The organism is Cohnella thermotolerans DSM 17683, from assembly GCF_000429825.1.
Lineage (GTDB): Bacteria > Bacillota > Bacilli > Paenibacillales > Paenibacillaceae > Cohnella > Cohnella thermotolerans.
In genome coordinates this window covers 1-49578 of the sequence record NZ_KE386958.1, presented here as the reverse complement: position 1 = coordinate 49578, position 49578 = coordinate 1, and the positions used below count along the sequence as shown (strand labels likewise).

The window sequence follows — 49578 nt, the reverse complement described above, 5'->3', positions numbered from 1 at the left end:
GCGCTCCCGGTGGCGGCTAGGCGGCGATTCGCTGCCTAACCAATGCACGCCTGCGCCAAGCAAGCACCGCCAATGCACAAAAACCGGCGCCGCAACGGCACCGGTTGGCAACCCGCATACTCCCAGCCGCCTTGCAAGCGCCCGGAGCACCTCCGTATCGCATCGCCGGTCGCTCATCCAACCGCCAACGACGCCCATGGTGCGCACCCGAAGCGAGCCCAAGCCGCATTTACGCGACTCTCCCCGCCCCGAAGCTCACCCGAAGCCGGCCCAAGCCGCATTTTCCCGACTTACACCCTCCCCGGGCGCTTCCCCAAATTCACTTCCATTGCCGCAGGAAACGGACCGCCTCGGCAATGTCCTCCTCCGGACGCTCCCCGACCTCGCGTTCGATCGTCAGGTAGCCTTCGTAGCCGATGTCCTGCAGCGCCTGCAAATAGGCGGGCCAGTCGACGGCTCCCTGGCCGAGCGGCACTTCGCGGAAAAACTCGCCGTCCGTCACCATCCGCGCGATCCTCTCGTGATCGAGCGGCTCGTAGCCGAGCGCCCCGTAGATGTTGCGCGGGTCGGTCTCCTGGAGCCGAATGCCGTCCTTGGCGTGTGTGTGCACGATGTAGTCGCGCAGCGTACGCACGCCCTGCGCCGGATCGTCCCCCGTCACCATGACCATGTTCGCCGGGTCGAAGTTGACCGCCACGCCTTTGACGCTCAGCTTGTCGAGGAAGCTCTTCAGCCGCGCCGCCGTCTCCGGTCCGGTCTCGATGGCGAAATACGCGCCCATTCCGTTCGCGTACCGGCTCAGCTCCTCGCAAGCCGTATGCATCGCCTCGTACACTTCGCCGTTCTCATCCTCCGGCACGATGCCGATATGCGTCGTCACCACGTTCGTGCCCAACTCCACCGCAAGGTCGAGAATCCGCTTCGACTTCTCCACCTTCCACACGTTCTCGCGCCGATCCTGGAAGCCGTGCCCGCCCAGATCGCCGACGAGCGCCGACACTTCGAGGCCGAGCGATTCGATGTACGCTTTCCACTCCTTGCGCTTGGCCGGCGTCAGAAGCTCCGGGTCCATCTCGCCTCGGACCGCGTAAATCTGAACGCCGTCCGCTCCGACTTGCTTCGCCTTGAGCAAGCCTTCCTTGACGCCGACGCGGAAGCTGTCCACGATGACGCCGATCTTGTTCTGCAATCTCATGCCGCCCATTCCTCCTTGATTAAAATTAAACCTCTTCCCAAATCCGCCTGGCGTTCTCCAGTCCGATGCGGGTTCCGAGCTTGCACTCTTCCAGCCCTTCGAACTCGATCGAGACGTACCCGTCGTAGCCGGAAGATTTGATCGCGCGCAGCGTCTCCCGCATGTCGATGTCGCCCTGGCCCACGATCGCGCCGCGCAGCCGGTTGCCGGACAGCGTCGGGAACCATCCTTCCCCGGGATCGCGCGAAGCCGGCCGCAGGTAGAAATCCTTCAGATGCACCATCGAGGCGGCGGCGATCGTCTTCTTCACCGCACCGACGGATTCCTCGTCCGCGCACATGAAATTGCCGACGTCCAGCGTCAGACGGAAGTTGGATCGGCCGACCGCTCCTACCAGCGCCAACACCCGGTCGCTGTGCTGGACGTAGTAGCCGTGGTTTTCCACGCTCGTCGTAATCCCGAACGGGGCCGCGTAATCGGCGATTCGGCGGCACGCCTCCGCCAGCTTCGGCAGCTCCCGGAGGAAGGAAGCGATCGACGTGTCTTCCCGCCACGCTACGTCGTGCCGCATCCGCTTGACGCCCAGCGCGCGGGCGATGTCGACTTGCCCCTTCAGCCGGACGATTTCCGCTTCGAACGCTTCGTCGTCGTCCGTCCGAAAATTCGCCCCGACTGCATAATTGGACACCTCGAGCCCCGAATCCGCAGCCGTCCGCACGATATCGTCAATCAACCCGGGATCGTCCGTCAGGCTGAAGCCGTGCGGCACAATCTCCACATGCTCCCCGCCCTGCTCGGCGATCCACCGGATCGCGTCCGTCGGCGTCATCTCCCCGGAGGCGATGGCCCGGGACAGGCTGTACGTGCTGACCCCCAGCTTCATGCCCGCTCCGCCTCCCCGTCGAACCGGACCTCGCGGCCTTCCCGCGCCGACTGGTAAACGCCGCACAGAATCTTCATGATCTCGACGCCGTCCTCCACCGGACTGATCGGCTCGGTCCCGTTCAGAACGCTATCCACGAAATGATCGATCTCGGCCTGGAAAGCCGCGTTAAAATCGAAGCCCGGATGGTCCGTCTGCGGAGTGACGTTGAGAATCGTGTCGTGCTTCTCCGTGACAATCTTCATCTCCGGAATGACCTCGAACCCGCCCTTCGTGCCGAACAGCTTCGCCGAGCTCTCGTCCTTCTCGATATGCAGGGTGAAGCTGACGTCCACGTACAGCGACGCCCCGTTGTCGAAGCGAATGAGCGCATTCGCCAAATCCTCGACCGTGTTGAGCGAGGCGTCGTAATCGGATGCTTTGTAGAAAGACAAGCCCTTCACGTTCGAGCGGTTCCCGAGCTTGTTGTAGGTGTTGCCGCTTACGGAGACGACCTTCGGCTTGCCCATCAGGTACCAGCACAGATCGACGACGTGCACGCCGATGTCGATCAGCGGTCCGCCTCCGGAGCGCCTCACGTCCGCGAACCAGCCGCCCGGATTGCCGAGCCGGCGCAGAATGGACGCCTTCGCGTAATAAATGTCGCCGAACTCCCCGTGCTCGGCGAACCGGCGCAGCAATTGCGCGTTCGGATCGTACCGGCGAACGAAGCCGACCTGCAGCATCCGGCCCGACGAACGAACGGCCTCCTGAACGGCCAAAGCTTCCTCGACCGTCAGACACAGCGGCTTCTCGGTCAGCACGTGCTTGCCCGCGTTCAAAGCGGCGATGCTGATCTCCGCATGGGTGCTGTTCCAGGTGCAGATGCTGACGGCGTCCAGCTGCGGGTCGGCCAGAAGCGCGCGGTAATCGCCGTAAACCTTGGCAGCGCCGTATTTGTCCGCCACAGCCTTGGCCCGCGCCTCGTTCTGGTCGCAAACGGCATACAATTCGGCATGCGGATTGTTCTTATACGACTTCAGATGCATTTCGGAGATCGAGCCTACGCCGATCACGCCGACTTTCAACGATTTTGCCAAAGTGGAAGCGCTCCTTTCAATCCTTCTCATCCTGCTACTTGTAATATAAAATGAGAGATGCGGCGAGGCCATGAAGCGCTTTGCTGTTCTTTTGTAAAATCGTGCGGTCCGGAGGTGACGGAAGTGGAGAAGCCGCAAGCGCTGAAAGAACCGATGGATATGCCCGACCCCCATTTCCCGATCAAGCTGCACCACTGCCGGTTCGACCGGCGCGGAGCGACGACGTTCCCCCACCATTGGCACGAGCATCTCGAATTTTTATATTTTGTCGAAGGGGAAGCGCGCATCACCTGCAATTCGCAGTCCTTCGACGCCGGTCCGGGCGATCTGATCGTCGTCAACAGCACCGATCTGCACCATGGCGTCAGCCTGTCCGACCGTTTGTTCTATTTTGCCGTCATTCTCGACCCTTCGCTGCTGCACAGCCAGCTGATCGATGCGGTGGAGACGAAATACATTACGCCGATTACCCAGAACCGCATCCTGTTCCGCAACCGGATTCACGGCGATCCGGCCGTCGCCGAATGCATCGAATCCCTCATCCGCGAGTACGAGTCGCGGGAGTTCGGCTACGAGCTGGCCGTCAAATCTTGGCTGTACCGGCTGTTGACCGTGCTGCTGCGTCATCACGTCTATGCGAGCCAGTCGCTCGAGGCCTACTCGGCCCGGGTCCGGCATTTGGAGCGGTTCGGTCCCGTTTTCCGGCATATCGAAGAGAATTACCGGCACAAAATAACCGTCGACGAGCTCGCCGCCATCGCCTCCTTGAGCCGTTTCCACTTCTGCCGGCAGTTCAAGGAGCTGACGGACAAGACCGTGTCCGAATACATCAACTTCGTCCGCCTGGGCAAAGCGGAATTTCTGCTCCGCCATACGGCGATGAGCATAGCGGAGGTGGCGGCCGAGGCGGGCTTCAACGACATTTACTACTTCAGCAAATTGTTCAAAACGCATAAAAAAAGCCCGCCCTCGCGCTTCCGGAGCGAGAACGGGTCTGCGGATAATGGTCATTAAGCGGCGTCAAGGCGAATGCCCGGGTTTTCTATAGGCGGGTGCCGAGACGTTCCAGCCACGCTTCAAGCGGCTGCTCCGCCAGCGAGGGCAGGACGAGGTCCGCTTCGGAGAAATCCATGAACGCGGTGAGCGGATTCGGCACGGCGACGCCGAACAGCCCGGCCGCCTTTGCGGCGCGCAGGCCGTTGACGGAATCTTCGATGGCGACCGCCTCGTCCGGACGGACGCCGAGGGAAGCGACCGCCAGCTTGTAGAGCGCGGGATCGGGCTTCACCTTTTCGACCTCGTCGGCCGTATGAATCGCTTCGAAATAGGGAGACAGGCCGTGCTCCCGAAGATGAGGCTCCACCATGGAGCGGTAAGAGCTGGTCGCGAGACCGAGCTTCAACCCGCGCCGGCGGGCTTCCTCGAGCGTCTCGACAACGCCCGGCCGAAGCGTCAAATTCCTCACTCTCTCCGCATAGGACATTTTATACTTGCTCTCGATCGCCTGTCGGTCGACCGGCCGGCCGAGCCCTTCCTCCATTTCCCGGTAAGGGTCGAAGGCGCCCCACGTTCCGATGCCGAGCGCCCAGCGCTCCAGCGACAATTCCAGACCGTATTCCTTGAAAATGCCGCGAAACGCGTCGTAAGCCACCGATTCGGTATCGAGTATCGTTCCGTCGAAATCAAATACAATCGCGCGAATCAAGCGCCCAGCTCCTCTCCATGCCTATCCTTTTTCTTTTTTTAGACGTCGACCCGGTAAGACAAGCCAAGCTCATCCCCCGGAACGCCGCGGATGCCCCAATTGCCGCGCGGCGATTCGATCAGCACGATCTCCAAGTCGTTCTCGGCAAGGCCGAAAGCGCCGGTCCTCTCATAGAGCAAGCGGATCAGGTTCTTCTTCGCTTCGGCGGAGCGGCCTTCGAACAGCACGATCTCGATAATCGTGTAGTGCTCGGAGCGGTCCGCCGGGTACATGAAGTCCTCCTTCTCCAATCCGATAAACCGCTGGAACTTCTTGTCCTCCGGGAGCTCAAACGCTTCGACCAAGCATTGGTGAATAATGTCCGAGAGCGTCTCGCGGAAAGACCGCAGACGCTCTCGGATACCGTAAATTTTCACCTGCGTCAATTGGGTTTCCCTCCTTTTAGCCTATCATATCATAGCTGTCAAAAAAGCCGGACCTACGGACGGCAGGCTTTCCTTCTATTTACGATGCATCGCGGGCCTAAGTTTCCGTGCGTCGGACGATGCCCCTTAACAGCACGAGGCTTGGCCGGCACCGGCCGCGCGACGCTAACCTGCCGGTCTCCCGCAAGCCGTTCGCCGAACGAGTCGCGGAACTTATACTCGTCAGTGTTGACCTGACCGGGCGGAAACAGACATCGGGCCGGAGTGAAAAAACAGTTCCCCGGAATTTCGGATGGGGCTCCGTTTCCAGCAAACGAGGGCATGAGCTTCCGATCGCGATTTAACGGATTCACGGTTCGTTCCTCCGAGGAGGACAACAATTAACCCGGGTGATCGATCGCCACGTTCAGCGGCTCCACAATCAGGGTCACTCCGGCTTCCTCCAGCAGCGGCACGCACTTCCCAAGCCCGTCGATCATATGCTGTCGTTGAACTTCGCGCGGCACCCCGGGACGTTCGTCGCCGGTCTGGGTAATGAGGCGGCGGCACTCCGGCTTCTTCGCAGCCTCGATCGATCGCCTCAACCCTTCCGGGTACTCGCCGCGCCGGGCCGGATCGACAATATACGCGCCCTCCCGTTGTGCATCGCCGTCCGTTCCTCGTGAAACCGGGCTTTCGCCGCCTTGACTCGTCGCTGCGATTGGAGTATTTTTATATCGACATGACAGTAGGTCAAAAATAAGGAGAGGTTCCAGATGTCGCCCCGAACGAAGGAACAGAACGAAGCGATCCGGGAAGCCCGAATCCGGCAAATCCTCCTTGCCGCGGCGGACGTGTACTTGACCCGAGGCATGGCGTTCGAAATGCGGGACGTCGCCGCCCACGCCGGACTCGGCTATGGGACCGTGTACCATTATTACAGCAACAAGTACCAGTTGTTCCGCGATTTGCTCCTGAGCGCGCTCGATGCGGCCGCGGATTTGACCGAGCGAGCGCTGTCCGGGCGCGGGAAGGCGCGGGAACGGCTGCGAACGCTGGCCGTCGGCTTGCTGAAGCTGTGGGTGGAGGAGCCGATGGTGTTTATCCTTTACAAGATGGCGTCGGAAAATTTCCACCAGCTTCCGTCCGGTTCGGCCGGGGAGCTCCCGGAGCGGTTCGAAGCGGAACTGTACCAGCCGGTAGCCGAAGCGCTGCGGGAGGCGACGGGGGACGCGAACGCCCTGGACGCCGCCAACGTCCTGATCGGCTCGCTCATCGGAAGCGCGGGCTTGTGGCTGTATCACCGCCAGGCCGGGATGGACGCCGAACGAACGGCCGATCTGCTGTTCGAAGGTATCGCACGGCAGACGGACGACAGAGAGGAGCGATAAAATTGGTTACGTTAAAATCGCCCAGCGAAATCGAACAAATGAAGCCGGCCGGCGCGCTGGTGGCCGCTTGCCACCGCGAGATCGCCAAGATGATCCGGCCCGGCGTCTCGACCTGGGATATCGAGGAGCTCGTCGACGATATGCTGCACAGCGCCGGAGCGCGCGCGTATACGAAGGGATACAAGGGCTACAAGTACGCCACCTGCGCTTCGGTCAACGAGGTGATCGCGCACGGCTTCCCGAACCGGACTCCGCTGAAGAACGGCGATTTGGTCAAAATCGACATCGTGGCGCAATTGGACGGCTGGATCGGAGATTCCGCCTGGTGCTACGGAGTCGGCGAGTTGTCCCCGGAAGCGGAGAAGCTCATGCGCGTCACGAAGGAGTGCCTGTACATCGGCATCGAGCGCGCCGTCGTGGGCAACCGGATCGGCGACGCGATGCACGCCGTGCAGAAGCATGCGGAATCGCACGGCTTCTCGATGGTGCGCGATCTGGCGGCGCACGGCGTCGGCCGGGAGCTTCACGAGGAGCCGAACTTCATCCACGTCGGCACGCCGGGCAAAGGCTTCCGCTTCAAGGAAGGCATGGTGCTGACGATCGAACCGATGGTGAACGAGGGAACGTGGCGCATGACGATCGATGCCGACGGCTGGACGGCCCGCACGGCCGACGGCAAGCTGTCCGCCCAGTTTGAGCATACGGTCGCGATCACCAGCGACGGACCGATCATTCTGACCGCGCACGAATAAGACCGGAGAACCAAACGGCGTTGCGGATATAGACAAAAAGATAACCTTATTTTATGATGTTAATCGTTAACAATTTATCCAAGGTTATCATCCCGAGACGGGCGCAACTCACGCCACACGCACCCGCGTGCCGCGTGAGTTGTTTTGTTGCGGCCCGTTTTTTGCGACAGGAGTCTGTTCCATGAACGTCAAACGTCTTTATCGCACGGTCCCGTTCCTTCTGCTCAGCTTGCTGCTCGGTTGCCAGCCTTCGGCTCCTTCGTTCAAGGACAAGCCGATCACATTGCGGATCGGATACAGCTCCGAGCACGATTTCGCATGGCGTTACGGCAATCTCCTATCGCAGGAATTCCCCCAATGGACGGTTGAAATTGTACCGATGAAGGATTGGATTGGCGGGAATACGACGGCGGCCGAATGGCTCCGCGACCATCCCGTCGACCTTCTTTACATCCCCGGGAACGCGTTTCGGCCGTTGATCGATCAAGGCTTGCTCCGCAATCTGGATGCCGAGCTTCAGGCCGACGCCGAACTTGCCGACGCTTTCCTGCCGAGCATTCTGAAGCTTGCCCGACTGTACGGGAACGGCCACTATTACGGCCTCGTTCCGAGCTTTCATTGCCGGGCGATCGCGGTCAATCTCGGGAAGTTCGCAGAAAATGGAATCTCGCCGCCGTCGTCCGACGCCGATTGGCCGGAGATCGTGAGCCTGGCGCGCCGATTCGACAAGGGGCTGCTTACCGCCTATTCGGAGCCTTTCGACTGGATTCTGGCCATGGGACAAGGGATGGGGCTGAGTACGCGGGACGCCGCAACCGGCGCTTATACGTTGGATACGCCCTCCTGGCGCGAGCTGTGGAACTTGGCGGTAGAGGGAATTACCTCGAGGGCGGTCAGCCTCGGCCGGCAGGACGCTTCCGGCTTTTTAGCGGGAGATTATGCGATGGCGGTCGTTGAATCCGGGGACATCGAACGGCTCGAACGCTCGTCGATCGACTGGTCGCTCGTCCCGTATCCGGGCAACCCCGCCGCTCCGGATCTTTCCTATGTATACGCGCCCGACGGGTTTCTCGCCATCCCGCGCGTCTCCGGCCATCCGGAGGAAGCCTGGGAAGCGATCCGGTTCCTCCTGAGCGACAAGGCCGCCAACCGGAGCTCCCGCTCCGAGTTCGGCCGCTCTTCCCTGAAGGCCGCTTTCGATTCGGGCGGCGAAGGGACGAAGCGAAATTACGCGGCTCTAACGGAGAGAACCCCCGCCCTTATGGACGCCGCCGAACCGGCCGAGCCGCTGCGGGTCCGAGCCGATCAAGCGTTCCGGACGATTGTGGACCGCAGCATTCCCGTCCGGTCTGCCTTGAGCAATCTGCAGAAGGAAGCGGACGAGGGTCTTTTTCAGCAGGAGTAGGGTGTTGCAGAGAGGACGTCATACCGGCAAAAGGATGCTTGCCGCCGCTGTCCGTTCGGGAGCCGGGAAGGCCTCTTTTCCGTCAGGTTCGGATGATCAAGGTGTTGCCCGAAGGATCTTGAACTTCAATCGCTTCGTCCTTCCGCTCGAAGGGAATGCCCGCCTCGGCCAGACGCGACCCGATCGCCTTAAGCTCCGCAAGCTCCGGTACGAGCACCTCGTAATATTTGAGGCCGGGGGCTTGTGGCGGTGCCGGAGGAGCGCCCACGCCCGCCCAAATGTTCAGTCCGATATGGTGATGATAGCCTCCCGCCGAGACGAACAACGCGGAATTCGCGAAGTTCGCCATCAAGCCGAACCCCAGCACGTCGCAGTAAAATTGGCGGCTCGAGGGCAGATCGGAGACGTGCAGATGGATGTGCCCGATCTTCGTTCCGGCCGGGAGTCCGTTCCACGGTTCGCCGCCCGCCAGCTCCAGCAGCCCTCGCACATCGACCGGATCGGTGCCCATCTTGACGCCGCCTTGCGGGTCGTACTCCCACTCGGAGCGCGGCCGGTCCGCGTAAATTTCGATTCCGTTGTTGTCCGGATCCGACAGGTAGATCGCTTCGCTGACCCAATGATCGCCCTGGCCGAAATCAACGCCGTGCCGAATCAGATGGCCGACCGACAAGCCGAGCGATTTGCGGTCCGGCACCAGAATCGCGAAATGGTACAGCCCGGCCGTTCTGCGCCGCTCCGGCACGACCGCCTCCGGAAGTTCCTCCAGAATCGCTATCGGGTGCTTCCCGTCCGCCGACAGCTCCGCTTCATGTTGTGCCGGTGCTTCATTAGGATCCCCATGCTCTTGCGAGCGTGTTGCGCCGGGTTTTCGGTTACTTTTCGTAAGTATCATACTGTGCCTCACCCTTCCCGTCAAGTAAGCGATTGATGTTTTGTAAGTAACGTGCCGCATTCCCCGCCCGCATGGCTCATTCGCCCGTTTGCTGCCGCTCTTGCGGCGTGAAGCCGGCGCAGCGACTCAAAGGGGCTGTCCTAAAAGTAAATAAATCTACTAAGAGTCAGCCTCTTGATGCCAGGAATAAGCGGGGAGAAGAACGTTTATCCCGCCTTTTTGCTTGCCTTGTTTTCCACAACCACCGCTTTCTTCAGGAGGTAGAGCCTCTTTGGCCGGCGTTCGGCGGAATGGGCAAATGTAGCTCAAATTTTGAGCCTCTTTGGCCGACGTTCGGCGGAATGGGCGAATGTAGCTCAAATTTTGAGCCTCTTTGGCCGGCGTTCAGCGGAAGGGGCGAATGTAGCTCAAATTTTGAGCCTCTTTGGCCGACGTTCGGCGGAAGGGGCGAATGTAGCTCAAATTTTGAGCCTCTTTGGCCGGCGTTCAGCGGAATGGGCGAATGTAGCTCAAATTTTGAGCCTCTTTGGCTGGCGTTCAGCGGAAGGGGCGAATGTAGCTCAAATTTTGAGCCTCTTTGGCCGGCGTTCGGCGGAAACGAGCAGTGGGCTGTCCCAGACATCGATTTAGACCTTCTGGGACAGCCCCGTTTTGTTGCAGGTTCAGATTCGTTCCGTCGCAAAAAGGCTGTCGCCCACTACTCCGGCATTGGTTGGCTGCAAGATCGAAAATCGATTTTACTGCCCGAACCACGGCGCGTTGGCACGGTGTAAGATCGAAAATCGATCTTACTGCCCGGGCCGCGGCTCGTTTAGGCGCGCTTTAAACACGCTCAGCCGATGCCGAGCGCGTCCGTCGCGAGCGAGGCGACGAGCAGCGCAGCCATGGCCAGGCCCGCCCATCCGTTCGGGCCGAGCCGGCGCGCGGGCTTGCCCGGCGGCTTGGGCAAGGAGCGGTAATACATCGCCGCCCCGACCGCGATCAGCAGCAGCTCTGCTGCCATGCTAGCCGCCGGCCAGCGCCACAGGCCGAAGCCGAGCAGCGGCAATCCGCCCGCGTTGCCGGGCAAAATCGGCAAATCGGCACGGTGCACGATCAAATCGAGTACCCAATGGCTCATGACGACGGCGCCGATCGTCCAGCCGCCTTTGCGGCCCCATTTGCGGGAAGCGAGCCATCCCGCCGCCAGCGCGATCAGCAGAGCCCCCGCGAGAGAATGCGTGTAGTCGGCGTGAATGACGCTGCCCCCGTAAGCGCCGGCTCCTTCCACCGGCTCCATCGTCTCCGTTCCGGTCAACAGAAACGGCACAAAGAAAACGTCCAACAGCTGCGTGCTCAGCATAAGCGCCCAAAGCGGCACTTTAGGCGTCCGCGACTTCACGGCCGCAGCGAGTCCGAAATGGCCTGCGAACATGGCTCCTCACTCCTCTCTTGAAGGGCCCGGCGGCGAACCCGGGCGTCCAGCCATCCCATAACGACCGTAAACAACAGGACGAACAAGATGAAGCTCATGTTGACGCCCCTCCGTCTCTCATCGCTTTAACGCCTGCAAGAAAGGTTTCTACCATAAGTTGAAACGTAACGTCCAAGTCCAGCGGCATCCCGAATCCTCCTTGCCGCTCCAGCGAGACGAAGCCGTGCAGCAGGCTGCGGATCGCCCGGACCGCGTGAATGGCGGCGTCGCCTTCCAGCCCGTAGCCGGCCATCGTCCGGATCACCTGATCGACGACCGCTCCCCCCGCTTGCTGCAGCAGCTTGTCTTCCGGTTCGGGCGCCCGTTGGATCGCCTCGTAAAGACCGGGATGCGCGCGGGCGAAATTCAAGTAAGCGGCGCAGAAGGCGCGAACCGCATCGTCGCCGGAGCGGCCTTCGACCTCCCGCGAGAGCTGATCGGCCAGAAGCTCCAGCCCCCGAAGGGCGAGCTGGCGCCGCAGGTCGGGCAGGCCGTTGATATGGTTGTAGAGCGAAGGAGAGCGGATTTGCAGCTTCTGGGCCAGCGAGGCCAGCGTGACGGCTTCGATCCCCTGGCTGTCGGCAATTTCAGTCGCGGCGTGCAGCAGTGCAGGCAGATCAAGACCGATTCGAGGTGACATGTACATGTAGCTCCTTTACGATAAAATGTTGCGTTCCGCTTCGGCGATGGCGCGGTCGATCGCCGGGCCGGGTTCCTTCAGCATGCGGCCGTGACCGACCGCGAGCAGGGAAGGCTTCAGCTCCTTCAGCTTGCGAACGCTGTCCAGCGCCGCTTCCTTGTTCCAGGTCGCCATCGCCGGGAACGGGAACCACGGCTTCAACTGTCCGGTGACGGCGACGCCGCCGCGCGTCTGCATGGCGTCCCCCGCGATCAGCGCCCGGCTCCGGGTATCGAAGAAAGACATCGAACCCGGCGTATGCCCCGGCGTCGAGATCGCGAGCAGCGACCCGATCCGGTCTCCGTCTTCGAGCAGCACGTCCGGCTTCGTCCGGATTTTGCCGGGCTTCGGCACGCCGCCGCGAATGTCCGTGGGCGGCTCGTTCGGGTCGAGCCCCTTGTCTCCGGCCAGCAGTCGGGCATCGCGGGCGGAAATGTGCACCGCTGCGCCCGGAAGCGCCCGCTTCAGAGCGTCCAGCGCGCCGACATGGTCGCCGTGCGCATGGGTGAGAACGATCCGCGCAATCGGTTTGCCGATTCGCTGCGCCGCTTGAAGGATCCCTTTGACGCTGTAAGGGAGAGCCGCATCGATCAACGTCAGGCTGTCCCCTTCTTCCACCAAATAAGCGTTAACCGGGAAAAAACGGGGCATAAACGTCAACTGCCAAACCGATTGCTCGCGAATGATCCTCACCTGGAATCGCTCCTTTTTCGATAAACTAATACCGTTAGTTTTATAATAACTAATATCATTAGTTTTGGCAAGGATGTTTGGAAAAAAAGATTTTCCGCCGCCCCCGGCCCCCCATTCTCAATTGTCCGCGTTCCCTCCTGCCGGCGAAGGCACTTGGTACACGACGTCTCCCTTCGACGAGATGACCTTCAAATTCAGGCTGTCGATGTTCGCAACGGCATACCAGATCTTTTTCCACTCCGTGTCCACGATGTGCGCCTCGATGACGTTCCCGTCCCGGTCGGCCACTTCGATGCTGGCGACATCCGGCTCGTCCGTGTAGCCGTAGATGACGTCCTTTTCGCCCTCGCTGCCCAGGTTCACCTTGCCGATATCGACAATCGTACGCCCCGGGTAGGAGAATGAGCCGGATTGCGTCATACGCCAGCCTGTGCGCGAGTCTCCTTCGAAGACGGCCAGTCCGATTCCTTCCGTTCCGCCCGCTTCGGCCGACCGGAAAAAAGCCAGCTCCCCATCGGCCGTCGGCTGGGAATACAGGATTTTGCAGTCTTCGTCGGGATAGCTTTTCCGGAAAGCCTCCTCCATCGTCATGCTTTTGCAACCCGCAAGCAAGAAGCAGGCGCAGATGACCGTCAGCAGCAGCCGCGCCTTCCCCCATCGCCTCATCTCTCGCTCCCCCGTTCTCTCTGTGCACCGCCTCTATTTTTCGAAGCCGAACAGACGGCCATGAGCACGTCGCCTTTTCCGTCTTGGAACCGCTGAACGAATTCGTTCATCCGGTCGTAATCCCGGCGATCGAAATGAATGAGCGCGTCGGAGCCGGGCTCTTCCTTCTTCTACGCATCGCAAGCGCCCAATAGCAAAACGGCCGTCGCCAGGACGGCAGCGGGAACGATCGTTTTCAAACGAACGCGCACCTCCGCGGAATCGAGGTTTGTTGCTACATTTTATAGACGTTTGGGCTTGGATAAAGGTTCCGAGGCGCGGTGAACAAAGCCGTTCCATTGAGGTTCTGCAGCGAATCCGTTACGATGGAAAATAAGATGCGGCTTGGGAGAGAGAGGGCGAGACAGATGAAAATCGTGGTGCTGGACGGATACGTGTTGAATCCCGGGGATTTGAGCTGGGCCGCGTTGGAGCGTCTCGGCGATGTTGTCGTGCACGGCCGCACGCCGGCGGATCAAATCGTGGAGCGGTGCCTGGGGGCCGAAATTTTGTTGACGAACAAAACGCCTTTGCGCAAAGAAACGCTGGAGCGGCTGCCGGATTTGAAATATATCGGCGTGCTGGCAACCGGATACGACGTGGTGGACACGGCGGCGGCCGCGGAACGAGGCATTACGGTGACGAACGTTCCGGGCTACGGGAACGAATCGGTGGCGCAGTTCGTGTTCGCGCTGCTGCTCGAGCTATGCCATCGCGTCGGCCTGCACAGCGATTCGGTGCGGCAAGGCGATTGGTCGCGCAGCCCGGAGTTCAGCTATTGGCGGACGCCGCTTACCGAGCTGTCGGGCAAGACGCTCGGCATCGTCGGCATGGGCCGAATAGGCGCCAGGGTCGCCCGGCTGGCGGAGGCGTTCGGCATGAACGTGGTCGCGGCGGGACGGCCGGGATGGGCAGCGGGCAACGCGCGAGTCGACGCGGCGGGCGTTCGACGGACCGATCTGGAGACGCTGCTGCGGGAAGCGGACGTCGTCAGCCTGCACTGTCCGTTGACCGCCGAGACGGAGTCGCTGATCAACGGGGATACGCTCGCGCTTATGAAGCCGAGCGCCTTCCTCGTCAATACGGCGCGCGGCAAGCTGATCGCGGAAGCGGATCTGGCCGCCGCCCTGAACGAAGGGCGCATCGCCGGCGCCGCGCTGGACGTGCTGTCGACGGAGCCGCCGGACGCAGCCAATCCGCTGCTGACCGCACGCAACTGCATCATCACGCCGCACATCGCTTGGGCGTCTCTCGAAGCGAGAACCCGCCTGCTCGACATCGCCGTCGACAACGTCGCCCGCTTCCTCGAGGGCGCGCCTGTAAACGTCGTCGGGCGTTAGCCGTCGGCCGCTCCGGCCGGGGCCGGCTTGGCGGCCGCCATTCGCCGCCTGCTCCGGTTGCCGACGCCGCGCGCGCCCCATTAAAGCGAAGAACCGAAACGCTCGACCGCAATCTCGCACGTCAAGCAGCGGGTATCCCCCGGCTGGGGCACTTGCAGGCCGGTTATGGCCGGCGCTTCCCTGTTGCGACGCCTCTCAGCCTGCTTCGCTTACTTCGCAAGATCCGCGTGCTGCCAGATGAGGACGCCGTTCTGCCCGCCGAACCCGAACGAATTGCTCAGCGCGCGGGCAATGGGCTGAGCGCGGCCGACATGAGGGACAATATCCGGAGGCGCCCCCTCCTCTTTGTCATCGCAGTGAATGGTCGGCGGCAGCACCCCTTCGCACAGCGCCTTGATGCAGGCGATGCTCTCGATCGCTCCCGCCGTGCCGAGCATGTGGCCGACGGAGCCTTTGATCGAGCTGACGGGAATGCGTTCCAGCTCCTCTCCGAACAGCTCGCGCAGCGCGGCCGACTCCGCCCGGTCCCCGACCGGGGTGGCGGTGGCGTGCGCATTGATATAGTCGATGTCGCCGACTTGCAGCCCCGCGCTCCGGAGCGCTTTCTGCATGGCCAGCTTGGCGCTGCGGCCGCTCGGATCGGGCGACGTCTCGTGGTAAGCGTCGTTGGACGTCCCGTAACCGACGAGCTCGGCGTAAATTTTCGCGTTGCGCGCTTTGGCATGCTCCAGCGTCTCCAACACGAGGAAAGCCGCTCCCTCGCCCATGACCATGCCCGTCCGGTTCCGGTCGAACGGGCGCGACCATCGGCTGAAGTCGGTCTGCCCTTCGCCCGTTGCAAGCGCCCCAGCCGAACGGAGGCTGGACAGAACCGCCGGACTGAACAGACATTCCGCCCCGCCCGCCAGCACGATGTCGGCTTCGTCCAGCCGCAGCCAGTATCCCGCCTCTCCGATGGCGTTGGCCGACGATGCGCAAGCCGTCGAATACGTCACGACGGGACCGTGAATGCCGTAACGCCTGGCGATGGCGGCCCCGGCCGCGTTCGGAATCGCTTTGGGCACCAGCCTGGCGCTGACCCTGCCGGATTTGCCCGACGCCAGACGGGCCGAGCCGTCCTCCAGCGACTGCACGCCCCCGAGCGTATTGCCCACGGCGATGCCGATCCGGTCCGCATCGCAAGCGGCTCCGAGCGCCTCCGAATTCGCCCACCCGGCGTCCCGCAGCGCTTCCGCCGCCGCGACGAGCGCGAGCTGGGCGAAGCGGTCCAGCTGTTGAACCTGCTTCGCGTCCAGGTGCTCCTCGGGACGGAAATCCGCCGCCGGCGCCGTTGCCGGCGCCCACTGTCTCAAATATTCGTCGTCCGTCTCCACGATCGCGGAACGTCCGGCAACGATGCCTTCCCAAAATGAAGAAACGCCGACGCCGAAAGGAGTGACCGCACCCATTCCGGTGACGACGATGCGCGCTTGCCCCGCCATTGCTACAACATCCCCTTCTGCCACAAGTAACGGTATCATTTCTAATTGAAACAATTCCAAACAAAGTGTTACGATTAGGACACTATCTTATTTATATTAACATGAAATTCGGAAACTGTTTTTCAAAACTTCAAGACAGTATTTGCCGAAAAAAGGAGCTATAAACGATGGAAGGTTCAGGAAACACGGCCCAAATCGAAGAAAGGGTAAAGCGGCTTGTCGCAGAGCAGCTCCGCGTCAATCCGTCGGACATTCGTCCGGACGGTCATTTCGTCGACGACTACGGGGCGGACTCGCTCGATCTGACCGAACTGGTCATCAACGTCGAGGACGAGTTCCGCCTTCGTATACCGGAGGCGGATTTAAAGAATTTGACGACGGTGGCGAGCGTCGTCGACTATGTAGCCGGGAAGCTTCATCATTCCAACGGATAAGGAAGCGATCACGATGTTCGATTTCGAAGGACGGACGTTAAGCAAGGAACGGGCTCAAGCCTATTTCGACCAGGGCGTATGGACGAACGAGTCGTTCGTCGACGTTCTGAAGCGCAATGCCGACTTGCATCCCGATCTGGTGCACAAGGACGAGGAACGGAGCTTGACGTACCGCGAACTGTGGAACGAGGTGGAGACCGTCGCGGCCGGCTTGTTCGAATTGGGCGTCCGCCGCGGCGACAAGGTTGCGATTCAATTGCCGAATACGCTCGATTACATCGTGGCCGTGTTCGCCGCCTCGCGGATCGGCGCCGTCAGCGTCAGCCTGCAAATCGATCTGGGGCGGCACGCGATCGTGCGAAGTCTGGAGCAATCCGGGGCGAAAATCTGGATCGTCGCGGACAACTATCGCGGACAACCGCTGTACGATATGGCGTTGGAAGTTCGCAGCCTCGTTCCGAGCCTGGAGCGCATCGTCCTGCAGGGCGACGCCTCCCGGGCGAAGGAGGGCACGCTGTCGTTCTCTTCGCTGCGCAGCGGCGAGCGGCGCGTTCCGGAGCAGGAACTGGAGGCGAACCGCGCGCAGCCGCTGGACGGGTTCCTGATGGTGTTCACGTCGGGAACGACCGGTTCCCCCAAAGGCGTCGTGCATCTGCACGCGAACTATCTGTGGGCGGCGCGGGCGTATGCCAAAAATTTCGGTTACGAGACCGGAGACACCGTTCTGGGCCTCGCCCCCATCTACCATCAGACGGGGATGCTGGCCGGCGTCCTGATGACGATTGCCGTCTGCGGGCGGATCTTGCTGCTCGACCGTTTCTCGGCGAACCGCGTGCTGTCCTGGATCGAGAGCGAGAAGCCGAATTTTCTCGTCGGCGCTCCTCCGCACGTCATTCATGTGTCCAACGCCCCGAATTTGCAAACGACCGACACGTCGAGCATCAAGCTGTTCATCTACGCGGGAGCGCCGGTCCCGAGCGCCGTGCTGCAGCGTCTGCAATCGGAGGGCGGCTTCAAGGTCGGCTGCATGTTCGGCTGGACGGAAGGGCTCGTCGTTGTCGCCACCCGTCCGGAGGATTCGCTAGAAGCGATCAGCAGCACGGTCGGACTGCAAATTCCGGGACTGGAAGTGAAGCTGGTGGACGAAGAGGGACGGGAGCTAACCGATCCCGTCGCCGAAGGCGAAATGTGGGCGCGGGGGCCGAACTTCAGCGCGGGCTATTATCGGAACGCGGCCGCGGCCAACCGCCAATGGGACGAGGAAGGATGGTTCCGCTCGGGCGACTTGCTGCGCCGGGATGCGAACGGCCGATACTCGTTCATCGCGCGAGCGGATGACGTCATCAACCGCGGCGGTACGAAGATCGATCCGAAAGTCGTGGAAGACGCCATCGCCGCGCACGAAGCGGTGCAGATGATCGCCGTCGTCGGCGCGCCCCACGAGACGCTCGGCCAACAGCTCGTGGCGTGCATCGTGCTCAAAGAGGGCGCCCAGCCGTTCTCGCCGGCGGAGATGCGCGATTTTCTCGGCAGCCGGGGGCTCGCGAAGTTCCAGTTCCCCGACCAGCTTCGGTTTTTGCCGGAACTGCCCATGACCAACTCCGGCAAAATCAAGAAGAAAGATTTGCGCGAATGGCTCGCCCGCGAACAGTCGAACGGCGGCGCCGAACAAGAATAGAGGAGGAGTATTACGATGGACTGCATTTTTTGCAATATCGTAGCGGGCGAGCTTCCCGCGAACAAAGTGTACGAGGACGAGCATGTCGTCGCGTTCCACGATATTAACCCGATTGCGCCGGTGCACGTGCTGACGATTCCGAAGAAGCACATTCCGTCCGCCATGGCCATCGAGACGGAGGATTGGGAGCTGCTGGGGCATCTTTTCCACGGCATTCAGCAGGTTGCCAAAGCGACGGGCGTCGACCAATCCGGATTTCGGGTCATTACGAATATCGGGGAGCACGGTCAACAGACGGTTCACCATCTGCATTATCACGTCATCGGCGGCCGTCAGTTGGAGTGGAAGGCATAATTTCCGGGGGAAATGGGATAAGCCCGATCGGCGGCCGATATCCGGCCCCGGTCGGGCTTTTGGGGTTGCGATGCGCTCTAAGCGGGGGCGATGGCCGAGGAACGAAGTCTCCTTTATCACTTCGGCGGATTGGCGGCGCAGCGCGCAAAAGAGAGGAACTTCGTTCCTCTCTTCGGCGGATTGGCGGCGCAGGCTGAGAGAAATCTTACGGGACAAGAACCGGCGCTTTGCGGTTATGGGTCCCTTGCTCGTAAGCATACGCCAGTTTAAGAAGCGTAGGTTCGTCAAACGGACGGCCCGGAAACTCGATGCCGGCCGGCAAGCCTTCCGAAGTGAAGCCGGCGGGCACGGAGATGGCCGGGAACCCGGTTTTCGTGTCAACCTTTTTAACAATGATAGAACTTCTCTAATAAAACGATTTCATAGCTCTCTTACGGCAGTTATCTAGCAAAATCTCTTATTTATAAGCAGAATTCATGACGTCAACTCTTCCTTTTCGGCGCCGGAAATGTCATATTTTCTGCCGCTATAATTCGTTCCCTGCCGATGACCTTCCCCTGCGGAACCCGCCGTAACGGACACAGAATCCGCTATTTGACGAAAATTCCGCGTTCCCGACACCCTAACGGACCGTCGTTCCGTTAAAAGCCGGATTTCCTTCGAATAGAGCTCCGTTTCTAGCGAATAAGGGCCGTACAGTCCGTTCCGATTCCCAACAGGCTTCCGATCGCGAAATAAAGGATGGATGGTCCGTTGCGCCGACAGCACCAAGGCCGCCTCCCGATCCTCGAAAACTTCCAGCGCCAACATTGAAGGGTTGCCCCGACCGCCAAGCCTATTTGTCGCTTTTTGTGACATATTAAGAGAATCTGTTGACACATGACTTATATAATGTTAAAAATAGTTACATAGGATGCCTGGAATTTAGCGTTTAGCGAATAGAGAACCGGTACACTTCGGAAGGATTGCAGCCCGTGCTGTTACCTTTGTTGTCGTTCCGGTTTTTTATTTTTACAAAATCAAGACATGGAGGAAAAGAGAGATGGCGAAAAGATTGGGATTGGTCATGCTGGCGCTGATGCTGACGGCGGGACTGGCGGCATGCGGCAACAAATCCGAGCCTGCGGCCGGAGGCGCATCGGGCTCCGCATCGCCGGCGGCTTCGGGCGGCAGTTCGGAGACCCCCTCGGGGCAAACGACGAAGCTGTCGCTCGCGTTGTCCAGCTGGAGCGGCTTCGCGCCGCTGTATATCGCGCAGGAGAAGGGCTTCTTCAAGGAACACGGGCTCGACGTCGATCTGATTAAAATGGAGAGCGTGGCGGACCGCCGGAGCTCCCTCGCGGCGAACCGGATTCAGGGCTTCACCTCCACCGTCGACACGCACGTCGTCACGGCGGCCAGCGGCGTGCCGGTCGTTCAGGTGGTCGCGCTCGACGATTCCTACGGCGGCGACGGCCTGGTCGCCAAGAAAGAGATCAAGAGCCTGAAGGATCTCGTCGGCAAAACCGTAGCCGTGCAGACCGACGGCGGCGCAAGCTTCTTCTGGTTCCTCTACCTGCTGAACAAAGAAGGCATTAGCGAGAAGGACATCAAGTTCCAGAGCATGTCGGCGGGCGACGCCGGGGCCGCATTCGTCGCCAAGAAGGTAGACGCCGCCGTCACTTGGGAGCCGTGGCTGTCCAAGGCGAAGGAGACCGACTTCGGCTCCGTCCTGGTGTCAAGCGACGCAACCCCCGGCGTCATCGCCGACACGATCGCGCTGCGCAAGGATTTCGCCGATGCGCATCCGGATGCGGTCAAGGCGCTGGCCCAAGCGTGGTTCGAAGCGGTCGACTACTACAAGTCGAACGAGGACGATGCCGTCCAAATTATGGCGAAGGCGTTCGACCAGACGCCGGACGAATTCAAAGCCGGATTAAGCGGCGTGCGCTACTACGACAAAGCGAAAAACCAAGAATACTTCGGCACCAAGGAAAAACCCGGCGCGCTCCGCGAGCTGACGGAGCTGGGCGCGAAATTTTGGCTGGAGCACAAGCTGATCGACGCGACGCCCGACATCGACAACCTGATCGATTATTCGGCCATTCAGTAAGGAGAACGCCATGGGCAACCTGACGAACAGAAGAACATCAAGAAGGAGGAGATGGTTGGAGCCGCAAGGCTCTATCCATCCCCGCCTCTATCTCTCCCTGACGCTCTCCAGCTTCGTCCTGCTGCTTGCGGTCTGGTCGCTGCTGACGTACGGGGGCGTCGTTGACAAGCTGTTTCTGCCGTCCCCGTCGAAGATTATCGATTCGGGGATCTCGCTGTTCCGGGACTTCGATTTTATCCAGGACATCTTCGCGACGATTTACCGCGTGCTCGTCGGCTTCGTGCTGGCGTTCGCCGTCGGCTCCGTCCTCGGCGTGCTCATCGGCACGTACAAGGCGGTCGAAGCGTTCTTCGAGCCGATGATCTCCTTCGTCCGCTACATGCCGGTGTCCGCGTTCATCCCGCTGTTCATCCTGTGGATCGGGGTCGGCGACGTGGAGAAAATATCGGTTATCTTTTTCGGCAGCCTGTTCTCGATCGTCCTGATGACCGCGGTGGAAGTCGGCGGCGTGCGGCGCGAGCTGCTGGAGGCGTCCTACACGCTCGGCTCCTCCCCGTTCGGGGTGCTGCGCTCCGTCATACTGCCGGCCTCCATGCCTGGCATGATGGAGATCGCGAGACTCGTGCTGGGCTGGGCGTGGACGTACATCATCGTGGCCGAGCTCGTCGCCGCGTCGACCGGGATCGGGCACGTCATTATCGAGTCGCAGCGGATGCTGCGGACGAGCAACATTATTTTCGGTATTCTGACGATCGGGGTACTGGGATTGATTACGGATTTGATCCTGAAATGGGCCATTCGCAAAATGTTCCCGTGGAATTATGGAAGGTGAGGATCGATGCAGCCTAAACTCGAAATCCGCGGCGTCACGAAGACGTTCGGCGGCGTCAAGAAGAAACCCGACGTGCTCGCTCTCGACACCGTCAACCTTCAAATCGCGAAAAACGAATTCATCACCGTTCTCGGTCCTTCCGGCTGCGGCAAATCGACGCTCCTGCGCATTATTGCGGGGTTGGAGGAGCAATCGACCGGGAGCGTGCTCCTGGACGGCGCGGAAGTCGACGGCCCTTCCGCCGACCGGGGCATGGTGTTCCAGGCTTACTCCCTGTTCCCGTGGCTGAACGTGGAGGAGAACATCCAGTTCGGGCTGAAGAACAAGAAGATCGGCGCCCGGGAACGCAAGGAAATCGCCGCTCAATATATCGAACTGGTAGGCTTGAAAGGGTTCGAGAAGCATTACGCGAAGCAGCTGTCCGGGGGCATGCAGCAGCGCGTTGCCATTGCCCGGGCGCTCGCGAACGACCCGGAGGTGCTGCTGCTGGACGAGCCGTTCGGCGCGCTGGACAACCAGACGCGGACGCTGATGCAGGAGCTGCTGCTTGAGATTTGGGAGAAAACGAACAAAACGATCGTTTTCATCACGCACGACGTGGAAGAGTCCATCTATCTCGCCAACCGGGTGCTCGTCATGACGTCCAGGCCCGGACGGATCAAGGCGGACATTCCGATCGAGCTGGAGCATCCCCGTTCCTATCAGATCAAGGTGGACCCCCGCTTCATGCGGTACAAGGAGCATCTGACGGAGCTGATCCGCGAGGAAAGCCTCAAAGCGATCAAACAATAAGCGAACGGCAGTCCGCCGACGGCCCACGGGACGAGGCGGACTGCCTTTTCTCGTTACCGGCGCAGCGTCAGCCGGAAATCCCCGGCGGATACCGGCAGCGGGACTTCCAGCTCGTTGCGGGCCGAATCGTAGCGCCAATCCCGCAGCGGCGTTCCATCGGACAGAGCGACTTCGCCCGGCGCTTCGTCCAGATTGCCGACGCGGACGGTCAGCCCTTGGGCGGCCGCTTCCGAGAAGCCGTCATGAAGCAACCGCGCGGTCAGCGACCGTTCCTCTCCGGACTCCGTCCAGACGAATTCGCGCAGCCGATAGCGTCCGCTCTCGTAGCCGAAAGTGCGGCCGTCGTCCTCGAACAAGGAGAAGCTTCCTTCCCCTCCGGCGTAGACGCGAATCACGAGCGGTCCTTCCACCGCTTCCTCGGCGTATTGGCGCAGCGGCTGCTCGGGAACGATCGCGCCGGCCCGCACGTACAGCGGCATAACCTCCAGCGGCGCTTCCGCCAGCACGAAGCGTCCCCCGCGAAGCCGAAAGCCCCGGCGCGTTTGCGCTCGGGGCTTATCTTGCGTTCCGCCGGCATCGCGGCGTTTTCGGCCTTCCGGAATCCTTACTGCACCTTAATGTTGTTGTAATACTTCTCTTGCATCAGCTTGGCGGCGTTATCGAGCTGCTTCTTCGAGTCGGTATCCTTCTTCGAGAACACTTCCTGGATAACGTTCGTCATCGTGCCGTAGTAGTCCTGCGTGTTGAACTGCGCCTCCGGTTTGCCGTCGAGCAGCGCGTTGGACTCCTCCGAATACTTGTAGACGTTGTCGTACTTGGCGAGAATGTCTTGAACCTTCTTGCCGTATTCGGAATCCGGCTTGTAGTAATCCATGTGAGGCGGCACGTAATATTGGCCTTTCGTCTTGAAGTCCTGAATGTTCTTCTCCAGCGACTGCAGGTAGCTGTCGGAGAAGTAATCGAACGTGATATAGTCGAACGCCGCTTTCTGTTCGGCTTTGGACGCGTTCGGGTTGATGACCAGATAGTCGCCGCCGAGCACCCCGGTATGCTTGCCGCCCTTCTCGGCCGCCGGCATCGGGTAGACGAGGACGTCTTCCGGCTTCAGGCCGGCTTGCAGCGCCTGCTGCAGCGGACCCTCGGCGCCCGCCATCACCATCGCCGCCCGCCCTTGCGCGAACGCTCCGGTGGCTGCGCCCCAATCGAGCGCCCAGTCTTGCGGAATCGCATTCGCCTCCCAGCGCAGCTTCTTATAGAAATCGAGCGCCTTGACGCCGGCGTCGGAGTTGAACGCCGCCGTCACTTTGCCGTCCGCGACCGTCTGGATTTCGCCGCCCGCTTCGAACAGGAAGTTCGTCCAGTTCCAGCCGGCTTCGTTGCCTTTGCCCATCGGCGCGATGCCCGCGATGCCCTGCTTCGGATCGGCCGCCGCCTTGGCGATGTTCAGCATGTCGTCCCACGTCCAGTCGTAGGACGGAAGCGGAATGTTCTTGCTGTCCAGCAGCTTCTTGTTGATGAGCGTCGTGTTGACGTAACCCTTCTGCGTGACGCCGTACACCTTGCCGTCGACGATGAACTGGTTCTGGAACAGCGGGTTGATTTGATCCTTGTACGCGTAGCTGTTCCACAGATCCGTAATGTCCGCGGCCCAGCCTTTCTCCACCAGCATCTTGGCTTCCGTCGCGAACGTGTTGAAGAACGTCGGCGCTTCGTTCGCCGCCATCTTGATGCCGATCTCGTTGACGTTGTACTGCCAGTCGTCCGGGACGACGGTGACGTTCGGATACTTCGCCTCGAAGCGCTTGATCTTGTCGTCTTCCAGCGCGCGAAGCTCGGTCTTGTCGGCCGTCGGGTAGTAGATCTTGATCGTCACCTTCTCCGCGGTAGCATCGGCGGAGGGCGATGCCGATTCCGCAGCGGACGGCGATGCGGAACCCGAGGCGGAAGGCGAAGCGCTTGCCCCTTCCGAACCGGAAGCGTTGTCCTTGCCCCCGCCCCCGCAAGCCGTTGCGGCGGAGGCGATTACGGCCAAACTGAGCAGCATGGCGGACCATTTTTTCCTGTGCATGTTTACTCCCCCTTATTCGTATGGAATTTTGTGCTACACCTTGATCATAATGGAGGCGCATTCTTCAGGGCGATGTGCATTCCTATTCCCTTCGTGTGCAGCTTTACGATTCGTGCCGCCCTCGTTATCCCTTGACTCCGCCCAAATGCAGCCCTCTCAGGATAAACCTCTGGAAGATCAGGAAGACGACGATCGGCGGCAGCGCGACCATGGACAGAATGGCGAATTTGACGTTCAGCTTCAGTCCTGTCGCCTGAATGACCTTCTTGTAAATCGCCGTGGACAACGGATAGTGCGGGTCGCCGTGCATGACGAGCGACGGCCAGAACCAATCGTTCCAGGCGGACGAGAAGAGGAAGATCGCCAGCGTCGACACGATCGGCACGGCCAGCGGCAGCGCGATTCGCGTAAAGCCGTACCAGTCGGAAGCGCCGTCGATGCGCGAAGCTTCGAAAATCTCGTTGTTGATGTCGTCGAAGAAGCTCTTGAGCAGAAGCAGGTTGAACGCGCTCGCCCCGGCCGGCAGCCAGAAGGCGAAGAAGGAGTTCATGAGTCCGAGATCCTTCAGGTTGACGAAGTTCGGCACGATGTAGGTGGACGGCGGAATGAACAGTGTCGTCAGGAAGAAGAAGAAGATCAGCTTCCGGCGAGGCAAACTCAGCTTGGACAGCGCGAAGGCGGCTCCGCCGAGCGCGAACACCGTGACGACGAGATTGCCGGCGAAGATCAGCAGCGTGTTCTTAAGGAACAGCGGCAGCTTCATGTAATGCCAGGCTTCCCGGTAGTTGCTCCACTCCCAGGCGCGCGGAAGGAGCTTCGGCGGGAACGAATTGACTTCCGGAACGCTCTTGAGCGAATTGAAGAACGTAACGGCGATCGGATACAGCATGCTGAGGACCATGGCCGCAACGACGAGAGACATGACCCCGATGACGGCTCTGGTCGAAGCCCGCTTGGAATCGTAAGAGGACAGAATGCCCCGTTCGGCCGCTTTCATGGCTGCTTGTCCCCCCGGTTGTTCATTCGAAACTGGACGACCGCGAGCAGGCCGAGCACCAGGAACATCAGAACGCCCATGGCGGAAGCGACGCCGTATTCGAGCTTCGTGAAGGCGTATTTCACGATTTTGAGCCCATAAGTGAGCGTGGCGTTCATCGGCCCGCCGTCCAGCATCGCAAGCTGCGATTGATAGCCTTGCGAGGTGGCGATCAGCTGCAGGATCAGCATTAGCCCGATCAGGTTGCGGATCGAAGGGAGCGTAATATGGCGAATGCGCGCCCATACGCCGGCACCGTCGATCTCTGCCGCTTCGTACCAATCCTTCGGGATGCTAAGAACGGCGGCGAGATAGATCAGCATGCCCGAGCCGAACTGCTGCCACGTCTCCATGATGACGAGCGAAGCCATCGACCATTTCGAATCCGTCATGAACAAGATCTGATCCAGGCCGAGCTTCGTCAGAACGGCGTTGATCGGACCGACCGGATCGTAAATCCACCGCCACAGCCCGTACAGGACGACGACCGGAATGACGTTCGGCAAGTAGGCCGCGATCCGCACGAAGCCCTGAAACCGCTTGATTTCCGAGATGGCGACGGCGAACAGAATCGGCACCCAGAAGCCGATGACGAGACAGAGCCCCATGTAATAGAGCGTATTGCGGATCGACACGCCGATCTCGGCATCGCGGAACACCGTCCGGTAATTGTCGAAGCCGACGAACGTATCGCCTTTGACGAAGTCGACGTGGTAAAAGCTGAACACAACCCCTTTCACAATCGGAACCCACAAGAACAAAACAAACAGAACGATCGCGGGCAAGAGAAACAAATAGCCGGGCAGGTATTTCCCGAATTTCGCGCGGCTCCTTCCTCCGGTTGCATCCGGCGGCCGGACCGGCGCGGCGACAGTGTGGTCCATGGCGCTCCCTCATTCCTTTTCTGCGAGTCTAGCTTCATTGTAGAAAAGGAGATCAAGGGTGAACATGTGCGTTTCTATGACGATCGTGGCCGATCTTACTTCTTCAGGTCGCTCGGGCTGATCCCGTAATATTTCTTGAAAATTTTGCTGAAATGCTCCGGCGATTCGTAACCGACCCGGTCCGCGATCTCGTAGCGCCGCAAATCGGTCGTCAGAATAAGCCGCTTGCTCTCCTCCATGCGCAGCTTGATGACGTACTCCCACAGATTGCAATTCATGTACTTCTTGAACAGATAGCTCAAGTAGTTGGGACTGACGTGATGATGCCGGGCCACTTCGCTCAGCGTAATGCCCTTGCGGGCGTAATTCTCGTCGATGTACCGCTTCGCTTGCTCGACGATGACGTTGCTCCGGGCGACCCACTCCTCTTCCGTGGACCCTTCCTCGCGGAAAGCCCATTTGTAATCGCCGTAGTAGAAAACATAATGGTCGCGGTGCTCGTCGTTCCATTTCATCGCCTTGTACGCCTGAAGACCGAGCACGGGAATGAACGACGGTTCCCGGAGAATTTGGCTGATGCCGACGACGCTGGTCAGGTGGAGGTACTTCTCGATATTGTGGTGCAGGCTGCGCCCGATGAACTCGAGCTGGTCGATCCGGTTCGCCGTCGTCTCGGTGTAGGCCTGTTCGCTCCATTCGAGGAGCAGGCAGAGCTCGAAATCCGGCGCGTAGAACGCCTTGTGGTTCCAATCCTGGCCGAGCAGCTCGCTCGCGATGTTGAGCGCCGCGTATTGCAGCAGTCCCTTGTCCTTGTCGCCCACGTCGTCCAGCATCAGCCGCACCCGAATGACCGCAAAATAAGGCCCTTCGATCTTCACGCCGAAGCGCCGGTCCAATTCGGCCACGATCCGCTCCGCGTCCCTGGCGTCGCCGCTCACCAGCTGATGGAGCCACATCCCGCACTGCACGTCGGGAGGCGCCATTTGGAAGTTCGCCCGCATGAGCGTCAGCGCCTCCTCGTCCGGCCGCGCCGGCCGTTCGATCTGCAGCAGGACGTTCCGGACGGTGTCCAGGAACTGCCCGTTGTTCAGCGGCTTGATCAGATAGTCCCTGGCGCCGAGCCGCATCGCCATTTGCGCGTACTGGAACGTCTCGTGGGCGGAGATGACGATCGTCTCCACCCAAGGCTTCATAATTTTGGCCTGATGCATCAGCTCGATGCCGTTCATCGCGCCCATCTGGATATCGGTGACGATCAGATCGACATCTTCCATGCGCAAGTAGTCCAGCGCCTCTTGGCCGTTGCCGGCCGTCAGAATCGTTCCGATGCCGAGTCCGGACGTCTGCAGCAGATTGCTCAAGCCTTTGCAAATGAGCGGTTCGTCGTCGACAAGCAGTATCGTATACATGCGCAGGTCCCTCCCGCTTATCTTGATTCTTCGGCCGCCGGCGCCGGACGGTCCTCGGTCCGGCTGACCGGAAGCACGATCGTGACGACCGTGCCTCCGCCGGGAGGCTCGGAATAATGAATGCCGTACGCGGGGCCGAAATGCAGCCGAATCCGTTCATGCACGTTGTGAATGCCGTAGCCCGACCGGGCTTCGGGAAGCGGCTCGCGAATCATGGCGTTGATCGCTTCGTGATCGACCTTCCGGTAGCCGTTGTCCTGCACTTCGAGGACGACGTCGTCTCCCCGCCTGTACGCCCGGACGACGATCTCGCCGTCTTCGCCCATATGGCGGACGCCGTGGATGATCGCATTTTCGATCAGCGGCTGCAGCGTAATTTTCGGAATCCGATTGTCGAGCGTCTCTTCCTCGATGTCCCAGCGCACCCGGAACTCGTACTCGTACCGCTTCTGCTGCAGCCGGGTATAGGCCGTGGCGTGCTCCAGCTCCTCCTGCACCGTAATCAGCTCCCGGCCCCGGCTCAGGCTGATGCGCATCAGCTTGGCCAGCTCCTTGATCATCTCCGCCGAATCGGGGCTTCCCCCTTCGAGCGTCGACTTCCAATAAATGCTCTCCAGCGTGTTGTACAGAAGATGGGGATTGATCTGCTGATACAGAAGCTGGAGCTGCGCTTCCTTCTGCTTGATGTCCATCACGTACCGGTCCTCGATCAGCGTGTTGAGCCTCTGTGTGAGGTTGTAGACGGAATGGACGAGCACGCCGACCTCGTCGTTGCGGTCCATGCTGCCCGGCTTCGGCATCTTCTTGCCCGGCTCGTAGCCGCGCACGAAGCCCGCAAGGCGCTGCAGCGGCGTCAGCAGCGAGCGCCAGAAGTAGGCCATGACGACGATGCCGAACAACGAATAGGCCATGGAGATCCATTGGATGGCCCGCTTCAGCTCGCTCTGCTGCCGCAGCAGGGAAGCCGCGGAGATCCGGTAGATCAGCTTCTGCTGAAGCTCGTAGTCGGCGTGCTCCACATAAATGTAATTTTTGAAAATGGCGTCCTTCGTCTCTTCGCCCTTCGTTCCCTGGGCCATGTCCGGAGGCAACTCGAGCGTCTTGCCGATTCCGGGAACGGTCGAGGCGAGAATCGTGTTGTCGTAATCCGTCAGGAACATCTCCCCGTTGTCGGGCAGCGACACCGTCTTCAGCGATTGCTCGATCTTCTTGTTCACGTTGGTTGCGACGAGCACGCCCACGATCGTTTTGCCGCTGTAGGCGCTGTTGACGGCGCGGATATACGTCAGCGTCTTCGCGCCGGGCGCGTTGCCGATGCCGTCCAGTATTTTCAGGTAGCCGCGCCCTTTGCGGGCGATCGCCTCGTCGACCCAGGACGGCTTGGTCCGGTCGGAGTAGAAGAACACGCCTCCGTTCCGGTATTTCGATGCCGCGTAAGGAGCGAAGTTATATTGGTCCAACGGATCGTACACGTACAGGTAATAATAAATCGCGTCTCCTCCGCTCATGCCGATGGAGAAGGTGGAGATCAGCTTGTCGGCCGTCTCGTAAAGCTTCACCCGGTCGTACACGTCGCCCCCGCTCGCCTGCATCTGCTGGACGACCGAATTCTGGATAATCGTCGTCATGATCCGGTGGACGGTCTCGATGTCGCGGTTGATGAGCAGATGGTTCTGCTTGTTCAGCTCCATGTAGGCGTTCGTGACGTGGCGCTTCAAAATTTGTTCGGTTTTGGCGTTGGCGTACCAATTCAGAAGAAAGACCGGGCTTACGAGAATAAGAAACAGCAAAATAAGCTGGCGGTTCAGCTTCATTTTCGTCAGCGGGTTGGTCAGGCGGACCTTCGGCTTCGGCAAGTCAGGACACCCCCGGGCGATGAATTCCAGTATGAAGGGTTTTGGCGGTGCGGGTAAGCGCTAACAGGAAATTCGATAAGAAAACGCCCGATTTGCATGGGACCGCACACGATGCCCGGGCGGCGGGCGTTCGTTGGCTGCGGTCGGGCGGTTGCCGGGCTGTGTGGGGCGCGTTCGTTGGCTGCGGTCTTGCGGTCGGCTGCGGCGGGTCGGCTGCGGGCCTTATTGTCCGCCTGACGCGCAGCTGGGGCAGACGCACGCTTTGAGGCGCCGTTCGGGCGGAATCCGCTTCAGAACGTCCTCGGGAACCGTCGCTTGCACGCACCAGCACGCTTCGATCGGCCGCCCTTCGGTCAAAGCGCAGCCGTTCGGCTGTCCGCACAGGGGGCAGAGGGTCGGATCGACGGTTTCATCGGGGGCGGGGTTCGGATGGTTGGTCATCGCGTTGCTCCTTGCGGTTCGATAGTCGTTTGAGCCCATCGTACATGCAAATCGGGGGAATGACAATATGGGAAAAAATCGGGAGCCGCTTAGGCATGGAGCGAAGGCTGCCTGGGGCAGACATGACGCGCCAAGCCCCGCGATCGGGTCGCGGGGCTTGGCTTGGCGGCGGGCGGCGCGCGAGCCAAGCAGCGCTATGTGCGAGAGCGCGCAGCAAGGCGGTTGTTTCGCCTTGCTGACGGGCTGCAAACCCAAAAAGGTTGGGCAGAGAATCGCTTCTGCCCAACCTCCTTGTGTAAACGGCAAGCCCAATACACCTTCATCCCATTTCAAAAAAATTGCATATGAGGCTTTTCGCTTTTGTAATAATCCAACCTGTCCTTCAAACTGACCGTATGAAATTCAAATTTATGCCCGTCGGGCTATCGAAGTCTTCCTCTTTAACGGTGAAGGCCAAATGCGTGTAAGAATATTGAATTTCATTTCGCGGAATATCTGTCTCTACGTTTAACGCCAACCATAAGGGGCCCGAACCGTTGAACAACGGCCGGTCCCCTTGATTATCGCCCTATGCCTCCTTGAAGTAGAACGCCAGGCTGCGGAAGTCGCCTTCCAGCACCGGCAGCGGCAAGCCGGCGTACATCAGCTCGTCGCCGCCGTATACGCGGTCCGTGCCGCGCAGCGCGTATGTCTTGTTCGGGTCGAGCCCCTTCAGGCGCAACCGGCCCAGCGGACCGTTCGGAACGGCAAGCGTACGCACATAGATGGCGTAAGTCTCGGACTTGTCCGCGGAGACGAACTGCCACGCCGTCTCGTTCCCTTCGAACGGGCTGAGCAACCGGTAGAAGTCGCCCTGCTGCACGAGTCCGCGAATCTCCTTGTACTCCTCGACTTGACGCGCGATCTCGGCCTTCTCCTCGTCCGCGAGCTTCGACAGGTCGAGCTCGTAGCCGAAGTTGCCGGACATGGCGACGTGGCCGCGGGTCGTCAGCGACGTGATGCGGTGCACCTGGTGGTTCGGCACGGCGGAGACGTGGCTGCCCATCGCGCTCACCGGATAGACGAGGCTCGTGCCGTACTGGATTTTCAACCGCTCGATCGCGTCCGTATCGTCGCTCGTCCACGTCTGCGGCATGTAGTAGAGCATGCCCGCGTCGAAGCGGCCGCCGCCGCCGGAGCAGCTCTCGAACAGAATGTTCGGGAAGGAGGACGTAATCTTCTCCAGCACCTCGTACAGGCCGAGCATGTAGCGGTGCGCCGTCTCGCGCTGCCGTTCCGGCGGCAGCAGGGCGGAGCCGATCTCGGTCATGTTGCGGTTCATGTCCCACTTCACGTAAGAGATCGGAGCGCTCGAGAAAATCGCCGTCAACCGTTCGACGATATAGTCGCGAACGTCCTGGCGGGAGAAGTCCAGCACGAGCTGCGTGCGCGCCAGCGTGCGGCGATGGTCCGGCACGTGCAGGCACCAGTCCGGATGGGCGCGGTACAGGTCGCTGTCCGGAGAGATCATCTCCGGCTCGACCCACAGCCCGAAGCCGAGCCCCTGCTCGTTCACCTTCGCGGCCAGGCCGTCCAGCCCTTCCGGCAGCTTGTCCGTGTTGACGAACCAGTCGCCGAGCGAACGCTTGTCGTCGTTGCGCTTGCCGAACCAGCCGTCGTCGAGCACGAACAGCTCGAGCCCGAGCTCCTTGGCCGCGCGGACGATCTTCATCAGCTTCTCCGAATCGAAGTCGAAGTAGGTCGCTTCCCAGTTGTTGATCAGAATCGGCCGCTCCTTGTCGCGGAACGCGCCGCGGCACAGGCGGGTGCGGTACAGCTTGTGGAACGTCCGCGACATGCCGCCTAGCCCTTCCGGCGAATAGACGAGCACGGCTTCCGGCGCTTGCAGCGACTCTCCGCCTTCGAGCAGCCATTCGAAGTCGAACGGATTGAGGCCGATCGACAGGCGCGTCGAGGCGAATTGGTCGACCTCGGCTTGCGCCAGAAAGCTCCCGCTATAGACGAGGTTCATCGCGTACACTTCGCCGTGATCCTCGGTCGCATCCGGAGAGACGACGGCGAAGAACGGGTTGTGCTGATGGCTGCTGGAGCCCCGGCGGCTCTCGATCGCCTGCACCCCGGGCATAAGCGCGCGCCGCGCCAGATGGCGCTCCCGCGCCCACGTGCCCCACAGGTGCACCGCGTCGAACCGCGAATGGGGCAGGTCGACGCTCGCGCTCAGCAGCCGCAGCACGCGAACGGGCTCATGCCCTACGTTCACGAGCCGTACCGAACGGGCGATGGCGTCGCTGTCCCGGAACGCCGTGTAGCTCGCGATCAGCTTCAGCTTGGCGGCTGCGTCCTCCAGCTCGATCTCCAGCGTCTGGGCTTCGTCGTCGCTCTCCGCGTAGACGGCCGGCAGCCCCTCCAGCGCCGGCTTGCCGGCCACAATGCGGTGCCCGGTCACCTTGAACTCGGCGACGGTCGTTCCGTTCGCCAGGCGAACCTGGTAGGCCGGCGAGCGAAAATCGCTCGTACCGTAGCCGGGCACTTCCTGCGGAAGCGTGTCGAGCGAGAACGTCTCGTCCTCCGGGAACGGATTCGGGTTGAAGGAAGGCCGGAAAGACTTCGGCATCATGTCGTGGATCGCCGTTCCGCGGATTTTTCTCCCCCAATATAAATGCGCCAAATAGCCGTCTTTGACGATCTGCATCACGTAGCTGACGCTGCCGGATTGCAGGTGAAACGTGCGGGTTTGCTCGTCGTACCAAATCGCCACTTCCTACACACCTCTCCAATCGGATTCTGCCTTGTCCATATAACGTATACTGAACAAGAACAAAGCCGATGTCAACCGCGGAATACCGGCAGGAGAGGGCGAAGATGGCCGGAAGAGCCGCCCGGTTCAGGAGAGGGCGCCCGCCTTGCCCGCGAACCGGTTCGCGGGACGCTTCAGACCTAAATTTTCTCGCAGTGTCGCCCCTTCGTACTCGGTACGGAACAAGCCTCTCTCCTGAAGAATGGGGATGACGAGATCGACGAATTCCTCGAGCCCCTCCGGCTGCTGCGGCGCCATCAGCATAAAGCCGTCCGCCGCCCGCTCGACGAACCACTCCTCCAGCGTATCGGCGATTTTCTCCGGCGTTCCGACGAACGGGTCTCCGCTGAACGATCCGGTGAGCAGCGAATACACTTGCCGCAGCGTCGGATTCTCCCGGGCGATGACGGGCTGATGCTTCCGGTAATCGGACTTGTTCAGTTCAAGCCGGTCCAGTCCGACTTCGGCCGCCCGCGAGTCCAGGGTGAAGCCGCTGAAATCCACGCCCGGAAAATAGTCCGAGAGGAACGAGAGCCCCGTCTCTTCCGTAATCAGCGATTCCAGCAGCTCCAGCTTCTCCCGCGCTTCCCGCTCCGTACGCCCGATGACGGGCGAGATGCCCTGCAGAACGACGACGTCGTCGGGCGATCGGCCGGCAGCGGCCACCTTCGCCTTGAATTCGCGGTAGTAGGCGATCGCGTCCTCCTTGTTGTATTTAATGGAGAATACGACCTCCGCCGTCTGCGCCGCAAACTGTTGGCCCGCTTCGGACGTGCCCGCCTGCACGAGCACCGGATGCCCTTGCGGGGACCGGCCGATGTTGAGCGGCCCCTCCACGGAGAAAAACTCCCCTTTGTGGTGGATGCGATGCATCTTGCTCTTGTCGAAGAAACGCCCGCTCTCCTTGTCGCGTATGAAGGCGTCGTCCTCCCACGAGCTCCACAAGCCTTGAACCACTTCGAGGTACTCCGCCGCCCGCTTGTAGCGGAAGTCGTGCTCGTAATGCTCCGTGCCGCCGAAGTTGCGCGCCGTATTGCCCGACAAATCCCGCGTCGTGACGATGTTCCAGCCCGCCCTTCCTTTGCTGATGTGATCGACGGACATAAATTGGCGGGCGAGGTTGAACGGTTCGGAATACGAAGTCGAGGCCGTCGCCACGACGCCGATGCGGGACGTGGAGCTCGCGAGGGCGGCGATCAGCGTAATCGGCTCGTAGCGGTTCAGGATGTTCGGGTGGGATTGCTCGTTGATGGCCAGACTGTCCGCCAGAAAAGCGATGTCGAACTTGCCGCGCTCCGCCGTCTGCGCCAATCTGCGGTAGTAGTCGATATCGATGCTGGCGTCCGCCTGCGCGGAAGGCAGCCTCCACGAGGCGACGTGCATGCCCGTTCCGACCAGGTAAGCCGAGAGCTTGATTTGTCTTTGATTTGCCATCGTTCGTTGTCCTCCTTGCGGTTCAACCGAGCCCCGTCCCGCCAAGCAAAAAAGCGCCCATCCCTTTGCGATCAAGGGTTAGGCGCCTTTGGTGGACCAATCGGCCGTCCGGTACTCGTTTAAATCCGAGCGAAATCGTATGAAATAGTAGCTTCAATTTAACACGATTCGCCCGAAGCGTCAATCGCTTCCTCGTCCTCCGCGGCTTCGTCCACGGGCGGAATCCATTCCTGGGACCAGGCGGCCAGCTCCGCAAAAATGTTGTGGAGCGCCTTGCCTTTGTCGGTCAACGAATATTCGATGCGTACCGGAGTCTCGGGATATACGTCGCGGCGGACGATTCCTTCATGCTCCAAATCTTTAAGCCGCTCCGACAGCAGCCGGCCGCTAATATTGGGAAGAGCCGATTCGATCGCGCAGAACCGTTGGGGACCCGACAGCAGTTGGAAAATGATCAGTCCGGCCCAACGTTTGCTGAGGATGCTCATCGCCTTCTCAAATCGCGGGCAGATTTGAGTTTGGATCGGAGTTTGCTCCATTGCAGTCACCTCGCCATATTTGCATTGTAGCACAGCAAACGGGCAATAGACAGGCAAAGGAGCGCGAAAGACACTTCCGGGCGGGCGCTCGTCCGCAGCCGGAAGTTTCTTAGACAAAAACCGCCCGGCCACTGGCCGGACGGCTCGAACGAACCCGATTACGGAGTCGTCTCCTGCTCTTCGAACAACGAGAGGTAGCGGCCGTAGCCTTCCTTCTCCAAATCCTCCTTCGGAATGAAGCGAAGAGCGGCGGAGTTGATGCAATACCGAAGGCCCGTCGGCTCGGGACCGTCGGGGAACACGTGCCCCAGATGGGAGTCCGCTTCCCGACTGCGCACCTCCGTGCGGATCATGAAGTGGCTGTAGTCTTCCTTCTCCTTGACGGTGCCGGGCGAGATCGGCTTCGTGAAGCTGGGCCAGCCGCAGCCCGAATCGTATTTGTCCCGCGAGCTGAACAGCGGCTCCCCGGAGACGATGTCCACGTACAGACCTTCCCGGTGATTATCCCAGTATTCGTTGCGGAACGGCGGCTCCGTCCCGTTGTTCTGCGTCACTTCGAACTGCAAATCCGTCAGCTTCGATCTCAGCTTCTCTTTATCCTTCTCAGTATTCCAATGCCGGGCGATAAAGTCGTCGCGGCCGGAGCCTTTGCGGTACATCCGGTAGCGAAGCGGATTTTTCTTGTGAAAATCCTGATGGTAATCTTCCGCCGGATAAAATTCCGACGCCGGTTCGATCGCCGTCACGATGGGCTTGTCGAAGCGCCCGCTCGCTTCCAGCTCCCTCTTCGACTGCTCCGCCTTCCGCTTCTGTTCCTCGTTCGCGTAGAAAATGGCCGTTCGATAAGAGGAGCCCCGGTCGTGGAATTGCCCTCCCGGATAGGGATATCTCCATAAAATAAATGTACATAAGTATTTTATATTATCCATTTAATTTAATTTCCTAGGTTATATTATTCATTATTAACTGTACATAAATAAAATATGTACATAATTTGTACCATAATAATTAATTATGTACATTTCCGAGGAATCTCTGTTCCTTCATTAATATGATTGTACCGGTCACAATTGGCGGACAAGGAATCCGTTTTTCTGCTCAACGTGAGCATTGTCATTTTTACGATAAGGTCGGCTACTGGTGAACCGGATGTTGTTATAAGCGCAAAAGGTTTTCAAGGAGCGTTTAAAAACTCTTGGCCGTTATCACTAAGGATCACCCAAGGATGCAGGGGCCACTCCGCGATGATTGCTTAAGCCTTGCGGAGCACTGTGAGTTGGGATTTGCCTAACAGCGCGCGTCAGCGGGTGTAGACGGAGACGACATCTCACTGTTAAGGTTTAGGCGAAGTGCCCGTGCAACGATCCGCCGTTGTGCTCGACCAAATCGATTTTCAATGCGCCCGGATGCGTCTTATCCAATCATAGGCGATCATGTGGACCTGCGCGCGAAGTTCGGCAAAAGGCTTCCGTTTGCTCACAGTCGGTTTGGCCTATGGTGACCGGAACGCGGATAATCTTCGTGCCAGTGTGGCACGACTAATCCCCTGCAATTGCGATACGATAGTGTCGTTCAGAAACAGGTGACCTTGACGCACAAGGATCTGAGCCGTCTCAAGCAGAACAGGATGCAGCCGCTCGGCACATGGATAATCCAGCGCTTCCCATACGCGTTGAATGACAGGCATTGCTTCCTGGTAGGCCAATGGCCGTTTACGTTTCAAAGGCGTAGGAGCAGGAGGGTTTGCAAGAACGCGTATGGCATCCTTGCGATGACATCCAAGCACATTCACGGCGTGTCTAGAATTGCTGACTTCGCAATACGCGTTTTCGCTCTTTATATTGATCACCCAAGGAACGGATCACTTCACGCCGCGTTTTTATACTCAGTTTCAAAACACATCCCTTCGGTAACATTTCGTCGTGAGTGACCGATACCTATTTAGTAACATTTTAAACTGAGTCATCGCGCGTTCTTGACAGAACATTAATCAAGTGGTATTATTTTGTTTGAAAAAACAAGGTAGACTTTTCAAAAAACCAATATTGGTTAGTTGATAGTAAACCGACAATTTTCGGAATTTAATGGCGTTAAAAGCGGCCATTAATTTCCGGATTTGTCGGTTTTTTTGTTGAAAAAATTCAAATGTGTGTGATGAAATAAAACAGTTTCCTGGATCATTGGAGGAAGTCAGATGCTAACTTTGTTGAACTCTAATTCATTAACGATAACCTTTTTTGTAACCCTTTCGCTTTCATTATTTAGCGCGCTTTTTATGCTGCATCCGCGCGTTCCCTTGAAATTTGTTCGTTTCCATGTTGGCATATATGGATTATCCCCCTTAATGTCACTGTTGAATCTTGTTACTTTAAAAACGAATAAGATTTATGGTCCATGGCACCTTGATCCCCTGGCTTGGTTGACAGCATTATTTGTCCTCACCATTGGTTTTGTAATACAGCGTTATTCCATCCGTTATTTGCTTGGTGACCGTAATTACAGAAAATATTTTGCGCTCTTCACCTTCACTACAGGTTCTGCCTCAGTCGCCTGGTTAAGCGATGATCTTCGTTGGCTTATGGTTTTCTGGGGATTCACTCTGTTAGGAATCACATGGCTCATAAGTTTAAATAAAAAGTGGCAAGCAGCTAAAACTGCGATCGCGCGTTCCGGGCAATGGTTGACGCTTAGTTGGCTGATGATGTTGTTGGCCATCATCTGGCTCGCACAAGCGACTGGACACTGGCAGCTATCTTTTGTGCTCGCCAAAGACAGTCTAACGAACCTTGGCTCGTGGGAGAAAACCGGCATAAATTTACTGATGGTGTTCGCAGTGGCGATTCCTGCCGCGCAATACCCTTTTCAACGCTGGTTACTGGATTCAGTCGTTGCTCCAACGCCTGTCTCCGCAGTGATGCATGCGGGTATAGTCAATGCCGGTGGAATACTACTGACTCGATTCGCACCGCTATTTAGCGGCGATTTAGCCCAAATCTTTTTGATCGTTCTTTCGGGTTTTTCCGTCTTACTGGGAACAGGAATGATTTTGGTCCAGGTTGACTATAAACGTCAGTTAGTCGGTTCTACGATTGCCCAGATGGGCTTCATGCTGATTCAATGTGCATTAGGTGCTTATTTGGCAGCTATCATTCATGCAGTGTTACATGGCCTATTTAAATCCACCCTTTTTTTGCAGGCAGGTTCAGTTGTTCATCACTATAAGCGAACTAATCCTACAACCCGCCATTCGCCACTTATATGGAATACGGCAGGGGGTCTTTTAGGTCTGGCAGTGGGGTTCTGTTATTGGATAAATGACAATGGAACGGGTCATGACTTCATTAGCGCACTACTTCTGGGATGGTCCGTGTCGATTGCATGGACACAGCTTGTGACTTCGGGGCACGGGCATATTGGGCGAATTGTTGGCTTTTCTCTAATAGCTGGAGTGACAATCGTTTTTAACATCATCCATGCAGCTTTCAAGGATCTATTGCATGGCACCGTTTCGGAAGTAGTACTTCCGTCTGCAACATTGCTCATTTTGGTTCTATTTATTTTACTATCCGGCAATGCTGTTGTTTTTTGGTCAACTCGCCATCATTCTTCCACCTCTTTTGCTGCGTTGTATCTATGGCTCGTACGATTGAGTGAACCTCATCCCAATTCGGTCGAAAGCCATCCAAAGTTTCTTGTTTTGAGTATGTCTAAAGGAGGGAATAAGAAATGATCGAATCATTAACATTACTCGAACAATCAGAATTGGAAGAGGTAGCGGCAATAACGGATCAATTTGATCAAGGTCTGATTCCCGATTCTAAACCCGCTATTCACGATTTGGTTAAGTCCGCAAGTCGAGTCATCGCACCCTTGGGACCGATCTCAGTATTTGCGGCCCGTCATCCCTGGGCGGGGGTGGAAGAGCAATCATTCGAACAGGTCGCACGTTGGTTCAAAGCCGTTTGCGATGTAGATATATATCCTAATGTTTCTATTCTGAAGGACGCGAAGAATCGAGGGGAAATTGATCCGGAATATCTTGAAACAAATTTCCGACATTGGCTTGATTCACAGTCTCTTGATTTGCCAAGAGACGTCGTTGAGAAATTTTGTCGCGCCGCGCTTCGGTTGGATAATCTGCCTGCCAACGTTCTAGAAGCACCGGAATTAACGGTCTTGGCGAAGAAACTGAGCCATCTGACATTGCAGTTTTTTGAGGAACAACCGATGCAAACCTTGAGTTTTCGTGTGGAACGGCAACAAGGCGTCAATGTGGCCAGCTATCTGGATCACCACGTAATTAAATGGTGTAAATTGTACCTAGACGAGTCTCAGGCAGCCTGGTCCATGCCCAATCGCAAGGAAGGTTTCTTTCGCGCATGGCGCCGCCTTGTTCAATACGATCCGGCACTTCGTCCATCGCAACGCAAGCAATTAAGTAAATGTCCGCAAGAAGCACACGAAGCTTTATTGGAGGCTCTGTCGGCGCTTGAAATTTCCCAGCCACTCATACAGAGGTATCTTGAGGCCCATCTGCTTTCTTTACCAGGATGGGCGGGAATGATGCTTTGGCGTTCACAGCAATCTACCGAAGAGAAGTCACTGTTATTGGAATATTTGGCTGTTCGCATTTCCATGGAACAAGCATTCATCAAACCTTATTTGCCTTTAACTCAGCAAAAATCGGAATATGCATTAAGGCTGGTTCCGTTGATCGCGGCGTGGGTTCATTGGGGGGACTTGTCCATTGAAGAATGGTCGGCGTTGTCTTCTTCGGAGCAAAAAGCGCGTCTGAGTCTTGCGTATCGTTTTGATGATATACTCCGAAGACGGATTTGGCTGGAAGCGTGGGAACAAACATACGAGGAGCAACTGAAAGCAAAGATCTCATCGAAACCATGTGTATCAAACGATGTAAAGTCTGTAATGGCACAATTTGCTTTTTGTATTGATACACGTTCAGAGCCTTTTCGGCGCGCACTTGAAAAAGAAGGTCCTTTTGCCACGTATGGAGTTGCCGGTTTTTTCGGATTGCCTATTGAGACGGTTGAACTTGGGAGCAAACATGGCCATTTCTCCTTACCGGTTATTCTCGAACCGCAGTGCAAAGTAAAGGAGCTTGCTTCTGAATTTGAATCCAATCGATATCTACAACGTCTGCAGTCGGTAAACTCACTTAAGCATACGTTTCAAATGATGAAACAAAACCTGCTTACAAGCTTATTGTTGCCGGAGGTAAGCGGTCCATGGCTTAGTCTCCAGATGTTGGGGCGCAGTCTTTTCCCGCGGGAAGCAGGTCGCGTATTCCAACAGATTCGACAAGCATGGCTACGTAAACCTTCTACGGAGCTGTCGTTGGATTATGAGCAATCGGAAACGGAACTCCCGGTTGGTTTTTCTGAAGAAGAGAAGGTGCATTACGCCCGGCAAGCGCTGAAAATGATGGGGCTAACCGATCACTTTGCTCCATTAGTAGTGATTTGCGGTCATGGTAGCCACAGCACCAACAATCCGTATGCTTCCTCGTTAGACTGCGGTGCATGTGGAGGGGCATCGGGCCGTTTTAACGCACGAGTTCTAGCCAGCTTGTGTAACCTTCCAAACGTAAGGAATACCTTGGCACACAACGGGATTGTAATTCCGGAAGAGACAGTATTCGTGGCTGCCGAGCATATCACGACCATTAATGAATTACGTTGGGTATATGTTCCCAAACTCTCAAAAGCGGCCCAACATGCATTTGACCGAATTTGTGCAGTATTGCCAAAGGTTACGGAACGTGTAAATAAAGAGCAATTGTCGAAATTGCCCAATCTCGCGCCTCAATTTGGTAAGGCGACGACCGAGATGCAACGTTTTGCGGAAGATTGGAGTGAAATGCGCCCTGAATGGGGACTCGCACGAAACGCTGCATTTATCATTGGAAGTCGCCGGCTTACTAAGGAGTGCAATTTGGACGGAAGAGTTTTTCTGCACAATTATGACTGGCAGAAGGATCATGACGGTACGTTGCTTGCGAACATTATAACTGGGCCAGCGACGGTGGCTCAATGGATAAACCTTCAGTATTATGCGTCTACCGTAGCGCCACATTATTATGGAAGCGGAAATAAGGCAACTCAAACCGTTACTGCCGGAATCGGCGTCATGCAAGGAAATGCGAGCGACTTGTTAACTGGACTTCCCTGGCAGTCTGTGATGAAATCGGATCATGAGTTCTATCATGCTTCTCTGCGTTTGCTGATTCTCATTGAAGCACCCCAAGAGTATGTGGAGCGATTGCTGGATCATGATCATATGTTCCGCCAAAAGGTTCAAAACGGATGGGTACGGCTTGCAAACCTGGATCCAAAAGGATACTGGAAAAGTTGGTCATTAAACATGTGATTGCCGATATGTACCAAAAATTATTGGGGAGAAAACGATATGGATAAATCAAAAGGTATGATTGAAGCTGAAGTAAGCAGAGCTTTAACTCATTGGGAAAAAGAGTATCTTGGACGCGGTTCTCTAACGGTTAAATCCGATATTTTACGGGATATGATTATTGTTACTTTGCGCGGGATACTGACCCCGGCAGAATACACCCTTTGTAAAGATAAAGAAGGGATTTTATCTATAAAAAACACCCGAACAAGTTTGGTGGAATCAGGTATCGAGGATCTTAAAGAGATTATTTTTAATATTACCGGTCTTGAAGTCGTGAATTTTCATACCGACATTAGCACAAGAACTGGAGAACGAATCATGGTCTTTCGGCTCTCAGATGATTTAACAAACAAATTATTATAAATAATACTGACGGCTATGTACGAATTAGGCTCGTTGTTCGGTTGTTTCTGTTCTAAATTCATTTGTTCATTGGTATAAATGCCCAAAACTAAGGGAGGTAATCCTATGAATTCAGTTGAAAACAAAAAAGCATTATTTGTGATTGGAATGGAAGATAATATGGAACACTTAATACAACAGGCGGTCAACATCCATCCGAATAACATGTTGATCCTGCAAATAAATGGGCCAGTTATTTCACAACATTTCAGCGATGTAATGCGAGATATAATGATTGCCGTTTATGAAGAAAAAGTTAAGGAAATTTTTGTAGTCGGGAAAAAAGATGACTCGGTCAATAAAGCGGAAAGACAAGAATTACTTAAAAAATTATATGGAAACGAAGAATTAAAAGAGAAATTACGAACAATCAATTATCTTTTTGAACATTGCACGCCAGAATTTCCTGGCATCAAGTTAAGTGAATGGCTAGAGGGCAGCAAAACTTCAACTGAAGGTATACAGAAAAGTGTAAAAATGATTCGTCAACATCCGTTGATGCCATCTGATGTTCAAGTTCACGGATTATTGATTGACAATATGGGCGGAAAAGTATCAGAAATTAACATTTCCTAAGACAATAATGATGTTAAGCTAAAATGAATAAATTAATTTTTAAACCAATTAAAAGGGCTGCTGTACAGCTAGCCACTTTCTTAATGAATCGATTGAAAGCCGAACTGTCGGCATAATCTTGGGGGCACTGTCCCAAACCTCCAGAAATTAACGCTTTGGTTCTTATGAGTATGAGAAATAGGGAGCTATTTGCTCCCTTTATCCAAACAGACAGAACTGAACAGCCACTCAGGTTTCTTTCCAGTATAGCCCTATCCTGCTGTGTCGTGTTAACAGCAAGTACGATTTTAACGTTAGGATAACTTACACAAAAATATTTACACTCCCAGGATAGAGTTCATTTGTGTTATTCGTTTGAAGACATAGTGTCAAACAAGTGGGCGTATTCTCCGTATCCTTCCGTTTCCAATTTTTCCTTAGGAATAAAACGAAGTGCCGCTGAATTGATGCAATAACGTAATCCGCCTTTGTCCCTAGGACCGTCTTCGAAGACATGCCCCAGATGAGAATCTCCGTTTATGCTTCGCACCTCGGTACGAATCATACCATGGCTGGTATCAAGATGTTCTGTAATATTGGAGTGACCTAATGGTTTTGTAAAACTCGGCCAGCCGCAACCCGAATCGAATTTATCTAAAGAACTGAATAACGGCTCACCAGATACAATATCGACATAAATGCCTTTCTCCTTATGATTCCAATATTCGTGTTACTGCCAACGCATAATGTCCGCCAGTTGACGGTGTAAGCTGTCCTGCTGGTGACGGTCAATTTGTCCGCCCGAGGGGAAGAGAAAGGGAGAATCACGATAATTCTCCCTGGATGACACGCTTGACCATATGATCGTCGATGATCCGATGTTTGTTCTGTGAGCCGTAGATTAGGGCATGTGTACATACTTTGTTGATCAGCCTTGCTGCGCCGCTCGAGAATCGGTAGATATCATCGATCGCGCCGTCGGTGAAGATGTCATGATCTGCGCCAGCGAACGTCATGTGCCGCCTGATGTAATCGCCGGTCTGCGCACGATCGTAATGCGGCAGCTTGCACTGCAGGTCGATCCGCTGGCGGATCGCCGCATACGCCTGCAAATTCAGGCGATCCCACAGCTCGCTTTGACCGACCAGGATGAGCGCCATAGGGCTCTGCGCATCCATCTTGAAATTGAGCAGGAAACGCACTTCCTCCAGCATTTCGCGATCCAGCAGATGGGACTCGTCGACGACGACAACCGGCTGCAGTCGGTGAATGCCGCGCATGAGTTCAATCTCGCGGTGCAGCTGGCGCTTGGCATCACCTCGGTAGAACTTCGATTCGCAGCCGAGTTGCTCGAGCAGCCCCTTGTAGAAATGCCGGGGCGTCAGCTTAGAGTCCGACAGGTAGAGCACCTTGTACTTCGCCGGATCCAACACCTCGGTAAACCGCCGAATCGTCGTCGTTTTGCCTGTGCCGCAATCGCCGGTAACAACCGCAAACCACTGCCGCTGAGCGGCGTACTCAAGGCGACCAAGCGTTTCCTCGAGCGTGACCGATTCGTACAGTTCGCTCGTCGGGATATCCCGGGAGAATGGCGAGCGGCCAAGGCCGTAGAAGGACTCAAACATGGCCGCCCTCCCTGCTCATCCGGCGATAAGCCACAGCCGGCGCCTGCTCTGCTTTGCGACCCCGGTTGCGATCCTCTGCTGCCGCGAGCAACCTTGACGCATCTGCCGGCAGCGGGCCGATATGTTCCGGAAGCTGCGGCCGCTTGCCTGCACGTTCGCCGATGATGAGTTCCCGTACGCGCCAAGGTGTATGGCCTTCATACTCAATGGTGAGCTCGGAGATGTCCGCCGGGTCGAACACCACATCCACCGTACAGCCGATGAACGGCAGGCCGACCTCGTACTTGCGGTCCATGAAGCTGATACAGCCGGACTTGTCGACCTTGCGCGTCTCGCAGTGCAGGAAGGCATTCGCGAGCTCGTCCGGATCCACAAACCGAAGCGCCTTCTTGTCGCTGCGGTACGCCGTTTCCGGACTACGCTTGTTCTCCAGCGCGGAATGCGGCTTGTGCTGATAACACTCCGACAGCCATACGGCAAACAATTCATTGAGCCGCTCGAGCGTTTTCGGTTTCTCAAGCGCGGACTCGCTTAAGAACGCGTCGACTACACGATTGAACCGTTCGACCTTGCCGGTCGCCTCTGGCGAGTAGGGTCTGGCGAACAGCAACCGAATCCCCAGCTTGGAACAAGCTCGCGTCATCCATTTGGTTCGATACTGTTTGCCGTTGTCGAAATAGACCGCCTCGGGAACGCCGAACTTCTGAATGGCCTGGCGGAAGCAATCCTCTACGATAGTCTTATCCATGACCGGATAGAATTCGCCGTGAAGCACAAACCGCGTCGCGTCGTCGATAAACGTCACCAGAAACACTTGCTTCATGGCACCACCGGGGCCAATGGGTAAGAAGGGGCCGTATTTGATGTCCGAGTGCCAGAGACGATTACGATGGCGTTGCTGGAACCGCCGGGCGGCGACGCCCGATTCGGCATACATGCGCATATGGCGCGTGCTGTAACCGCGCTCTGCTAATTTTTCCTGCAGCGTGCTGCGCTTAATCTGTCCGGGCTTTATGCGGCCTTCCCATTCCAGGATCTGAATGAGCTGGGCAACGCTTCGGCCGGGCACCTCCCGGCGCAGCAAAATGGCCTGTTCCACAATTTCCGGCGGAATGATCTCCTCTGACGGCTGGCGTCCCTTGCCTTTGGGCTTCAGGCCGCCGAAGCCTTCCTGACGATACTTCGCCAAGTACCGGCGCAGCGTCCGCTCGGAGAGTCCAGTTTGCTCACAGATCTGTCGCTTGATCTGGCTGGCTTTGGCGGTGTCCAGCCCTTCCGCCAGCAGCGGCGACAGGAGTTGCATGCGTTCCGACGCGATGGCCTCTGCTCTCTTCTGATCTTTCATCTGTTCTGCACCTCGCTTGGTAGACTTCCAGACGAGTCTACCGCAGCACCTAGCCGGACAAGAATGCAGAACGGGTATGTAGCCACAAATTTGAATTTGCAACCGGGCGGACAATTCGCGCCAGCCAACCGGGGGCGTCCCCGACGTAGTGTCCGAAAGGATGATGTGCAGTCTGCGTAGAGACGGACGGCTTCTCCACAGGGTCCTGATGAAAGCGAAAGGCGATGGATCTTAGAGCTCCGAGCAAGTACGTGGTCTGTTCCTGAAACCAGTTCTTCCAACGCCGCAAAGTCGCGTCGTCTGCCGCTACCGTGGCTGGCGTCACGGGTTCCGAAACCACTTGCTCTACGCATGCCGATTCATACCGTTTGTACGGCACAATACAATCCGGAAGCTCATGGTGGATCTTCCGGCACTGTGTACAACGCAGCCGGCGAATGACAAGCATGCGGCGATCTCCGCCCTCGCTCGTGAGCTTCCGCTTCCGACTGCCGATGACGCTAAGCGCTTCTCCGCAGCAGGGAGAGGGAACCAATTCTGCACATCGAACAAAAAACGCCGGGTGACTTCTCATCCAGCTCATACTTTGATACAATGACCATGTTGTTTGGGGGATGCATCCCGTGAGCCTGTTCCAGCAGGCCCACATACATGGGAGGCATCCTTTTCCTTTTTTGTGATACGGTCATTATATTCAGCAACTCTTGGACAGGCAATCCCGCCAGCAATTGGACGTTATCTTTCAGCGGCAACAATATTCGTTTCGAAAAGGTGGCTCTGTTGCATTGTTTTGAGTCACTTCAAATTGAACAGGAGAGAGGCTTTTTCTTAATTCTTGTTCATTTTTATGAAGCCTCCAATGTTCCTTTAGAAATGTATCCCTTCCCGAACCTTGACGATACATTTTGTACCGGTAGGAATTCTTCTTGTAGTAATCCTGGTGATAATCCTCCGCGGGATAAAACTTTGCAGCAGGTACAATTTCGGTAACGATTGGTTTATTAAACCGCCCACTTTCCTCAAGTGCTTTTTTTGAAGCCAGCGCCAGCCTTTTCTGTTCATCTGTATGATAAAAGATTGCAGTTCTGTATGAAGATCCACGATCAAAAAATTGGCCACCGGAATCGGTGGGGTCAATTTGTTGCCAGTAGATTTGCAGCAACTTCTCATACGGAAATACTTCTGGGTCAAACGTAATTTGCACAGCTTCGGCATGTCCTGTAGTTTCGGAACAAACCTCTTCATATGTAGGGTTTACTTTATGACCACCGGTATAACCTGAAACGACCTTCTCGATACCAGGCAACTCTTCAAAAGGTTGAACCATACACCAAAAACATCCGCCCGCGAAAGTGGCTTTCTCCAATTTGCTCTCTGTCACAGAAAATTCCTCCTTATTTTCCCTTTTTATTAAACAGCCGTTTATTTCTTTCTTTGAGCCGTTCAAAATGTTCATTTGTAGCATCAGCTTCCGGCGTTGTATTCTTATTATTGGTAATAAATAGTGATTTCAAGTCATCCAGATTAGAATGCTGCTCAACATGAGCGTTAAAATCCAAAAGGTTATATTTAATTCCGTTTTCCTCACGTAAATGAGGAAAGGCGCTCGTAACAAGTATATTCTTATATTGCTTTTCATAGTGTTCTTTCTGGATTTTCAGGATGCGAATCTGTTCTTCCTGCTCCTTCAATTTTGTCTCATATTGGCTTAGTTTTTCAAGCTTTTGCTTATAATCCTCCTTTTCTTTATACATTTGATAAAAAGCATCTTGAAAATGTTCTAGCTCATAAATGATCTTGTTATAATCTTTCCCATGCACTTCAAACAGTTGGTGGATGTTTGGAAAATAAACTGCGTCGATCTCGTTGTTTTCAGACGATCGCATAATTGGTCGATTCAACTCATTTATGGTATCCGGTATTCTGCGACTCCATGTGTTTCTTCCAATTCCGGATCTTCTTTCCAATTCCTTGTAAGTTAGCTTTGCACCCTTTAAATCGTTTTTTATTTGCAAAGCCATTTTTTTTAGTTCCATGTCGCTATAATCCGATTTCCTACCGCGTTTCGGGCTATCGCCTTGTTTATTCGCCCGTTGCATCCTCTTCGTCATTCCAATCCAACTCCATTATTCTTGAGTCAACCATCGCTTTTCGATCCATTAAATCCAATAAATTTTTTGATAAAGATTGATATGATTCTTCATATCTTATCCGGTGGACCTCTTCTTGAATCTGTATTAATGAATGATTTATTTCTTTCATGCAACGTAACGTTGTCTTTATTTCTGCATCAAGTGTGGAGCTTTGACTCTCTAGCCAAGATAGTGCCGGATTTATTTCGTTTACTGCTGGTTTAAATATATAGTGTTCACAATCCCTGCAATCCGGAACACAATGTATCGGGAAATCGTTTGACTCATCTCCGCAAAAACCATACTGAATCTTTCTTTTACTAACCAGTTCTTCAAAAGTATAAATTTTTCCCTTATCTACTGCTGTTCTCCTTTTACCCAAAAATCCATCCGGCATCTTTTCTGCAATCTTATTTTCCATTCGTTTCCGGGCTAGATGATAAACAAAAGAATCAGCAAAATGAGCAGCGTGATAAAAATAGTTCTCTTGAGATTCAATTTGCTCATGATGGGCCATTCTTGCGACAGATAGCATATTAAAACCTTGAAGCACCATATTAATAATAGCAAAATGCTTCGTATCACCAGGTTTGATTTTTCTTGCCGATTGATATTTGAACTTTTCCTTCACGATCACCCTATAAAATTCTTTAAGCAAGTAAGAAAAACGGACATCATTGAATCTTTTTGCGTCCATATTTACCTGCCTTTTTCGATATCTTTGGTAATATTCCAAAGGAAACAAGTATTCGGGCTCATATTCAAGCAAGTTTAACAGAACCTGTTTATACGATTGAATACTAACAAAAATATTGTGATCGATTTGTATGGTTTCCCACTCAATAACTTCGTTTATATCGGTACTTTTGTTTTTAATTCTAGGGACGGTTAACCAATGAGAACGCTCGGCCTCCTGAAGGCAATCAAATTTAATCTGAAAAAACTCGTTTGGTCTCATCGGGATCACATTCGTAATTCGCCACCATAATAATATTGGTAAATAGGGGAAGTGTTCCTGACTCCATGCTTGCTCAAACAAGTCATTGATTAGATCGTCAAACTGGAGCACTTCTTCAAAATCTGGCAAATCCCTGTTATCGTGGTGAGACCTCGTGATATGACCGCATATCTCCAAAACCTTATCAGCACTTTTGGGTTTATGAAAATTTACAAAATTTTGAAGCGTGCATGCCATGTACCATGCGTTAGGCTTTGAGGTTGAATAAAAAAAATTCTCAAGTTCATTCATATCTGAAAGCTTACGTGTTTTTATTATGATTGCTTTTAATAGATTGCATTCTTTTTTGCATGTCCTTGGTGACTTTCCGCTTATTCTGCGAATCAATATAAATCCTTTTAGGGCTAGATTAAGTTCCCGATATACTTCAAGATCAAACCTCATTGAAAAATAACGATCAGCACTTTCCGATGTCATCTTCCATAAAACATCATCAAATGAATCAGCAATAAGATATCCTGCCTCTTTCAAATTATTAAAAGCATCTTCATAATCTTTCCTTTGATAGTCATGGAATTTAATATCCTCAACGACATCTAATCTATGATTTCCTAAAGTATTGACAGTTCTTCGTACTTGCATAAATATCACCTTTATATTTTCTCTGGAGAAATAAGATGGGCAATCTTTTCAAGTTCCGTTTCCAGCGCTGGTAAATCCATAAATTGCGCAACATATTCTTCACCGAAATATTCTACGGCTTGCTCAATGATATCAAGAAGATGCAGGATATATCCCGTATCCCGATCAATCAAAGTGCTGTACTCGCATTCTTTAATAGATTTTATAAGACGTTCTATTTCATATTTAGCTTCGATTAAAATAAAATACTGCGGTATAAACCATTCGCAGCCAAAGCAAGAAGATCTCCTCGGATATGAGCATTTAGGGTGCGCCAGACATTGCCCGCAATCTGATTTAGATGGCATTTTCCCTGCGTATACTTGAACGATAATTTTAATGAGGTCTTCCCTTGAAAGGCGATAGAGCATCTGCATAATCGTGTTTCTTCTTTGACGAACAGTATTAAAAAATTCGGCCCATCTGTAATGCTCCCCAATGTCAAGACACGATTTTTCGAGAAATAAGTTATGTCCTCCTTCCGGTGGTTAGGATGCGATTTGCTTGCCATCGTGGGCGTAGAACTGCTCGGGCGGTGCTTCGCCGAGCGACTGGTGCGGGCGTTCCTCGTTGTAAAATTGGACGTAGCGAACGATTCCTTGGCGCAGCGCACGAGGGTCAACGAATTCGTTGATGTAGATGCATTCGTACTTGAGCGAGCGGAAGAACCGCTCGGTCCGGCTGTTGTCGGTTGCCCGGCCTTTGCCGTCCATGGAGACCTTGACGCCTTCCTTCTCCAAGAGCT

At 56.3% G+C, this 49578-nt stretch carries 45 protein-coding genes and 4 pseudogenes; 15 read left to right on the top strand and 34 right to left on the bottom strand.

Annotated elements, in window-relative coordinates; all coding sequences use genetic code 11:
• Window positions 1-319: 319 nt before the first annotated feature.
• The 3 genes from G485_RS0120530 to G485_RS0120520 are packed head-to-tail and all read right to left on the bottom strand — an operon-like array spanning window position 320 to window position 3157.
• A complete protein-coding gene (locus G485_RS0120530) occupies window positions 320-1195 on the bottom strand; it encodes a sugar phosphate isomerase/epimerase family protein (RefSeq protein ID WP_027094075.1) in 876 nt (291 codons plus the stop codon).
• 25 nt (window positions 1196-1220) lie between these two features.
• Window positions 1221-2078 carry a sugar phosphate isomerase/epimerase family protein gene (locus G485_RS0120525; RefSeq protein ID WP_027094074.1) on the bottom strand — a complete coding sequence of 286 codons (858 nt, stop codon included), beginning with the start codon at window positions 2076-2078 and terminating at the stop codon, window positions 1221-1223.
• Entirely contained in the window at window positions 2075-3157 is a 1083-nt protein-coding gene (locus G485_RS0120520) for a Gfo/Idh/MocA family protein (protein ID WP_027094073.1), read from the bottom strand. Before G485_RS0120520 ends, G485_RS0120525 begins: the two co-directional genes overlap by 4 nt.
• 123 nt (window positions 3158-3280) lie before the next feature.
• Here G485_RS0120520 and G485_RS0120515 point away from each other — a divergent pair, with 123 nt between their 5' ends.
• Window positions 3281-4171, top strand: a complete 891-nt coding sequence (locus G485_RS0120515; protein ID WP_027094072.1) for an AraC family transcriptional regulator — start codon at window positions 3281-3283, stop codon at window positions 4169-4171.
• A gap of 28 nt (window positions 4172-4199) precedes the next feature.
• Here G485_RS0120515 and G485_RS0120510 read toward each other — a convergent pair whose 3' ends face one another.
• The 3 genes from G485_RS0120510 to G485_RS30525 form a co-directional block, all read right to left on the bottom strand.
• A complete protein-coding gene (locus G485_RS0120510; protein WP_027094071.1) occupies window positions 4200-4862 on the bottom strand; it encodes an HAD family hydrolase in 663 nt (220 codons plus the stop codon).
• Between the two features lie 38 nt (window positions 4863-4900).
• A complete protein-coding gene (locus tag G485_RS0120505; RefSeq protein WP_027094070.1) occupies window positions 4901-5287 on the bottom strand; it encodes a tautomerase family protein in 387 nt (128 codons plus the stop codon).
• 380 nt (window positions 5288-5667) lie between these two features.
• Entirely contained in the window at window positions 5668-5871 is a 204-nt protein-coding gene (locus G485_RS30525; RefSeq protein WP_027094069.1) for a TIM barrel protein, read from the bottom strand.
• Window positions 5872-6042: 171 nt separating this feature from the next.
• On the opposite strand from G485_RS30525, the gene G485_RS0120495 reads away from it, so the two are divergent.
• The 3 genes from G485_RS0120495 to G485_RS0120485 all read left to right on the top strand — a co-directional run bounded on the left by G485_RS0120495 (window position 6043) and on the right by G485_RS0120485 (window position 8814).
• Complete coding sequence (locus G485_RS0120495) at window positions 6043-6657, top strand: TetR/AcrR family transcriptional regulator (RefSeq protein WP_027094068.1); 615 nt, start codon at window positions 6043-6045, stop codon at window positions 6655-6657.
• Window positions 6658-6659: 2 nt separating this feature from the next.
• Window positions 6660-7409 (top strand): type I methionyl aminopeptidase, encoded by a 750-nt coding sequence (gene map / locus G485_RS0120490; RefSeq protein ID WP_027094067.1) that lies wholly within the window; start codon window positions 6660-6662, stop codon window positions 7407-7409.
• Between the two features lie 181 nt (window positions 7410-7590).
• Window positions 7591-8814: an ABC transporter substrate-binding protein gene (locus G485_RS0120485; protein WP_027094066.1), complete on the top strand. Its 1224-nt coding sequence runs from the start codon at window positions 7591-7593 to the stop codon at window positions 8812-8814.
• Between the two features lie 82 nt (window positions 8815-8896).
• Here the strand turns inward: G485_RS0120485 and G485_RS0120480 are convergent, their stop codons facing one another.
• From G485_RS0120480 to G485_RS0120460, 5 genes are all read right to left on the bottom strand, one after another.
• Window positions 8897-9709: a VOC family protein gene (locus G485_RS0120480; protein ID WP_084423420.1), complete on the bottom strand. Its 813-nt coding sequence runs from the start codon at window positions 9707-9709 to the stop codon at window positions 8897-8899.
• 832 nt (window positions 9710-10541) lie between these two features.
• Complete coding sequence (locus G485_RS0120475) at window positions 10542-11123, bottom strand: hypothetical protein (RefSeq protein ID WP_027094064.1); 582 nt, start codon at window positions 11121-11123, stop codon at window positions 10542-10544.
• Window positions 11124-11217: 94 nt separating this feature from the next.
• Entirely contained in the window at window positions 11218-11802 is a 585-nt protein-coding gene (locus tag G485_RS0120470; RefSeq protein ID WP_027094063.1) for a TetR/AcrR family transcriptional regulator, read from the bottom strand.
• 15 nt (window positions 11803-11817) lie between these two features.
• Window positions 11818-12492: an MBL fold metallo-hydrolase gene (locus G485_RS0120465; RefSeq protein WP_420805808.1), complete on the bottom strand. Its 675-nt coding sequence runs from the start codon at window positions 12490-12492 to the stop codon at window positions 11818-11820.
• 159 nt (window positions 12493-12651) lie between these two features.
• Window positions 12652-13200 carry a hypothetical protein gene (locus G485_RS0120460; RefSeq protein ID WP_027094061.1) on the bottom strand — a complete coding sequence of 183 codons (549 nt, stop codon included), beginning with the start codon at window positions 13198-13200 and terminating at the stop codon, window positions 12652-12654.
• Between the two features lie 407 nt (window positions 13201-13607).
• On the opposite strand from G485_RS0120460, the gene G485_RS0120455 reads away from it, so the two are divergent.
• Window positions 13608-14579: a D-2-hydroxyacid dehydrogenase gene (locus G485_RS0120455; protein ID WP_027094060.1), complete on the top strand. Its 972-nt coding sequence runs from the start codon at window positions 13608-13610 to the stop codon at window positions 14577-14579.
• 209 nt (window positions 14580-14788) lie between these two features.
• Here the strand turns inward: G485_RS0120455 and G485_RS0120450 are convergent, their stop codons facing one another.
• Complete coding sequence (locus G485_RS0120450; RefSeq protein ID WP_027094059.1) at window positions 14789-16060, bottom strand: beta-ketoacyl-[acyl-carrier-protein] synthase family protein; 1272 nt, start codon at window positions 16058-16060, stop codon at window positions 14789-14791.
• A 167-nt stretch (window positions 16061-16227) separates the two neighbouring features.
• Between G485_RS0120450 and acpP the strand changes: the two genes are divergently transcribed.
• Genes acpP through G485_RS0120435 form a run of 3 tightly spaced genes read left to right on the top strand, consistent with a single transcriptional unit; the run spans window position 16228 to window position 18526 of the window.
• A complete protein-coding gene (gene acpP, locus G485_RS0120445) occupies window positions 16228-16494 on the top strand; it encodes an acyl carrier protein (RefSeq protein WP_027094058.1) in 267 nt (88 codons plus the stop codon).
• Between the two features lie 13 nt (window positions 16495-16507).
• A complete protein-coding gene (locus tag G485_RS0120440) occupies window positions 16508-18172 on the top strand; it encodes a class I adenylate-forming enzyme family protein (protein WP_027094057.1) in 1665 nt (554 codons plus the stop codon).
• A 15-nt stretch (window positions 18173-18187) separates the two neighbouring features.
• Window positions 18188-18526 carry a histidine triad nucleotide-binding protein gene (locus G485_RS0120435; RefSeq protein ID WP_027094056.1) on the top strand — a complete coding sequence of 113 codons (339 nt, stop codon included), beginning with the start codon at window positions 18188-18190 and terminating at the stop codon, window positions 18524-18526.
• Between the two features lie 205 nt (window positions 18527-18731).
• Here G485_RS0120435 and G485_RS31595 read toward each other — a convergent pair.
• Window positions 18732-18896, bottom strand: a pseudogene (locus G485_RS31595) (amidase family protein); the annotation flags it as partial.
• Window positions 18897-19568: 672 nt separating this feature from the next.
• On the opposite strand from G485_RS31595, the gene G485_RS0120420 reads away from it, so the two are divergent.
• From G485_RS0120420 to G485_RS0120410, 3 genes are read left to right on the top strand one after another with little or no spacing between them, the layout of a single operon-like run.
• A complete protein-coding gene (locus G485_RS0120420; RefSeq protein WP_027094054.1) occupies window positions 19569-20618 on the top strand; it encodes an ABC transporter substrate-binding protein in 1050 nt (349 codons plus the stop codon).
• Window positions 20619-20673: 55 nt separating this feature from the next.
• Entirely contained in the window at window positions 20674-21450 is a 777-nt protein-coding gene (locus tag G485_RS27515; RefSeq protein WP_205620175.1) for an ABC transporter permease, read from the top strand.
• A gap of 6 nt (window positions 21451-21456) precedes the next feature.
• Entirely contained in the window at window positions 21457-22242 is a 786-nt protein-coding gene (locus tag G485_RS0120410; protein WP_027094053.1) for an ABC transporter ATP-binding protein, read from the top strand.
• 53 nt (window positions 22243-22295) lie between these two features.
• Here G485_RS0120410 and G485_RS0120405 read toward each other — a convergent pair whose 3' ends face one another.
• From G485_RS0120405 to msrB (G485_RS27505), 12 genes and pseudogenes are all read right to left on the bottom strand, one after another.
• Window positions 22296-22748, bottom strand: coding sequence for a DUF5110 domain-containing protein (locus G485_RS0120405; RefSeq protein ID WP_027094052.1), 453 nt, complete (start codon window positions 22746-22748; stop codon window positions 22296-22298).
• A 98-nt stretch (window positions 22749-22846) separates the two neighbouring features.
• Window positions 22847-24310, bottom strand: a complete 1464-nt coding sequence (locus tag G485_RS0120400; RefSeq protein ID WP_027094051.1) for an ABC transporter substrate-binding protein — start codon at window positions 24308-24310, stop codon at window positions 22847-22849.
• 124 nt (window positions 24311-24434) lie between these two features.
• The gene (locus G485_RS0120395) at window positions 24435-25307 is read right to left on the bottom strand and encodes a carbohydrate ABC transporter permease (protein WP_027094050.1); all 873 of its coding nucleotides are present in this window, start codon (window positions 25305-25307) and stop codon (window positions 24435-24437) included.
• On the bottom strand, window positions 25304-26230 hold the full coding sequence (locus G485_RS0120390; RefSeq protein ID WP_027094049.1) for a carbohydrate ABC transporter permease: 927 nt from the start codon (window positions 26228-26230) through the stop codon (window positions 25304-25306). Before G485_RS0120390 ends, G485_RS0120395 begins: the two co-directional genes overlap by 4 nt.
• A 95-nt stretch (window positions 26231-26325) precedes the next feature.
• Window positions 26326-27639: a response regulator transcription factor gene (locus tag G485_RS0120385; RefSeq protein WP_027094048.1), complete on the bottom strand. Its 1314-nt coding sequence runs from the start codon at window positions 27637-27639 to the stop codon at window positions 26326-26328.
• A 17-nt stretch (window positions 27640-27656) separates the two neighbouring features.
• Window positions 27657-29495 (bottom strand): cache domain-containing sensor histidine kinase, encoded by a 1839-nt coding sequence (locus tag G485_RS27510; protein WP_338027773.1) that lies wholly within the window; start codon window positions 29493-29495, stop codon window positions 27657-27659.
• Between the two features lie 222 nt (window positions 29496-29717).
• Window positions 29718-29936, bottom strand: a complete 219-nt coding sequence (locus G485_RS0120375; protein ID WP_027094047.1) for a cysteine-rich CWC family protein — start codon at window positions 29934-29936, stop codon at window positions 29718-29720.
• Between the two features lie 329 nt (window positions 29937-30265).
• A pseudogene (locus G485_RS30205) lies at window positions 30266-30465 on the bottom strand (VOC family protein); the annotation flags it as partial.
• 39 nt (window positions 30466-30504) lie between these two features.
• Window positions 30505-32694: an alpha-galactosidase gene (locus tag G485_RS30200; protein ID WP_027094046.1), complete on the bottom strand. Its 2190-nt coding sequence runs from the start codon at window positions 32692-32694 to the stop codon at window positions 30505-30507.
• A 126-nt stretch (window positions 32695-32820) separates the two neighbouring features.
• Window positions 32821-34167: an LLM class flavin-dependent oxidoreductase gene (locus tag G485_RS0120365; RefSeq protein ID WP_027094045.1), complete on the bottom strand. Its 1347-nt coding sequence runs from the start codon at window positions 34165-34167 to the stop codon at window positions 32821-32823.
• Between the two features lie 158 nt (window positions 34168-34325).
• Window positions 34326-34706, bottom strand: a complete 381-nt coding sequence (locus G485_RS0120360; protein WP_027094044.1) for a winged helix-turn-helix transcriptional regulator — start codon at window positions 34704-34706, stop codon at window positions 34326-34328.
• 158 nt (window positions 34707-34864) lie between these two features.
• A complete protein-coding gene (msrB, locus tag G485_RS27505; protein ID WP_240489224.1) occupies window positions 34865-35635 on the bottom strand; it encodes a peptide-methionine (R)-S-oxide reductase MsrB in 771 nt (256 codons plus the stop codon).
• Window positions 35636-36900: 1265 nt separating this feature from the next.
• On the opposite strand from msrB (G485_RS27505), the gene G485_RS0120350 reads away from it, so the two are divergent.
• From G485_RS0120350 to G485_RS0120335, 4 genes are all read left to right on the top strand, one after another.
• The gene (locus G485_RS0120350) at window positions 36901-38436 is read left to right on the top strand and encodes an NADH dehydrogenase subunit 5 (RefSeq protein ID WP_027094043.1); all 1536 of its coding nucleotides are present in this window, start codon (window positions 36901-36903) and stop codon (window positions 38434-38436) included.
• On the top strand, window positions 38433-41093 hold the full coding sequence (locus tag G485_RS0120345; protein WP_084423419.1) for a DUF2309 domain-containing protein: 2661 nt from the start codon (window positions 38433-38435) through the stop codon (window positions 41091-41093). Before G485_RS0120350 ends, G485_RS0120345 begins: the two co-directional genes overlap by 4 nt.
• Window positions 41094-41132: 39 nt before the next feature.
• Entirely contained in the window at window positions 41133-41498 is a 366-nt protein-coding gene (locus tag G485_RS0120340) for a Na-translocating system protein MpsC family protein (RefSeq protein ID WP_027094041.1), read from the top strand.
• Between the two features lie 105 nt (window positions 41499-41603).
• Window positions 41604-42113 carry a carbonic anhydrase gene (locus tag G485_RS0120335; RefSeq protein WP_027094040.1) on the top strand — a complete coding sequence of 170 codons (510 nt, stop codon included), beginning with the start codon at window positions 41604-41606 and terminating at the stop codon, window positions 42111-42113.
• A gap of 346 nt (window positions 42114-42459) precedes the next feature.
• On the opposite strand, the pseudogene msrB (G485_RS29480) reads toward G485_RS0120335, so the two are convergent.
• From msrB (G485_RS29480) to G485_RS27490, 9 genes and pseudogenes are all read right to left on the bottom strand, one after another.
• Window positions 42460-42822, bottom strand: a pseudogene (gene msrB, locus G485_RS29480) (peptide-methionine (R)-S-oxide reductase MsrB); the annotation flags it as partial.
• 94 nt (window positions 42823-42916) lie between these two features.
• Window positions 42917-43717 (bottom strand): ExeA family protein, encoded by an 801-nt coding sequence (locus tag G485_RS0120330; protein WP_027094039.1) that lies wholly within the window; start codon window positions 43715-43717, stop codon window positions 42917-42919.
• Complete coding sequence (locus tag G485_RS0120325; protein ID WP_027094038.1) at window positions 43710-45062, bottom strand: IS481 family transposase; 1353 nt, start codon at window positions 45060-45062, stop codon at window positions 43710-43712. Before G485_RS0120325 ends, G485_RS0120330 begins: the two co-directional genes overlap by 8 nt.
• A 49-nt stretch (window positions 45063-45111) precedes the next feature.
• Window positions 45112-45636 carry a DUF6431 domain-containing protein gene (locus tag G485_RS31105; RefSeq protein ID WP_084423417.1) on the bottom strand — a complete coding sequence of 175 codons (525 nt, stop codon included), beginning with the start codon at window positions 45634-45636 and terminating at the stop codon, window positions 45112-45114.
• 180 nt (window positions 45637-45816) lie between these two features.
• A pseudogene (gene msrA / locus G485_RS27500) lies at window positions 45817-46443 on the bottom strand (peptide-methionine (S)-S-oxide reductase MsrA); the annotation flags it as partial.
• A 13-nt stretch (window positions 46444-46456) separates the two neighbouring features.
• Window positions 46457-47173 (bottom strand): hypothetical protein, encoded by a 717-nt coding sequence (locus G485_RS27495; RefSeq protein ID WP_051318443.1) that lies wholly within the window; start codon window positions 47171-47173, stop codon window positions 46457-46459.
• On the bottom strand, window positions 47145-48794 hold the full coding sequence (locus G485_RS0120305; RefSeq protein ID WP_051318442.1) for a hypothetical protein: 1650 nt from the start codon (window positions 48792-48794) through the stop codon (window positions 47145-47147). Before G485_RS0120305 ends, G485_RS27495 begins: the two co-directional genes overlap by 29 nt.
• 11 nt (window positions 48795-48805) lie before the next feature.
• Complete coding sequence (locus G485_RS0120300) at window positions 48806-49210, bottom strand: hypothetical protein (RefSeq protein ID WP_027094035.1); 405 nt, start codon at window positions 49208-49210, stop codon at window positions 48806-48808.
• A 111-nt stretch (window positions 49211-49321) separates the two neighbouring features.
• Window positions 49322-49578 (bottom strand): integrase core domain-containing protein (locus G485_RS27490; protein ID WP_035157469.1); only part of this gene is annotated, 257 nt, incomplete at its 5' end.

Bases quoted from the DNA above. Each gene is read 5' to 3' on its own strand.
- G485_RS0120340 (WP_027094041.1), top strand. From the start codon at position 41,133: ATGGATAAATCAAAAGGTATGATTGAAGCTGAAGTAAGCAGAGCTTTA.
- G485_RS0120450 (WP_027094059.1), bottom strand. From the start codon at position 16,060: ATGGCGGGGCAAGCGCGCATCGTCGTCACCGGAATGGGTGCGGTCACT.
- G485_RS0120525 (WP_027094074.1), bottom strand. From the start codon at position 2,078: ATGAAGCTGGGGGTCAGCACGTACAGCCTGTCCCGGGCCATCGCCTCC.
- G485_RS0120395 (WP_027094050.1), bottom strand. From the start codon at position 25,307: ATGAAAGCGGCCGAACGGGGCATTCTGTCCTCTTACGATTCCAAGCGG.
- G485_RS0120305 (WP_051318442.1), bottom strand. From the start codon at position 48,794: ATGCAAGTACGAAGAACTGTCAATACTTTAGGAAATCATAGATTAGAT.
- G485_RS0120495 (WP_027094068.1), top strand. From the start codon at position 6,043: ATGTCGCCCCGAACGAAGGAACAGAACGAAGCGATCCGGGAAGCCCGA.
- acpP (WP_027094058.1), top strand. From the start codon at position 16,228: ATGGAAGGTTCAGGAAACACGGCCCAAATCGAAGAAAGGGTAAAGCGG.
- G485_RS0120410 (WP_027094053.1), top strand. From the start codon at position 21,457: ATGCAGCCTAAACTCGAAATCCGCGGCGTCACGAAGACGTTCGGCGGC.
- G485_RS0120485 (WP_027094066.1), top strand. From the start codon at position 7,591: ATGAACGTCAAACGTCTTTATCGCACGGTCCCGTTCCTTCTGCTCAGC.
- G485_RS0120435 (WP_027094056.1), top strand. From the start codon at position 18,188: ATGGACTGCATTTTTTGCAATATCGTAGCGGGCGAGCTTCCCGCGAAC.
- G485_RS0120385 (WP_027094048.1), bottom strand. From the start codon at position 27,639: ATGTATACGATACTGCTTGTCGACGACGAACCGCTCATTTGCAAAGGC.
- G485_RS0120460 (WP_027094061.1), bottom strand. From the start codon at position 13,200: ATGAGGCGATGGGGGAAGGCGCGGCTGCTGCTGACGGTCATCTGCGCC.
- G485_RS0120465 (WP_420805808.1), bottom strand. From the start codon at position 12,492: ATGCCCCGTTTTTTCCCGGTTAACGCTTATTTGGTGGAAGAAGGGGAC.
- msrB (WP_240489224.1), bottom strand. From the start codon at position 35,635: ATGGATAATATAAAATACTTATGTACATTTATTTTATGGAGATATCCC.
- G485_RS0120350 (WP_027094043.1), top strand. From the start codon at position 36,901: ATGCTAACTTTGTTGAACTCTAATTCATTAACGATAACCTTTTTTGTA.
- G485_RS0120335 (WP_027094040.1), top strand. From the start codon at position 41,604: ATGAATTCAGTTGAAAACAAAAAAGCATTATTTGTGATTGGAATGGAA.
- G485_RS0120530 (WP_027094075.1), bottom strand. From the start codon at position 1,195: ATGAGATTGCAGAACAAGATCGGCGTCATCGTGGACAGCTTCCGCGTC.
- G485_RS0120345 (WP_084423419.1), top strand. From the start codon at position 38,433: ATGATCGAATCATTAACATTACTCGAACAATCAGAATTGGAAGAGGTA.
- G485_RS0120325 (WP_027094038.1), bottom strand. From the start codon at position 45,062: ATGAAAGATCAGAAGAGAGCAGAGGCCATCGCGTCGGAACGCATGCAA.
- G485_RS27495 (WP_051318443.1), bottom strand. From the start codon at position 47,173: ATGACGAAGAGGATGCAACGGGCGAATAAACAAGGCGATAGCCCGAAA.
- G485_RS0120330 (WP_027094039.1), bottom strand. From the start codon at position 43,717: ATGTTTGAGTCCTTCTACGGCCTTGGCCGCTCGCCATTCTCCCGGGAT.
- G485_RS0120420 (WP_027094054.1), top strand. From the start codon at position 19,569: ATGGCGAAAAGATTGGGATTGGTCATGCTGGCGCTGATGCTGACGGCG.
- G485_RS0120475 (WP_027094064.1), bottom strand. From the start codon at position 11,123: ATGTTCGCAGGCCATTTCGGACTCGCTGCGGCCGTGAAGTCGCGGACG.
- G485_RS0120470 (WP_027094063.1), bottom strand. From the start codon at position 11,802: ATGTCACCTCGAATCGGTCTTGATCTGCCTGCACTGCTGCACGCCGCG.
- G485_RS0120390 (WP_027094049.1), bottom strand. From the start codon at position 26,230: ATGGACCACACTGTCGCCGCGCCGGTCCGGCCGCCGGATGCAACCGGA.
- G485_RS0120440 (WP_027094057.1), top strand. From the start codon at position 16,508: ATGTTCGATTTCGAAGGACGGACGTTAAGCAAGGAACGGGCTCAAGCC.
- G485_RS31105 (WP_084423417.1), bottom strand. From the start codon at position 45,636: ATGAGAAGTCACCCGGCGTTTTTTGTTCGATGTGCAGAATTGGTTCCC.
- G485_RS0120455 (WP_027094060.1), top strand. From the start codon at position 13,608: ATGAAAATCGTGGTGCTGGACGGATACGTGTTGAATCCCGGGGATTTG.
- G485_RS0120360 (WP_027094044.1), bottom strand. From the start codon at position 34,706: ATGGAGCAAACTCCGATCCAAACTCAAATCTGCCCGCGATTTGAGAAG.
- G485_RS0120365 (WP_027094045.1), bottom strand. From the start codon at position 34,167: ATGGCAAATCAAAGACAAATCAAGCTCTCGGCTTACCTGGTCGGAACG.
- G485_RS0120480 (WP_084423420.1), bottom strand. From the start codon at position 9,709: ATGATACTTACGAAAAGTAACCGAAAACCCGGCGCAACACGCTCGCAA.
- G485_RS0120300 (WP_027094035.1), bottom strand. From the start codon at position 49,210: ATGCAGATGCTCTATCGCCTTTCAAGGGAAGACCTCATTAAAATTATC.
- G485_RS0120375 (WP_027094047.1), bottom strand. From the start codon at position 29,936: ATGACCAACCATCCGAACCCCGCCCCCGATGAAACCGTCGATCCGACC.
- G485_RS0120400 (WP_027094051.1), bottom strand. From the start codon at position 24,310: ATGCACAGGAAAAAATGGTCCGCCATGCTGCTCAGTTTGGCCGTAATC.